The 56,114-nt window shown below is 59.9% G+C and carries 55 protein-coding genes and 2 pseudogenes; 15 read left to right on the forward strand and 42 right to left on the reverse strand.

The genetic code is table 11. From position 1 onward, the window contains the following. Positions 1-449 precede the first annotated feature (449 nt). Positions 450-1,442 (reverse strand): transcriptional regulator FtrA, encoded by a 993-nt coding sequence (ftrA, locus tag AC13QY_RS28710; protein WP_113329205.1) that lies wholly within the window; start codon positions 1,440-1,442, stop codon positions 450-452. 113 nt (positions 1,443-1,555) lie between these two features. On the opposite strand from ftrA, the gene AC13QY_RS28715 reads away from it, so the two are divergent. Together AC13QY_RS28715 and AC13QY_RS28720 are read left to right on the forward strand one after the other, a co-directional pair. Further along, complete coding sequence (locus AC13QY_RS28715) at positions 1,556-2,179, forward strand: glutathione S-transferase family protein (protein WP_233788655.1); 624 nt, start codon at positions 1,556-1,558, stop codon at positions 2,177-2,179. A 135-nt stretch (positions 2,180-2,314) separates the two neighbouring features. Further along, on the forward strand, positions 2,315-2,686 hold the full coding sequence (locus AC13QY_RS28720; protein WP_168192600.1) for a hypothetical protein: 372 nt from the start codon (positions 2,315-2,317) through the stop codon (positions 2,684-2,686). 136 nt (positions 2,687-2,822) lie between these two features. Here AC13QY_RS28720 and AC13QY_RS28725 read toward each other — a convergent pair whose 3' ends face one another. The 3 genes from AC13QY_RS28725 to AC13QY_RS28735 all read right to left on the reverse strand — a co-directional run bounded on the left by AC13QY_RS28725 (position 2,823) and on the right by AC13QY_RS28735 (position 5,134). Continuing rightward, complete coding sequence (locus tag AC13QY_RS28725) at positions 2,823-3,260, reverse strand: VOC family protein (protein ID WP_145635565.1); 438 nt, start codon at positions 3,258-3,260, stop codon at positions 2,823-2,825. A gap of 195 nt (positions 3,261-3,455) precedes the next feature. Continuing rightward, complete coding sequence (locus AC13QY_RS28730) at positions 3,456-3,677, reverse strand: hypothetical protein (protein WP_069609932.1); 222 nt, start codon at positions 3,675-3,677, stop codon at positions 3,456-3,458. Between the two features lie 269 nt (positions 3,678-3,946). Further along, entirely contained in the window at positions 3,947-5,134 is a 1,188-nt protein-coding gene (locus tag AC13QY_RS28735; protein ID WP_246661747.1) for a helix-turn-helix domain-containing protein, read from the reverse strand. A gap of 523 nt (positions 5,135-5,657) precedes the next feature. Between AC13QY_RS28735 and AC13QY_RS28740 the strand changes: the two genes are divergently transcribed. Continuing rightward, the gene (locus AC13QY_RS28740) at positions 5,658-6,695 is read left to right on the forward strand and encodes a dipeptidase (protein ID WP_145635567.1); all 1,038 of its coding nucleotides are present in this window, start codon (positions 5,658-5,660) and stop codon (positions 6,693-6,695) included. Positions 6,696-6,736: 41 nt separating this feature from the next. Here AC13QY_RS28740 and AC13QY_RS28745 read toward each other — a convergent pair whose 3' ends face one another. Continuing rightward, entirely contained in the window at positions 6,737-8,104 is a 1,368-nt protein-coding gene (locus AC13QY_RS28745; RefSeq protein ID WP_145635569.1) for a cytochrome P450, read from the reverse strand. A 104-nt stretch (positions 8,105-8,208) separates the two neighbouring features. On the opposite strand from AC13QY_RS28745, the gene AC13QY_RS28750 reads away from it, so the two are divergent. From AC13QY_RS28750 to ftsZ, 4 genes are all read left to right on the forward strand, one after another. Then, positions 8,209-8,880, forward strand: a complete 672-nt coding sequence (locus AC13QY_RS28750; protein WP_113329199.1) for a TetR/AcrR family transcriptional regulator — start codon at positions 8,209-8,211, stop codon at positions 8,878-8,880. Positions 8,881-9,065: 185 nt separating this feature from the next. After that, a complete protein-coding gene (locus tag AC13QY_RS28755; protein ID WP_145635571.1) occupies positions 9,066-10,109 on the forward strand; it encodes a substrate-binding domain-containing protein in 1,044 nt (347 codons plus the stop codon). 71 nt (positions 10,110-10,180) lie between these two features. Then, positions 10,181-11,386: an acyl-CoA dehydrogenase family protein gene (locus AC13QY_RS28760; protein ID WP_145319873.1), complete on the forward strand. Its 1,206-nt coding sequence runs from the start codon at positions 10,181-10,183 to the stop codon at positions 11,384-11,386. Between the two features lie 375 nt (positions 11,387-11,761). Continuing rightward, a complete protein-coding gene (gene ftsZ / locus AC13QY_RS28765) occupies positions 11,762-12,769 on the forward strand; it encodes a cell division protein FtsZ (RefSeq protein ID WP_145635572.1) in 1,008 nt (335 codons plus the stop codon). A gap of 82 nt (positions 12,770-12,851) precedes the next feature. Here the strand turns inward: ftsZ and AC13QY_RS28770 are convergent, their stop codons facing one another. The 8 genes and pseudogenes from AC13QY_RS28770 to AC13QY_RS28805 all read right to left on the reverse strand — a co-directional run bounded on the left by AC13QY_RS28770 (position 12,852) and on the right by AC13QY_RS28805 (position 20,046). Then, positions 12,852-14,069, reverse strand: coding sequence for an SfnB family sulfur acquisition oxidoreductase (locus AC13QY_RS28770; RefSeq protein WP_113350981.1), 1,218 nt, complete (start codon positions 14,067-14,069; stop codon positions 12,852-12,854). Between the two features lie 174 nt (positions 14,070-14,243). Continuing rightward, a complete protein-coding gene (locus AC13QY_RS28775; protein ID WP_113350982.1) occupies positions 14,244-15,542 on the reverse strand; it encodes an NAD(P)/FAD-dependent oxidoreductase in 1,299 nt (432 codons plus the stop codon). Positions 15,543-15,676: 134 nt separating this feature from the next. Then, positions 15,677-16,934 (reverse strand): annotated as a pseudogene (locus AC13QY_RS28780) (ABC transporter substrate-binding protein). 51 nt (positions 16,935-16,985) lie between these two features. After that, positions 16,986-17,414, reverse strand: coding sequence for a hypothetical protein (locus AC13QY_RS28785; RefSeq protein WP_112344874.1), 429 nt, complete (start codon positions 17,412-17,414; stop codon positions 16,986-16,988). Then, positions 17,411-18,466, reverse strand: coding sequence for an aldo/keto reductase (locus AC13QY_RS28790; RefSeq protein WP_113350983.1), 1,056 nt, complete (start codon positions 18,464-18,466; stop codon positions 17,411-17,413). The genes AC13QY_RS28785 and AC13QY_RS28790 overlap by 4 nt, the downstream gene beginning before the upstream one ends. Before the next feature lie 5 nt (positions 18,467-18,471). After that, positions 18,472-18,825, reverse strand: coding sequence for a TIGR04076 family protein (locus tag AC13QY_RS28795; protein WP_095437503.1), 354 nt, complete (start codon positions 18,823-18,825; stop codon positions 18,472-18,474). Between the two features lies 1 nt (position 18,826). Further along, on the reverse strand, positions 18,827-19,315 hold the full coding sequence (locus tag AC13QY_RS28800) for a DUF3830 family protein (RefSeq protein WP_113350984.1): 489 nt from the start codon (positions 19,313-19,315) through the stop codon (positions 18,827-18,829). After that, the gene (locus AC13QY_RS28805; RefSeq protein ID WP_113351078.1) at positions 19,312-20,046 is read right to left on the reverse strand and encodes a GntR family transcriptional regulator; all 735 of its coding nucleotides are present in this window, start codon (positions 20,044-20,046) and stop codon (positions 19,312-19,314) included. Before AC13QY_RS28805 ends, AC13QY_RS28800 begins: the two co-directional genes overlap by 4 nt. A 122-nt stretch (positions 20,047-20,168) precedes the next feature. Here AC13QY_RS28805 and AC13QY_RS28810 point away from each other — a divergent pair, with 122 nt between their 5' ends. Genes AC13QY_RS28810 through AC13QY_RS28825 form a run of 4 tightly spaced genes read left to right on the forward strand, consistent with a single transcriptional unit; the run spans position 20,169 to position 23,600 of the window. Further along, positions 20,169-20,966 (forward strand): ABC transporter ATP-binding protein, encoded by a 798-nt coding sequence (locus AC13QY_RS28810; protein ID WP_113350985.1) that lies wholly within the window; start codon positions 20,169-20,171, stop codon positions 20,964-20,966. Then, positions 20,963-21,712 (forward strand): ABC transporter ATP-binding protein, encoded by a 750-nt coding sequence (locus AC13QY_RS28815; RefSeq protein WP_113350986.1) that lies wholly within the window; start codon positions 20,963-20,965, stop codon positions 21,710-21,712. The genes AC13QY_RS28810 and AC13QY_RS28815 overlap by 4 nt, the downstream gene beginning before the upstream one ends. Continuing rightward, complete coding sequence (locus AC13QY_RS28820; protein WP_113350987.1) at positions 21,709-22,617, forward strand: branched-chain amino acid ABC transporter permease; 909 nt, start codon at positions 21,709-21,711, stop codon at positions 22,615-22,617. The genes AC13QY_RS28815 and AC13QY_RS28820 overlap by 4 nt, the downstream gene beginning before the upstream one ends. Further along, positions 22,614-23,600, forward strand: coding sequence for a branched-chain amino acid ABC transporter permease (locus tag AC13QY_RS28825; protein WP_162748766.1), 987 nt, complete (start codon positions 22,614-22,616; stop codon positions 23,598-23,600). The genes AC13QY_RS28820 and AC13QY_RS28825 overlap by 4 nt, the downstream gene beginning before the upstream one ends. 69 nt (positions 23,601-23,669) lie before the next feature. Here the strand turns inward: AC13QY_RS28825 and AC13QY_RS28830 are convergent, their stop codons facing one another. From AC13QY_RS28830 to AC13QY_RS28855, 6 genes are all read right to left on the reverse strand, one after another. Then, on the reverse strand, positions 23,670-24,491 hold the full coding sequence (locus AC13QY_RS28830) for a carbohydrate ABC transporter permease (protein WP_113350988.1): 822 nt from the start codon (positions 24,489-24,491) through the stop codon (positions 23,670-23,672). Between the two features lies 1 nt (position 24,492). Further along, positions 24,493-25,359: a carbohydrate ABC transporter permease gene (locus tag AC13QY_RS28835; protein WP_113351080.1), complete on the reverse strand. Its 867-nt coding sequence runs from the start codon at positions 25,357-25,359 to the stop codon at positions 24,493-24,495. A gap of 155 nt (positions 25,360-25,514) precedes the next feature. Beyond that, positions 25,515-26,840 carry an extracellular solute-binding protein gene (locus tag AC13QY_RS28840; RefSeq protein ID WP_113350989.1) on the reverse strand — a complete coding sequence of 442 codons (1,326 nt, stop codon included), beginning with the start codon at positions 26,838-26,840 and terminating at the stop codon, positions 25,515-25,517. 46 nt (positions 26,841-26,886) lie between these two features. Continuing rightward, positions 26,887-28,401: a putative N-acetylmannosamine-6-phosphate 2-epimerase gene (locus AC13QY_RS28845; protein WP_113350990.1), complete on the reverse strand. Its 1,515-nt coding sequence runs from the start codon at positions 28,399-28,401 to the stop codon at positions 26,887-26,889. Positions 28,402-28,468: 67 nt separating this feature from the next. Continuing rightward, a complete protein-coding gene (locus AC13QY_RS28850) occupies positions 28,469-29,158 on the reverse strand; it encodes a GntR family transcriptional regulator (RefSeq protein WP_112721997.1) in 690 nt (229 codons plus the stop codon). A 197-nt stretch (positions 29,159-29,355) separates the two neighbouring features. Further along, positions 29,356-29,742, reverse strand: coding sequence for a hypothetical protein (locus AC13QY_RS28855; protein WP_113350991.1), 387 nt, complete (start codon positions 29,740-29,742; stop codon positions 29,356-29,358). Positions 29,743-30,036: 294 nt separating this feature from the next. Between AC13QY_RS28855 and AC13QY_RS28860 the strand changes: the two genes are divergently transcribed. Continuing rightward, complete coding sequence (locus tag AC13QY_RS28860; RefSeq protein WP_173002461.1) at positions 30,037-30,213, forward strand: hypothetical protein; 177 nt, start codon at positions 30,037-30,039, stop codon at positions 30,211-30,213. 460 nt (positions 30,214-30,673) lie between these two features. On the opposite strand, the gene AC13QY_RS28865 is transcribed toward AC13QY_RS28860, so the two are convergent. From AC13QY_RS28865 to AC13QY_RS28920, 12 genes and pseudogenes are all read right to left on the reverse strand, one after another. Beyond that, the gene (locus AC13QY_RS28865; protein ID WP_308936544.1) at positions 30,674-31,411 is read right to left on the reverse strand and encodes a L,D-transpeptidase; all 738 of its coding nucleotides are present in this window, start codon (positions 31,409-31,411) and stop codon (positions 30,674-30,676) included. Positions 31,412-31,667: 256 nt separating this feature from the next. Continuing rightward, the gene (locus AC13QY_RS28870; RefSeq protein ID WP_113350993.1) at positions 31,668-32,573 is read right to left on the reverse strand and encodes a heparin lyase I family protein; all 906 of its coding nucleotides are present in this window, start codon (positions 32,571-32,573) and stop codon (positions 31,668-31,670) included. Between the two features lie 135 nt (positions 32,574-32,708). After that, positions 32,709-32,903: pseudogene (locus tag AC13QY_RS28875) on the reverse strand (ABC transporter); the annotation flags it as partial. 5 nt (positions 32,904-32,908) lie between these two features. Continuing rightward, positions 32,909-33,877, reverse strand: coding sequence for an ROK family protein (locus AC13QY_RS28880; protein WP_113350994.1), 969 nt, complete (start codon positions 33,875-33,877; stop codon positions 32,909-32,911). Further along, a complete protein-coding gene (locus tag AC13QY_RS28885; RefSeq protein WP_113350995.1) occupies positions 33,874-34,599 on the reverse strand; it encodes a ribulose-phosphate 3-epimerase in 726 nt (241 codons plus the stop codon). The genes AC13QY_RS28880 and AC13QY_RS28885 overlap by 4 nt, the downstream gene beginning before the upstream one ends. Then, positions 34,596-35,423: an alpha/beta fold hydrolase gene (locus AC13QY_RS28890; protein WP_113350996.1), complete on the reverse strand. Its 828-nt coding sequence runs from the start codon at positions 35,421-35,423 to the stop codon at positions 34,596-34,598. Before AC13QY_RS28890 ends, AC13QY_RS28885 begins: the two co-directional genes overlap by 4 nt. Beyond that, positions 35,423-36,241, reverse strand: coding sequence for a sugar phosphate isomerase/epimerase family protein (locus tag AC13QY_RS28895; protein ID WP_113350997.1), 819 nt, complete (start codon positions 36,239-36,241; stop codon positions 35,423-35,425). The genes AC13QY_RS28890 and AC13QY_RS28895 overlap by 1 nt, the downstream gene beginning before the upstream one ends. After that, positions 36,241-37,317 (reverse strand): Gfo/Idh/MocA family protein, encoded by a 1,077-nt coding sequence (locus AC13QY_RS28900; RefSeq protein WP_113350998.1) that lies wholly within the window; start codon positions 37,315-37,317, stop codon positions 36,241-36,243. The genes AC13QY_RS28895 and AC13QY_RS28900 overlap by 1 nt, the downstream gene beginning before the upstream one ends. A gap of 11 nt (positions 37,318-37,328) precedes the next feature. Beyond that, positions 37,329-38,147 (reverse strand): sugar phosphate isomerase/epimerase family protein, encoded by an 819-nt coding sequence (locus AC13QY_RS28905; protein ID WP_113350999.1) that lies wholly within the window; start codon positions 38,145-38,147, stop codon positions 37,329-37,331. A 5-nt stretch (positions 38,148-38,152) separates the two neighbouring features. After that, on the reverse strand, positions 38,153-38,989 hold the full coding sequence (locus tag AC13QY_RS28910) for a carbohydrate ABC transporter permease (RefSeq protein ID WP_113389539.1): 837 nt from the start codon (positions 38,987-38,989) through the stop codon (positions 38,153-38,155). Next, on the reverse strand, positions 38,986-39,906 hold the full coding sequence (locus AC13QY_RS28915; RefSeq protein WP_371864883.1) for a carbohydrate ABC transporter permease: 921 nt from the start codon (positions 39,904-39,906) through the stop codon (positions 38,986-38,988). Before AC13QY_RS28915 ends, AC13QY_RS28910 begins: the two co-directional genes overlap by 4 nt. Positions 39,907-39,919: 13 nt before the next feature. Next, positions 39,920-41,266, reverse strand: a complete 1,347-nt coding sequence (locus AC13QY_RS28920) for an ABC transporter substrate-binding protein (RefSeq protein ID WP_113395934.1) — start codon at positions 41,264-41,266, stop codon at positions 39,920-39,922. 176 nt (positions 41,267-41,442) lie between these two features. Here AC13QY_RS28920 and AC13QY_RS28925 point away from each other — a divergent pair, with 176 nt between their 5' ends. Together AC13QY_RS28925 and AC13QY_RS28930 are read left to right on the forward strand one after the other, a co-directional pair. Further along, entirely contained in the window at positions 41,443-42,591 is a 1,149-nt protein-coding gene (locus AC13QY_RS28925; protein ID WP_113389542.1) for a Gfo/Idh/MocA family protein, read from the forward strand. Between the two features lie 24 nt (positions 42,592-42,615). Then, on the forward strand, positions 42,616-43,566 hold the full coding sequence (locus tag AC13QY_RS28930) for an alpha/beta hydrolase (RefSeq protein ID WP_113389543.1): 951 nt from the start codon (positions 42,616-42,618) through the stop codon (positions 43,564-43,566). Positions 43,567-43,585: 19 nt separating this feature from the next. Here AC13QY_RS28930 and AC13QY_RS28935 read toward each other — a convergent pair whose 3' ends face one another. The 3 genes from AC13QY_RS28935 to AC13QY_RS28945 form a co-directional block, all read right to left on the reverse strand. Continuing rightward, entirely contained in the window at positions 43,586-44,620 is a 1,035-nt protein-coding gene (locus AC13QY_RS28935; protein ID WP_113389544.1) for a LacI family DNA-binding transcriptional regulator, read from the reverse strand. A gap of 545 nt (positions 44,621-45,165) precedes the next feature. Beyond that, positions 45,166-45,471: a hypothetical protein gene (locus AC13QY_RS28940; protein WP_113395940.1), complete on the reverse strand. Its 306-nt coding sequence runs from the start codon at positions 45,469-45,471 to the stop codon at positions 45,166-45,168. 306 nt (positions 45,472-45,777) lie between these two features. Continuing rightward, entirely contained in the window at positions 45,778-46,737 is a 960-nt protein-coding gene (locus AC13QY_RS28945; RefSeq protein WP_113395936.1) for an aldo/keto reductase, read from the reverse strand. 174 nt (positions 46,738-46,911) lie between these two features. On the opposite strand from AC13QY_RS28945, the gene AC13QY_RS28950 reads away from it, so the two are divergent. Continuing rightward, positions 46,912-47,811, forward strand: coding sequence for an AraC family transcriptional regulator (locus AC13QY_RS28950; protein WP_145635575.1), 900 nt, complete (start codon positions 46,912-46,914; stop codon positions 47,809-47,811). Between the two features lie 208 nt (positions 47,812-48,019). Here AC13QY_RS28950 and AC13QY_RS28955 read toward each other — a convergent pair whose 3' ends face one another. From AC13QY_RS28955 to AC13QY_RS28990, 8 genes are all read right to left on the reverse strand, one after another. Beyond that, positions 48,020-48,538: a MarR family winged helix-turn-helix transcriptional regulator gene (locus AC13QY_RS28955; protein ID WP_233788657.1), complete on the reverse strand. Its 519-nt coding sequence runs from the start codon at positions 48,536-48,538 to the stop codon at positions 48,020-48,022. Positions 48,539-48,629: 91 nt separating this feature from the next. Beyond that, positions 48,630-49,427, reverse strand: a complete 798-nt coding sequence (locus AC13QY_RS28960; protein ID WP_162746304.1) for an ABC transporter ATP-binding protein — start codon at positions 49,425-49,427, stop codon at positions 48,630-48,632. Continuing rightward, positions 49,427-50,359, reverse strand: a complete 933-nt coding sequence (locus AC13QY_RS28965) for an ABC transporter permease (RefSeq protein WP_113395937.1) — start codon at positions 50,357-50,359, stop codon at positions 49,427-49,429. The genes AC13QY_RS28960 and AC13QY_RS28965 overlap by 1 nt, the downstream gene beginning before the upstream one ends. After that, positions 50,356-51,336, reverse strand: coding sequence for an ABC transporter substrate-binding protein (locus AC13QY_RS28970; RefSeq protein WP_210248394.1), 981 nt, complete (start codon positions 51,334-51,336; stop codon positions 50,356-50,358). The genes AC13QY_RS28965 and AC13QY_RS28970 overlap by 4 nt, the downstream gene beginning before the upstream one ends. A 38-nt stretch (positions 51,337-51,374) precedes the next feature. Then, positions 51,375-52,595 (reverse strand): alpha-hydroxy acid oxidase, encoded by a 1,221-nt coding sequence (locus AC13QY_RS28975; protein WP_113329166.1) that lies wholly within the window; start codon positions 52,593-52,595, stop codon positions 51,375-51,377. 35 nt (positions 52,596-52,630) lie between these two features. Then, complete coding sequence (locus AC13QY_RS28980; RefSeq protein ID WP_113351009.1) at positions 52,631-54,058, reverse strand: FAD-binding oxidoreductase; 1,428 nt, start codon at positions 54,056-54,058, stop codon at positions 52,631-52,633. Continuing rightward, entirely contained in the window at positions 54,055-55,080 is a 1,026-nt protein-coding gene (locus AC13QY_RS28985) for a prephenate dehydratase domain-containing protein (RefSeq protein ID WP_113351010.1), read from the reverse strand. Before AC13QY_RS28985 ends, AC13QY_RS28980 begins: the two co-directional genes overlap by 4 nt. 91 nt (positions 55,081-55,171) lie before the next feature. Beyond that, on the reverse strand, positions 55,172-55,972 hold the full coding sequence (locus AC13QY_RS28990) for a class I SAM-dependent methyltransferase (RefSeq protein WP_233788658.1): 801 nt from the start codon (positions 55,970-55,972) through the stop codon (positions 55,172-55,174). Between the last annotated feature and the right edge of the window lie 142 nt (positions 55,973-56,114).

Consider the following 56,114-nt stretch of genomic DNA (forward strand, 5'->3'; position numbering starts at 1 on the left):
GAGGGATTGGGAATTCATGCACGACGATTCGATCCTGCCGACAGAGATCGCTGTTTTACTTGGCTTGATATGCAATATAGGCGCTCCGCTTCTGGCCTTTTGGGTGGCGGGAAAATTGCCTCGATTTCGCCTCTGGATTCATGGTGTCGCTTTCGTTGCTATCCTTGCCTCGCCGTTGACGGCGATGATCCTCGGGTTGCCTGATCTGCTCCCTGAAGAGGAGGAAAGCCCCGGCGCTCGCTTTGCGTTTCTGCCTCTGATCGTCGAGGCAGCCATCATCGTCCTGCTCTATTGCCTGGCCGGGGCGATGCTTCTATCCCAATCTGTCCATTCGGCAATCACAGACTGGCACCGCGGAGATGGGCTCTCGCGGGCGACGCCACGTCCTCGCCGTACAGCCGGGAGCAGATCCTACATCTCCAAAGGCTCCAAATCGCGATAGATATTGTTCAGTTAGACGCACGGGATTGTTGTTCGCCGTCGGAGCTGCGGAATCGCGATCGATAGGCTGTCGGTGACAATCCGACGCTTGTGCGAAAATGATGACGGAAGTTTGCAGCGCTTCCCAGACCGACATGCATTGCGATGACCGAAACAGGAAGGCTTGTTTCTTCCAGAAGCTCGCGTGATCGCGCGAGACGCTCGTTTTGAAGCCATTCCCCGGGTGCGACCCCCGTCGCCTCGCGAATGTGACGATGCAGGCTCCGCACGCTTACGCATGCTTCTTCCGCCATGCGCTGGACGCTCCATTGTTGTGCGAGGTCTCTTCGGATCGCATCCAGCAGAGCGGATAGCCGCGTGGCACCGCGCCCTGCGACCGGGCGCTCGATGAACTGCATTTGGCCGCCTTCGCGATGGGCGGCGACGACAAGGCGCCGGGCCACGCTATTGGCTGCCTTGGCGCCGAAATCCTTGCGCACGACATGAATGCAAAGATCGAGCCCGGCCGCACTGCCGGCCGATGTCAATATGTCGCCTTCGTCGACATAGAGGGAATGCGGCTCGACATCGATTTCCGGATAGGCGGAAGCAAGCCTTGCGGCATGATGCCAATGGGTCGTCGCGCGTCTGCCGGACAACAGGCCGGTTTGAGCCAGCACGAAGGCGCCTCCGCAGATCGACACCAGCCGGACACCTTTGGCGTGGGCTTTCCGCAGCGCTTCGAGAAGCGGCTCGGGAGCCGCGGCGCCCGGCCCCCGCCAACCCGGTATGACGATCGTATCCGCCTGATCGAACAGCTCAAGGCCACCGTCCGAATTGACGGTCAGGCCGCCGGCACCTCGAATGGGTCCGGGCTCTACTGCAGCGGTCATGCAGCGATACCAGCCCGGCCCCATTTCCGGTCGCGATAATCCGAACACTTCGAAGGCGCATCCGAATTCGAAGGTGCAGAGCTGGTCATAGGCGGCGATGACGACAAGCGGGTTGGCGTTCTTTGGCATGATCCTTGCGCTAATGGCTTTTTCGGCCACTGGCAATAGCCGTCCGCCCACGACTACTATTCCTCATCGGATCGCGGCGCGGTCCTTGCGCTTGTCCAAGCAAAGAGATGGTGATGGTGGATATGAGACTGATCGGAATGCTGGATTCACCTTTTGTCAGGCGTGTGGCGATCTCGCTGCGCGCACTCGATATAGCATTCGTGCATGAGCCGCTTTCTGTTTTCAGCGCTTTCGAGGCTTTTGCCGATATCAATCCTGTCGTGAAGGCGCCGTCGCTTGTCACGGATGACGGAACCGTCTTGATGGATTCGAGCCTAATACTTGCGCATGCCGAACGCATCGCGCCGTCGGGGCGCAGCCTCATGCCCGTCGATCCGCAGGATCATGCCCGGTCTCTGCGCATCATCGGTCTTGCGTTGGCAGCGTGTGAAAAGACGGTTCAGATCGTCTACGAGCATAAGCTGCGTCCTATGGAAAAGCAGCATCAGCCCTGGCTTGATCGAATTCATGGTCAGCTTGCGGCGGCGTACCGTCTGCTGGAGGCGGAAATGCCGCAGGCCGATCCCTGGCTCTTCGGTAGACGGCCGCTCCAGGCTGATATCACCAGTGTTGTCGCGTTTCGCTTTACGCGCGAGATGCTGCCCGATGCCCTCGATGTAAAGGCTTGCCCGCGCCTTCATGCGCTGTCGGTGCGTGCCGAGGAGAGCGCGGAATTTCGCGCCTTTCCCTTCAGCTGAGACATGTCGCGCAAAAGCGCTGCGATTGGGCGGCAGCGCGGCACCCAATCCAGTTCCGACTGCGTTCAGGCAGAGTTCATGCGAATCGGCATATCTTTATTCTTGTCTACAAGACAGGAAATGGGGGTAAGGGAAATGCTTGAAGGTTTGGTACGGATTTCGCGTGTTGCCGTGGTCGGATTGGCCGCGTTGCAACTGATGACGTCTGTCGCTTCGGCGCAGTATTATGGCGGCGATGACGATTATGCACCGCCGCCCTGGCAGCGTGACCAGGGTCGAGACTGGAGAGGTCCGCCGCGCGGCTGGGATCGTGACCGCGACAGGGGCTGGGATCGTGACCGCGGTTGCGACAGACGCGATCTCATGCGCGCCGCGCGGGCGGAAGGCTTCCGTCGCATTGATTCGGTCGACAGTAACGGACGCCGCATCGTCGTTCGCGGCTGGAACGATGGCGGTCCGGACCGCATGGTCTTCGCCAATCGGCGCGGCTGCCCGGTCCTCGACTGACGCTCGAAATAGAGCATAAGCGGAAGCCGAGTGTGGGTCGGCCTCCGCTTACATCACGGCAGCGCATGCTCTCGACTGGCTGAAAGCCATGCGTTTGCTGCGACCTTCGAGTTTTACGATAGCTTTGCCGCGCCTTTCAGGCGGCGGCGAATTTCTTTTTTGTGACCGTGACGCTGCCGATTTGCTCGGATTTGGCGGATATTTTGGCGTCAGCGCTTTGCTGCCTGACCAGAAACTGCCAATATATGCCCCATGGATCTCTCACAAGGCCGCGATCGTCCGGACGGCTTTTCCCCAGCGCATAACGCAAACGGTCCGCCTCGTCCTGTGTCGCACATTCGACTGTGATGGAAGAACTATGCTCCGAGCGGTCGAATGGCCCTGCCTCGAAGCCCATATAGGCGCGATTTCCAAGTGTGAAACCTGCAAACTTTACGCTACCGGCGGGTCCATTCAGATTGTCGGTGAGAATACTTGAGACCCATCCGGCTGCCGAACCCGGGATAAGCGACGTATAAAGTTCGATCGCCGTTTCCATGTCATGTTGAAACCAGAGATGTTGTCTGATCTTCATCGTGACCTGCTTTCTACAAATCTTGCCTGGATGGGGCAGGGCATGAAGGAAGCATGCTGACTGCTTGCCGAATAAAATTCATGCCGCCGGTGAGCCGCCTTCTTGTTCTCTTGAGCGGTGTCACCGACGGCATGCTGGAGAGTTGCTCCTAACCGTTCGTGCTCACCCCTGCGGAGCTCGGACGGACGCGGTACACTATTTCTCAGCAACTCTACCAGCGAGAGCCATCACATAGTCATCGGCAATATCGGCCAAGGTCAAAGCAACCTCGGGCTCGTTCCAGCCGGCAGCGAGCGCCATTTGAACAAAGTCACGAAAGGCCACTTCAAGGACCTCTTCGCGCTCGACTGCGCGGTATGAGTCATTGACGGGATGCTGAGGCTTGCTGATCTCTATTGTCTGGCGAGTAGATACCATTGCTGTTTTCCCTATGACTTGCCCCGTTGGACGCACAGTACATTCACCAAACACTAGGGCTTCGGTCTCCGAACGACTATTCTTCTTCTTTTTTAATGGGTTACGCACCATATGTCGTTAGACGTGCATCCGGAAACTTGCAGCAGCGTCCATTTTCGCAATTGCTGAAGTGCGGTTTCGGGTCGACACGGGGATTGGTGGGAAGATGTGCCCTTCGCTTGCGCGTGCCCACCGGTGCGCACGCGTCTCGAGGCATCGAAATCCGCGGTCTAGTGATAATAGCCGAGGGTTTTCAGCCATTCGTCGAAGGAGTGGCTGCTGCCGGAGGATGCCGGCGAGATGACCTGCCCGAGATAGCGCGGGATGGTAAGGTTTCTGGCTTCACGGGGACTATAGCCGAACTCCTTGCCGAAGGCTCGGCTGAAGTGCGCTGCCGAGGAAAAGCCGACTGCAAAGGCAATGTCGACGATCTGTTCCCGATTGGCGGGATCGCTGAGGGCGGCATGAGCCGACAGGAGGCGACGGCGCTGAATATAGTGATGCACGCCGCCATATTGTTCGAATATTTGATAGAGCCTGGTACGGGATATGCCGAGCTCACGGCATATGTGCTCTACCGTCAGATCGCCCGAAATGAGATTGCTTTCCACGAACCGCCGCACGCGTTCCGTCAGGGCGAGAATGCTATGCTGTTCCGTGCCGGTCGATTGTGCCGCCGAGGTCGAAACGGAGGCCACAATCATATTGCGCACCGTCTGGACGACGTGCGGCAGATCGGTGGCTGCAAACCGCGCGAGATTGTTTTCGACGCTATCGAGGAATTCGATCAACATGCTGGTAAACACGCCGGAGAGCGCAATATTGTTCTCGATCTCGACCGGTGTGGGAACGTCGAACAGCAATGCCCTCGGCAGGAAGAGCGAGAGGCCCTTCGCCTCCGTCGAGCGCCCTCGAAAAGGGTGTCCCAGCGATCGCAGTTCCACCTTGCCCGGCTCGCCTTCCAGAACGTGGCCATCGACTTCCGTCCAGGTCCGGCCACTGGTCGGCACTGAGACCTGCCAGTGATCGATGTGATTGGTTTTCACCTTCGCCTGCGATCGCATGTAGCTATGGGGCGGCGTATCCTGTTGAACGATGAGCATGCCGCCAAGATTCCACGCGATATGATCGGCCGGAAAGCCGGCTTCCGGCGGGATATTGTCCGGCAATCGCACGTCGGCCACGGGAGCGACATAAGCTTGCCAGGCGGCAAATTGCGCGGCCGGCTCGATGTCGCGCGTCGAAAACTTCAGCGGCTGCAAGGCTGGAGGCGGCAGGGCTTCCTCCGTCGCCGCCTTCTCCGGTCGCGGGAAGCGCCGCCGTTCTGACTGTAATGACTTCCTGTCCTTGCGCCATGACGATTCTTTCGCCTCGTCTGACGCAGATCCGGATCGTTCCTCGCGCCGAAAATCAGACAATCCGTTCTCCTCGAATACGGCTAGAACAGGACATGAGCGCCGCCATCTACGCTCCATCCATTATTCAAGCAGACGGCTGTCTCCGCTTCGAGCCGCCTTCTTCAGCAAGCTGGTATGCTGCTGTAATTCCTGCCGTATTCCCAGCTCTTTCACCATACTAAAGCTTTCATTTGCTGCGCATTTTAGAAAAAGCAAGTGTTGCGGGTCGCCAAACCTATATTCCCGCTGCAATTGCCGCAAAATATTGCGCTGGCTGAGCCGATTTGTCTCGTGCAGGCACATCTGCCACGTCAAAAGCGAAAACTCGCTCCATGGAGACGCTCTGCAAAACCGCTGCGAAACTATTCCGCCTTTGCCTCGCCGCCTTGGCACCGCCCGGCCGCCATCGTAATTTCCGAACGTTTTCACAGCGGGGTCTTGCAACCGACCAATTCCATTTTCGCAGATCCTATACGTAGTTTGCAGTTGCCCATTCCGCCAAGCTTGCCTAGGCAGATATCAACTGCAATTTTTGGAATGAGACATGACCGAATCCTCGATAATCCCCGTCTTCGATGGCCATAATGACGTGCTGCTCCGGCTGCGCCGCGGTGGCTTGAATTCCGTCGATGCTTTCCTGAATGGCGAAGCTGCCGGACATATCGATCTGCCTCGCGCTCGCCGTGGCGGTCTCGCGGGCGGCCTCTGCGCCATATTTATCCCGTCGCCGGATCAGCCGAAGGCGGAAAATGCCGATTTCGCAACACCTGCTCAGCCCGACGCGCTGAATGAAACTCTGGCCATGGCGCGGCTTCTGCTTGCGATTGAAGCGCGCTCCCAGGGAGCCGTGAAGGTCTGCCGCACGGCCGGTGATATCAAGCGGTCGATTGCCGAAGGCCAGTTTGCTGCCGTATTCCACATCGAAGGTGCGGAAGCGGTCGCGGCCGATCTCGATGCTCTCTACGTTCTGCATCAGGCCGGCCTGCGCACGCTCGGGCCGGTCTGGAGCCGCCCCAATGTCTTTGCCTATGGTGTGCCTTTCCGGTTTCCTTCGTCGCCCGATATCGGCCCAGGGCTCACCGACGCCGGCAAGGATCTGATCCGCGCCAGCAACGAGCTCAGGATCATGATCGATCTCTCGCATATGAACGAGCAGGGATTCTGGGATATCGCCAAGCTGTCGAATGCGCCGCTGGTCGCCTCGCATTCCAATGCGCATGCCATCAGCCCTCACAGCCGCAATCTGACCGACAAGCAGCTCGACGCGATCCGCGATACCGGCGGCCTGGTCGGCATCAATTTCGGCGTGCTCTTCCTGCGGGATGATGGTGTTAGAAACACCGATACGCCGCTCGAAGTCCTCGTTCGCCACGTCGCTTACATTGCTGAGCGTATCGGCATCGAGCATGTCGCGCTCGGCTCCGATTTCGACGGCACGACCATTCCAGCGGCGCTCAGCGATGCGAGCGGCTTGCCGAAGCTGATCGAAGCCCTGCGCGCGCACGGGTTCGACGATCAGTCGCTTGCCAAAATCGCCCATCAGAACTGGGTCCGTGTCCTCGAACAAACTTGGGGCGGCTGAGACGCCCCCTCGTTTCTGTTCGGGGCAGACGACCCGCTCGACTATCGCTCCACGAGATTGATCGACAGCGGATGCATGGGCCGCAACGTAACCTTCATGACCGGCTTGGGCGAAGACTCGGTCGAGCCGGTTACGCGGAATTTCTGCAGGAGTACGGCGAGGATCGCGACGGCCTCCATCATTGCAAAGCCATTGCCGATGCAGACGCGCGGGCCGGCACCGAAGGGCATGAAGGTGTAGCGATGGCGATTTCGCGCCACCGCCGGCTCAAAGCGGTCGGGATCAAAAAGCTGCGGGTCTTCCCAAAGATCCGCATGATGATGCACGGCGTAGATCGGTACATAGATAATGGTGCCCGCCGGTATCATGTGCGTGCCGATGGCAAATTCGCTAGTGACCGCGCGCGAAACGATTGGCGCCGGCGGATAGAGCCGCATGGCTTCCGAAAAGACCTGCCTGGTGTAGGTGAGCTTGCCGAGATGTTCTGCCGTCAGCGGGCCGCCCTCGGTCACGGTGGCAATTTCTTCAAAGAGCTTGGCCTGGCAATCCGGATGGCGCGCAAGAAGATGGAAGGTCCAGGCAAGACCGAGCGCCGTCGTCTCGTGCCCGGCGGTGATGAAGGTCATCAGATTGTCGATGATCTCTTCATCGGTCATCATGCGACCGGTTTCGGGGTCGGCTGCGTTAAGCAGCATGGAAACCAGATCGCTCCGTTCCCCGCCGCTGCGGCGTCGTTCGGCAATCACCGTACCAAGGGTCGTTCGCAGGAAGGCAACGGCCGATCGCGCCTTCTCCTTGCCGGGATGGGGCATCCAGTCGGGCAGGCCAAGAAGGCCGAGCGCGAATTTCCAGCCGGTCGGCTTGAGGTAGTTGGTAATATTGTGCTCGACCTTGTCGACATCGATGCCTTCGCCGCCCGACATCATCGTATCGACGATAATATCGAAGGTGGTGCGCATCATTTCCTGACACAGGTCGATGGGGCTGTTCTTACGGGTGAGCCAGAGATCACGCCTGCGCCCGGCCGCCGCAATCATGGCTGGCTGCAGTTCCAACAGTTTTTCATGGCGAAAGGCGCCGGCCACCGACTGTCGCTGCCATTTCCAATGGGCGCCATCGGAGGTCAGAATGCCGTTGCCGAGAGCCGGGCCTAGCACGCGGCGCACATCTTCGCCTTTGCTGAGCGCGTCGGAATTGCGCACCAGCGCCTGATAGATGAGCTCGGGATCGGCCAGATAGATCCGCAGTTTTCCACCCACCTTGGTGAAGACCATGGGCTCGGTGAAGATTTCCGGCGGCAGTGCGTCGAGCGGATTGCGGATCAGCGACAGGAGGACATGCGGCATTGAGCGCGGAGTGAGGGGAAATGTCGTCTGCGAGAGATCGGCAGCGTTCACACGTGCATTCATCCTTCAGTCTCCTTGTTCAGCCCGGCGGATGCCTGTAGATCAGGATTAAGGTATTTGCCTTACAAAGAATAAGGTGGATACCTTAGAGCTTCAAGGGGGACGAGATGACGGCCAGCAAAGGTGGGAAGAAGGACGTGGCTGCGCGGCCCGATACGCGCGAGCGGATTCTCGTCTCGACATTGTCGCTCTTCAATCAGAAAGGACCGGAAGCCGTCACCACGGCGGAAATCGCCAAGGCCGTGCACATCAACCAGGGCAATCTCTATTATCATTTCCGCACCAAGGAGTCGCTTGTCCTGGCCTTGTTTTCTCGCTTCGAAGCCGATGCATTGGCGCTCGTCAGGCAGGCCGATTCCGTAGAAGGGGCGGATTCAAAAGCCTATGCCGGCTTTTTGCGCAAATGGTTCTCGCTAGTCTGGACCCATCGCTTCCTCTTTCGCGATATTCCCGGCCTGTTGGCAATCGCACCTGGCTTGAGAGGGCCGATCCTGATGGTCAGCGCCGGCATGCGTGTTTCCGTCGATGCCATTTTTCAGCGCATGGAAGAGGCTGGCTTGATCAGCACCGCCGCGGAGGAGCGCAATGCATTGATGACCAATATGCGGATCGTTGCCACCTATTGGGCCGTCTATCTCGGTCTTCAGGAAGGTGTGGGGGAATTGACGCCTCAGCATGTGCATTGGGGGCTCGGCCAGGTCGCGAGCCTGTTGCGACCCTATCTCTCGCCACAGGCACGGGCCGATCTCGAGGAAATGCTCGCGGAACCCTTCGCCTGAGGCTTTTCCGCCGGGTAAGTCCTTGCCGCCATTCCCTCGGCAAACGAACAAAGAATCTCCGAAGCCAGCCAAAATCGGATGATTTAATCTACTAAAAATATAGGGTTTATATCTAATAATTGCATGCGTCGCAGGGTCATCTATCCGTCAGACGACGCTTCCGATGGATCGTGAGGATCGCAACGATGAGATTATTCACACGGCTTGCCCTGTCGGCCGTTGCCCCGCTTCTTCTGGCACAGACGGCGCTGGCTGCCGGTGTGAACGGTGCGCCTGCGCCTTTCGACAAGGGTGGCGTAAAAGTTGCTCTGGTCAGCTACATTTCCGCCGGCGATTTCTTCCAGGCCTATCAGGCGGGTGCCGAAGCGCAGGCCAAGGCGCTCGATATCGATCTTCGCGTTTTCCCCGGGCGCCAGGACGCAGCCGCCCAGCGTGAACAGATCCTTCAGGCGATCAATCTCGGCGTTTCCGCCATCGTCATCGATCACGGTCTACCAGAATCACTTGGCGACGTCGTTCAGCAGGCGCTCGACAAGGGTATCAAGGTCGTTGCCTTTGACGTCAATCTCAACAATCCTAGGGTTCCACAGGTCGAGCAGAGCGATCACGAACTTGCCGACCTCGCCCTGAAGCAGGTGGTCAAGGAAAATGGCGACAGTTTCAAGGCGGGCTATGTCTATGTCGCCGGCTTTGCTCCGCTCGACCGCCGCAATGAGGTCTGGGATGCTTTCAAGAAGCAGAATGCCGGTGTCGTCGAAAAGGCTCGCTTCGGTAACGTCAGCGATACGACCGCGACCTCGACTGCCGATCAGGCAAAGGCGGCGCTGGCGGCCAATCCCGATATATCAGTCGTCTTCGCACCCTATGACGAGTTTGCCCGCGGCGTGAAGCTTGCTGCCACGGATCTCGGCATTGCCGACAAACTGAAGATCTACTCGGCCGACGTATCGACGGCCGACATTCAGGAAATCACCGAACCGGGCAGCCCATGGGTGGCTACGGTCGCGACCAATCCGGCCGTCGTCGGCGCCGTTTCCATCCGTGCCGCCGCCTTGCAGGTCGCGGGGCAGGAGGTTCCGCATCAGATCACCGTCAAGCCGACGCTGCTGACGCAGGAAGGACTTCGCGCCGCCAACGTCCAGACGATTGAGGAACTGGCCAAGAAAGTTCCCGCCTTCAGCGCCAGCGATGCAGTGACCGCCAGCTGGATCCCGGACAAGCTTTTTTAAGCAGCCATTGTCGATATGTCGGCGGGATTTCCGATCCCACCAGATTACGCTACTGAACCGGAGTTCACATCATGAGCCAGTCCAACGTCATCTTTGCGGGCAATCGTAATGTCACGCGGGAAGATCTCTTTGCCAGAGCGGAAGAGATTGCAGCCGATCTTTCCAAGCGCGCCGCAGAGCTTGACCGCGAAGGCCGGCCGCCGCTTGGCGAGATCGTCAAGCTGAAAAATGCCGGCTTGCTGAACGCGCTGCACGGGTCGCAGATCGGTGGCGGCGGCCTCGATTGGGTGGATGGTTTGCGGCTGGTGCGCATTCTTGCGCGCGGTGAGAGCTCCATCGGCCAGCTTCTCGGCTATCACTACGTCAACAGCCAGTACATCTATTGGGCCTTTGACGAGGCCCGCGCCCAGGAGCTCGGCGGCAAGACGGTCGCCAATAGCCTTTACTGGGGTGCAGCAGTCAATCCGCGCGATCCCGGCCTCGTGCTGACGCGCCGCGGCAACGGCTATGTCCTGAACGGCCGCAAGTCCTTTTCCACGGCCGCGCATGTCTCCGATTACGTCAACGCCAATGCCGCGCTTGATGACCGGATCGTTGGCTTTGCCGTCCCGACCAATCGGGCCGGTTACAAAGCCAATGACGACTGGGACAATTTCGGCCAGCGTCTCTCCGACAGCGGCAGTGTCGAGTTCCACGATTTTCCTGTTTACGAAGAGGACCTAGACAAGGCGGCATCGACCGGTGGCGAAGCGCCGGTGCTTGCGACCTTCAACACGCCGCTCATCCAGCTTGTTTTCGTCAATTTCTATCTGGGCACAGCGGAGGGTGCGCTACGCGAGGCTGTCGATTATGTCCGCACGACGACGCGGCCCTGGATCACTTCCGGTGTCGAACGGGCATCGGACGACCCTTATATTCTGGAGCGTGTCGGTGAATTTACCGCAGCCCTCAAGGCATCCGCCGCCCTGGCCGACAGCGCTGCTGCGACGGTTCAGGAAGCTCTTGCTAGAGGACACAAGGCAACGGCGCGCGAGCGCGGTGAAGCAGCGGCCGAAGCCTATGCGGCGAAGGTGCACGCGACCCACGTTGCCCTCGATATCACCTCGCGCGTCTTCGAGCTGACCGGCGCGCGCTCGACCGCGGAGAAATATCGCTTCGATCGCTTCTGGCGCAATGTGCGGACGCACACCCTGCACGATCCGGTCTTTTACAAGGCCAAGGAGGTCGGCGAGTTCGTGCTCAATGACCGGATTCCAGAGGTCAGCCTCTACAGCTAAACGCCGGGGCGGGGACGCGGCGGAGTTTAAGAAGTGGATCGGCTCGTAATCCGAGCTGATGGTGACTTCATCCGCACTCAAGATCGATCAGCGTCATTGGCATCTGGTGTGGCGTGGACCAGTGTTGGAACACGCCACAGCTTCAAACAGGCTCGCCCGCTTGTGGTCTCCCGCGATGCTGGACGATTGATGTTCTGATATCCGGCTCATAAATCCTGTGCTCAACTCACTATTCTGTGGAGGGCTGCCGCCGCACGCCGCAATGCGCACACGTTCCTCACTAGGATCTCTTCCATCACGAATCGCTCCAATGTCCGTTTCCAATAGGGACAGGCGATCGCGATTGAGAATGAAATTGATCCAATGGAGTCCTTCATGGCAGACATGCGCGCACCACTTTCCGGGGTGATACCGAAGATTTCCGTCGTCGGTGTCGGCGGTGGCGGCGGCAACGCGATCAACAACATGATCGCGCAACAACTTCAGGGCGTTGAATTTATAGCGGCAAATACGGATGCACAGGCGCTTGCGACGTCCAAAGCGACCAGGCGCATTCAACTTGGCGCACAAGTGACGGAAGGTCTCGGTGCAGGCTCCCTGCCGGACATCGGACGAGCCGCCGCCGAGGAATCCATCGATGAGATCATGGATCATCTCCACGGTACGCATATGTGCTTCGTGACGGCCGGAATGGGTGGTGGCACCGGCACGGGCGCCGCCCCGATCATTGCTCAGGCCGCGCGTCAGGCGGGCATCCTCACGGTCGGAGTCGTCACCAAGCCTTTTACCTTCGAGGGTAACCGACGCATGCGCACGGCCGACCAGGGCATCGAGCGGCTGCGCGAAAGTGCGGATACCGTCATTGTCATCCCCAATCAGAACCTGTTTCGCATTGCGGACGCCACGACCACCTTCGAGAATGCCTTTGTGACTGCGGATCGGGTCCTGTATGCGGGCGTCAGCTGCATTACGGATCTGATCATTAAGGAAGGTCTCATCAATCTCGACTTCGCCGACGTCAAATCCGTGATGCGGGGAATGGGGCGCGCGATGATGGGAACGGGCGAGGCGTCAGGGCCGGGCCGCGCGCTGAAAGCGGCAGACGCCGCCGTCTCCAATCCGCTTCTCGACGATATGAGCATGAAGGGCGCGCGGGGTGTGCTGATCTCCATTTCCGGCGGGACAGATATGACGTTGTTCGAGGTCGATGAGGCCGCCAGTCGCATCCGCGACGAAGTCTTTGCCGATGCCGATATCGTCGTCGGTGCGATCTTCGACAAGACTCTCGACGGGGTGTTCAGGGTATCGGTCGTTGCAACCGGTCTGGAAAGCCTCGCGGCGGCCGCCGATCAGTCCATGGAACTCCATATGGATCGGCACTAGCTGGCCTCAGCGTGGCGCTCCTGACTTACGCCTTTGTTTGTATGAAAGCCCCGGCGTCTGCGACGGGGCCTTCGTCTATCCGTCAAAGCGCGCCATTCTTCGGCGGAATGACATCGTTCAGGTGATAATTGCCGACGACGTGATATTTCCATCGAACGGGGTCGTGAAGCGTATGCGTGCGGGCATTGCGCCAGTGACGGTCGAGATTGAGGTCGAGCTTCACGGAGGCTGTTCCGGCAAGCTCGAAAAGCGTGTTCGTCGCTTCGATCGCGATTTCCGTCGTCAGTGCCTTGGCTGCCGCAACGGCCAGCGTCGCCTCGACCACCCGCTTCTCCGTCGTCTCGACCTGAGCGGCATCTACCTTGCGGCCGGCGCGTTCGATGGTCGCAGCCGCCGCTTCAAGCCGGATGGCGATCTGGCCGATCTTGGCGATCGTTAGCGGATCGTCGCTGGCGCGGTCGACGCCACTATCCATCCAGGGGCGTGACCTGGTTTTCACGAAATCGAGCGTTTCCGCGAAAGCGGCCCGGGCAATGCCGAGATCGACGCCGGCATGGATGATCTGGCCGACGGAACCGATCGTCGTCGGCCGCTCGAAGCCCTTATGATGCAGGACGACATGGTCGGCGTTCACATAGACATTGTTGAGCGCCGTCGTGCCGCTGCCTGTCGTACGTTGTCCGAAGCCATCCCAATCGTCGATGATTTCGACGCCCTCCGTACCCTTCGGCACGAAAGCCATGACCAGCTTGTCAGCTTCATCCAGCGCGAAGACGGTGATCCAATCGGCAAAGAGAACGCCCGTCGAATAGAACTTGCGGCCATTGATGCGATAGCCGGGTCCATCGCGAGTAATGCGGGTATTATAGTGCCCGACCGTTTTCGTGCCCCGCTCGGACAAGGCATTGCCGAATCGGTCGCCGGCCAATGCGCGGCTGAAGAAGAAGCGTTTCTGATCCTCGGAGCCATCGACGCGCAGAGCCTCAAGGATATAGAAATGGTTCTGCGGGATCTGTCCAATCGAGCCATCCGCCTCAGCCAGGATCGCCGTGATCTCGGCCAGCGCCGCATTCGAAACATCGAGACCACCATATTCCTCGGGGACGGTGATCGCCAGCAGTCCGGATTGTGCCAGGGCATCCATCTCGGCAAAGGGGAGCAGCCTCTCGCTGTCGCGCTCCGAGGCGCTAGCGGCAAAGCGTGCTGCAAGCTCCTGCGCGACGGCCAGCGCTTGTTGCTCGGTCTCCAGTACCGTGGCCTCCGGATGCGTGGCGTTGATATGGTGCAATTGCGCGTTCATGGACAGGCTCCGATTTCATTCGGCGCCACGATGCCGCATTCAAAGCCGGGCTTCGAGAAAAGGCATTTCATTTTTTGGGGATGAGGTCGCGTCTTCATTCCTTTCTCTATAGAATTAATGGTCAATTACTGCCTGGAGCTGTACCGGTGCTCATGAATATTGATCTTACGCCGATTAGCGGCGTCCGGTTCGCCAATCTTCAAAGCGTGCATGTGCGAGCGCAAGCGAAGCAATGACCGGCGTGAAGCAATGAAATGGCAGAGCGCGGCCGGATTGCAGCGGAATCGGCAGAGATTCCGCCGTTTCGCCGAGCGCCAGTCTCGCCAGTGTCCGACCGAGTTGCGCCGTCATGGCGATGCCGCGGCCGTTGCAGCCGATCCCTCCGAAGAAGCCGTCGCCGAAATGATAGAGGCGCGGCAGGAAGTCCGGCGTCATGATCGCCGTTCCGGTCCAGACGATCTCCACACCCGGATGACGCGGCAGACGGAGTTCGGATGTGAGCCGGTCGACGACGGCGCGACCGACGCGCTCGAAGGCGCCGACCGGATTGATCGCCATACCGCCGCTGATCAGCCTGTTGTCGCGATCGAGCCGGTAGGTGAAGAGGTTGGAGCGCGTATCGCCGACAGGCCGGCGATTTGGGGCGATCCGCGCAACAGTTTCGGCATCGATCGGCTTCGTCGCCACTTGATACACCTTTAACGGCACGCCCGTTCGACCCATGCGGGAAGCTATGCCGCTCGTGAAGGCGTTGGTGGCGAGGATGACGACCTCCGTTTCGATTTCATGGTCCACGAGGTTAACGCGCCAGGTGCCGGCATGTCGCTCGACATGCTCGACCACGCTGTTTTCGCGGATCATGGCGCCGCGCTGCATGACCGCCCTTGCGAGCCCGTAGAGATAATTCAGCGGGTGGATCGTGCCACCGGAGTGATCGATCAATCCTCCGGAATAGATCGCCATACCGGTCTCATTGCGGATGGCGCCGGCATCGAGAAATTCGACTGGACGACCAAGTTCTGTCCAGTCCTTCGCCCTTTGGCGCAGGATCGCTGCCATGTCGTCGCCATAAGCGGGCTGCAGCCAACCGGTCTGCACCGCATCGCATGAAATCTGTTCCTCCGCGATGGTCGCAAACACCTCGTCGGCGCCTGCACCGACGAGCGACAACAGCGCATCTGCCTTGCCGCGCGGCAGCTTCTGACGGACGGTCGTCGGATCGGCCTTGGCAAAATTCGGAACCACGAAGCCGGCATTCATGCCGCTGGCTCCCGCACCCAGCCGCCCGGCCTCAAGAACGGTCACGGAGCGGCCGGCGCGGGCAAGATGAAGTGCTGCGGTCAGGCCGGTGAAGCCGCCGCCGATCACGACGACATCTGAGCGGGAAGGCAGGTCGTGGGAAAGTTCAGGGGCAGGGCCGGCTGTCAGCGTCCACAGGGTAGGATTGGTAGGGCGAGCGGCACTGCTGGGCATCAGCGGAGGGTCTCTCAATAACTACGCCAGATAGCTGTCACCATAGATCAGCCGCTGAAAGGATTGCGCCAGGATGATTTCAAGCGAGGCACCCCAATGGGAGCGCCTCGCCTTTTTGCAAAATAGAGTGTTGCCTACTTGATCTTATCCTTCAGGGCTGAAACGTCTTCCATCTTCAGCTCGCCGTCGGTGACGACCTTGCCGTCGGCGATCTTCCAGAGTCGGAAGGGGCCGGTGATGTCGCCATATTGATCGAAGGAGACCGGGCCGATGACGCCCTCGTAACGGATCGGCTTGCCTTCCTTGATGAGACCGAGCGCCTTGGCGAACTCTTCCTTACCGGCATAGATCGGCGTGCCCTTGGGATCGACGACTTTATAGATGTCATCCTTGAGCTTGGATGTGTCGTCGCCGGCGATAGCCAGCGCGAGACCGACAATCGCGCCGGCGTCATAGGCGCGGTCAGCAGCCGGATTGGTCGGTTCGATCCCCGAGAAATCCTTGTAGTTCTTGTTGAAATAGTCGGTCGAGGGCGTCGGCGTCGTGCCCGAGGAGGTGCCGTAGGCGTCCTTCAGGATAGTCGGCGCCGACGGAATCGATAAAGTCCGGGCTGTTCATGCCGTCATTGAGCAGGAACTTCTGCGGGCCGCCTTGCGAGATCCATGTGCGGGCAATCGTCGCACCATCAACCGGCGTACTGACGAGGTAGAGGCCATCCGGATTGCCGCCCATGCCGGCTGTCACTTCGGAAGCATAGCTTGACTGCTTTTCATTGTAGGGCGTCGTCGAGACGATCGTGCCGCCGAGCGCCTTATAGGCTTTCGAGAATTCGGCGACCATGTTGACGCCGAAATCATTGTTGACGTGGATGATCGCGAGCTTCTTGAACCCCTTGTCGATCGCATATTTGGCGGCTGCAATGCCCTGCAGCGAATCCGAGGTGATGGTGCGGAAGAAGATGCCGTTGGTCTTGCCGTCGCGGCCGAGCGCCGTCAGCGTTGGCGAGGAGGCAGCGGGCGATACCTGCACGACCTTCGCGGGTGCGGTGACCGACGTCAGGATCGGGATCGTCACCGAAGAAATAATGCCGCCGATTATAGCCGGTACCTTCTTGACCTGCACCAGCTGGGTTGCAGCATCCACTGCGACATTGCCCTGGCTCTGGCTGTCGCGCGTATCCGTCACCAGATCGCAGCCATGGGCGCCGCCGGCGGCGTTGATATCGCGGAAGGCCATCTCGACGGACTTCGCGCCCGCCTGGCCATATTCGCCGGCCGGGCCGGTCAGTTCCATCACGAGGCCGACCGTGACTTTGCAGTCTGCGGCATTGGCGGCCCCGGCTGCAGTCAGAAGGGCGAGAGCCGTGGTGATTTGAAATATCGTCTTCTTCATCTTTGTTCCCCTTGTTCGGTCAACGATTTTCATTTCTGTTTTTAGAACCTGTCAGGTCTCCGGCATCTGCAGCCAGGTTTCATGCAGATGCTGCCATTCGACGCCGTTGGGTGCCGATGAACTTGCAGTGAAAAGGGCGCTCGCCTGACGCCGGCTATATTTGCCAGCCCGCGTCTGCGCTTCGACATAAGTCAGGACGATCGTATCCGTAGTTTCGTAGCTCGCGCGGATATCCGAAATCTCGATGGTGAAATTGCCCTGAAACGTCGCCCGGTTTGCCCGGATGAGCTCGATGGTTTCAGCGCGGTCGAAGATACGGCCGGTCGGCGGGATCATATGGAACGCCTGGCCGAAGGTGCGCTCGCAGCGGCCGAAATCCGTATGATCGGCAGTGGCGGCATCGTACCAGGCTTCGAAGAAGCGATGGAAATCGATGACTTCGGCGCTGGCTTTGCGGAAGAGAGGCGATTGCTGGCTCATACCTTCCCCGCATTGAGGTTGTAATGCATGATCGAGCCGTGCCTGCCGGTACGGTCGCGCTCCAGCGTATAGACATCGCCATCGAGACCAGGGCTTTGGGCGATGATGTCGGTAATCTGGCGGCGGTCTTCGTCCGAAAGGGCAATGTCCATGATCCTGGCATTGGCGAGCGCATGCGCCTGATTGCGGGCGCCGACGATGACCGCGGCCACCTGCGGCTGCTCCAACACCCAGGCGCTGGCGATCGTGGCGATATCGACGCCATGACGATCACCGATAGCTTTCAGCGTGCCGAGCAGTGATTGAAACAGCTCCCAGCCGCCAAAGTCATCGATGATCAGCTTGTATTTGACGAGCGAGCGATTCTCGAGCGGCATTTCCGGTTCCGGCTCCCCTAGCCATTTGTCGCTCAGGAAGCCGCCGGCCACTGAGCCGTAGCAGAGGAACTTCACGTCGTTCTCCGCCGCCAGCTTGGCGAGGCTACGCGATGGCCGTTGATCGAGAACGGAATATTGCAATTGCTGGCTGACGAGTGGAATGCCGGCTTTCAGAATCTCGGCAACATGCGGCGTATCGAAATTGGTCGTGCCGACATTACGCACCTTGCCTTCGCGGCGCATCTCGTCCAGCCAGCTCAGGGCTTCGAGATAGCCTGATAGCGAGTAGTCCCACCAGTGAAACTGTACCAGGTCAAGCTGTTCGGTCTTCAGTTTGTGCAGCGATTTGTCGACGATGCCGCGAATATAGTCGCGGCTGATGGTTGCGAGCTTTTCCAGATCGGGAACCAGCTTCGTGTGGACCTTCATCGCGCTTGAGGCTTCCGTGCCGCGCTCGTTGCGAAGCCGTTCGCGCGCCTCGCCTATCAGCTCCTCAACGCCCGTATAGATATCAGCGCAATCATAGGTGCGGATGCCGACGTCGAAAGCAGCGATCAGGTCGGTCACGGCCTGGGCGCGATCGATTTCGCCGTGCCCGCCGGCAAGCTGCCAGCCGCCGCGGATGATGCGGGAAATCTCGTATCCGGGGCTGAGCTCAAAAGTCTTGGCGGTCATGCAATTCATTCTCCTTCTGGCAACGGCACGGCCGTTGTTTCGGCATGGCTGAACCGCCGTTTGCCCGTTCTGACGATCCGCAGCCGGCTCGCGCAGTTGGGGTCGGGGCAGGCGATTTCCGCGTCCGAGGTCATCCAGTCGTTCTTGTGGGTTGGTCGCTGCTTGGCCGCCAGCAGCGGCAGGACGGCCGATATGGAGTAGATCGAAAAGCCCTGGCCCGCAGGGAGGGACAGCATCTCGCCCTTGAGTTCGAAATAGTCACCCGGCTTGGCGCCGCAATAGATCGGCTTGCCCTCGGGAATGACCGCTTCCACTCTAAGGTCGAAGAGCTCGAAACTGTCGTCGCTTTCAGCGGCCATCTCAGATCTCCACGCGTTCGAAGGTGACGTCGCAGGCGCCTTTGCGGCGGATGACGCCGCAGGCCGCCGCGAAGTGTTCGCGCTCCTCTGGGCGCACTTGCGCGACGACGCTGCCGGCAAGCCAGCCGATCGGGAAGAGCAGGCGAGCGCCCTGACCATAGAACAGACCGATATCGAAGATCGCATCTGGATTGCCGCCCCACATACGCGGCGGCACATAGCTGAGCACAATATCGCCTGGCTGCGGCGTCAGTGTCGCGTTCTCGGCGGGCAGGGCGTTTGCATAGGAAGCACCCTTCAGATGCGCCGGCGGGATTGGGCACGAGATTTCCGGTCCGGTCCACATGGCATGAATGCCGCCAACCACGCGAGCTTCGCCGAGATAGGTCCAGAGAAAGGCGGCATTATCGGGCGCCTTGGTTTCCAGCAGAGGTGCCAAGATACTGAGGCCGGAACTGGGTTCGGAGATCTTGATGGCGCGTTGGCTCATGCGGATTGGCCCCTTTTGGCTTCGGCTTCCAGTTTGCTGCGCAGGAAGGTGAACGGCCGGCTAATGTCCGCCACCAGCGCATCGCGCGCTTCTCTGGCGTCCTGTGCGGCGATCGCCTTGACGATGGTGCGGTGATAATGGGCGGTATCGACCTCGCCGGCATCCGAGAAGGCATAAATCGCGACGCGGATACAGGGGCCCGATTGCAGCCAAAGGCTTTCGATCATCGGGATCAGCACGGCGGAACCGCAGGCGCGATAGATCTCAAAGTGAAAGGCCTGATTGAGCGTCACCTCGCGGTCGACATCCTTCTTGTGCTTCAGCGCGCGCATCTCGTCCCATTCGCCGAGCATGCTCTCGATGGTCGTAATCTGCCGCGGCGTCATGCGGATCGCGGCAAGCGCGATCGCCTCGCCCTCGATCAGGATGCGAGCGCGCAGAAGATCGTCCATGCGCTCCAGCGTGATCGGCGGCACGCGAACGGATCGATTGGGGAGGGCTTCCAATGCCTTTTCGGTAATGAGCCGACCTAGCGCCTCGCGCACCGGCATGGTGCTGGTCATCAGCGCGTCGGCAAGACCGCGGATCGTCAGCACCTGGCTCGGCTCGAAAAGCCCGCCGATCAGCGCCCGGCGCAGCTCCAGATAGACCCGGTCCTGAACGGTTTCTCGCCCCACTGGCGCAAGCTGTGCGGCAATCGGATCGCTCTTGTCGGCGGTGGCCTTTTGCATTCGAAATCCCCTTTTCGGCTTGCGAAGAGGATTAAAGCTGATTAGCGTGATCAATGCAAGTGTGATCACAAATCAAATAATCAGGGAAACGGCAATGATCGTTTTCCGGCCAGAGGGATCTCATGAGTACGACAACTGAACGGCATGGGGAGGAAGCCCAGCCTGTTCTGACGGCCAGAAACGTGGTGCGGCGTTTCGGCGGCCTCGTCGCCGTCAACGATGTTTCCTTCCATGTGCGCCAGGGCGAAATCCTCGGCTTGATCGGTCCGAACGGCGCCGGCAAGACGACGATGTTCGACCTTCTGGCCGGTAGCGTCGCGCCGAGCACCGGCGAAATCGTCTTGAATGGCACCGCAGTCGCAGGCGAGGCTGCCCATCGACGGATCGCACGCGGACTTGGACGCACCTTCCAGATCCCGCGGCCGTTTCCCAATCTGACGCTTCTCGACAACGTGATGCTGGCCGCCCAACGTCAGACAGGAGAGCGCTTGTTGTCGAATTTCCTGCGGCCATGGAAGGTCGCCGCTGAGGAGAAGGCGGCCTATGCAAAAGCGATGGAGTTGCTTGACCTCGTTCACCTGACGCGTCTGGCGCATGAACCGGCGCGCGTTCTATCGGGCGGTCAACGCAAGCTTCTGGAGCTTGCCCGCGTCATGATGGCCGATCCTGCCCTCATCCTGCTCGATGAGCCCGCCGCCGGCGTCAACGCCACGCTTCTGGAGACGATCATCGACCGTATCCGCGATATCAACCAGCGCGGTGTCACCTTTCTTCTGATTGAACACAATATCGATATGGTCACGCGCCTCTGTCACCGCGTGCTTGTGATGGCGAGCGGCCAGCTTCTTTGCGAGGGCACACCGGAAGAGGTAGCCCGGGATCCGCGCGTCATCGAGGCCTATTTGGGAGGCGCGGCATGAGCGAACCGGTCTTGAGTGTTCGCAATCTCGTTGCCGGCTACGAGCCGGGTGTTCCGATCGTGCGTGGCGCCTCGATTACGGTGAAGGAGAGGGAAATCGTCGTTGTGCTGGGCCCCAACGGCGCCGGCAAGTCGAGCTTCATCAAGGCGATCGCCGGTCTGGTTCCGGTCGAAAGCGGCACGGTGGAACTGGGCGGCAGCGATATAACGAGTACGCCCGCGCACATCATGGTGCGGCTCGGCCTTGCCTTCGTGCCGCAGACGGAGAATGTCTTTCCGCTGATGTCCGTCGAAGACAATTTGAAGGTTGCCGGCGGCATCCTGAAGCCGAAGGACGTGCCCGTTCGCATCGAAGAAATGTATGCGACCTTTCCGGATCTTGCCCGTCATCGCCGCATCGCGGCCGGCAATCTCTCGGGAGGGCAGCGGCAGATGCTGGCCGTCGCCCGAGCTCTTATCGTTCACCCGAAGCTTCTCGTGCTCGATGAGCCCTCGGCGGGCCTCTCGCCGAAATTCGTCTCGATGGTCTTCGACATGCTGAGCGAAATCCGCAAATCCGGCGTCACCATTCTCCTGGTCGAGCAGAATGCCAAGGCGGCGCTTGCGATTGGCGATCGTGCCTATGTTCTCGTCGAGGGCAAAGACAGGCATGAAGGCGTTGCATCGGAGCTTTGGAGCGATCCTGTCGTAGCCGAACTCTACCTCGGGCAGCGACCCGCAACTTCGGCAAGGGGAGGTGCGGCATGAACCTGCAATTCATCATCGATGGCTTGCTCACAGGCTCGATGATCGGCCTAGGCGCGATAGGTGTGACGCTCACCTATTCGATCCTGCGTTTCTCGAACTTCGCCCACGGCGATTTCATGGCCTGGGGCACCTATGCAACGCTTGCTGTCGTCAGTGCCATAGGCGCAATCTTCGGCAAGGTCGCTCCCATTGGCCCGCTTTCCTTCGGCTGGCCGTTGATCGTGGCGGTAATCCTGGCGATGGGCTTTACCGGCATCCTTGCCCTCGCGCTCGACAAGGTGCTGTTTGCCAGGCTAAGGGCTAAAGGCCAGTCGATCATCGTCGTGATGGCGAGCTTCGGTGCCTCCATGGCGCTGCGCAGCCTGCTCGAATTTCTCTTCACGTCGCGCCCGGCCTATTTCAGCCGCGCCATTCAGATCGCCATGCCGATCGGTTTCGGCATCCGCATCACGCCCGATCAGATCGCCCTTTTGATTGTGACGGCGCTTTTGGTCTTCGGCGTTCATATGCTGATGACGAGGACGCAGACAGGGCGTTCCATGCAGGCGCTGAGCCAAAATCCGGCGCTTGCCCGCGTCGTCGGCATCGATGTCGCCAAGGTCGTGCGCGTCACCTGGCTGATCGGCGGTGGACTGGCCTGTGTCGCCGGCGTCATGATCGGCATTCTCGTGCAGATCCGCCCGCTGATGGGCTTTGACATGCTTCTGCCGATGTTTGCCGCCGCCATTCTCGGCGGTATCGGGAGCGTTCCGGGCGCGGTTTTGGGTGGCCTGATTATCGGCCTTGCCGAAGCGGCCGCGGTTCAGCTTATCGGTGCGGAATGGCGTGCCGCCATTTCCTTCATCATCCTGATGGCGGTGCTGTTCATCCGGCCGATCGGCCTTTTCGGAGTGAGAGAGCGATGATGGACATTATTGGCTACGGCGCTTTCTTCCTGACCACAGCGTTGATCTTCTCCTTCATCACCCTCGGCCTGAACCTGCAATGGGGCCTGACCGGCCTCTTCAATGTCGGGCTCGCCGGCTTCGTAGCGATCGGCGCCTATACCTCGGCCCTGCTGACGACGCCGGATACGGCCGGGCGGTTCGGTGGGTTCGATCTGCCGATCCTCGTCGGCTGGCTCGGCGCGATGATTGTCGCCGGTCTTGCCGCCGCCATTATCGGCGTGGCGACGCTCCGGCTGAAATCCGATTATCTGGCGATCACCACCTTCGGCGTGGCCGTCGTCGTCCAGCTCGTGGCCCTGAATGCGCAGAAACTGACCGGTGGCCCCTTTGGCATCGGTTTCATTCCGCGCCCATTTTCCAGCCTCGCCGAAACGCCACTTCTTTTCAATTTGGCCAATCTCGGCATCGTGGTCGTCGCATTGCTGATCGTTTATTTTGCGCTGGAGCATCTGGCGAAAAGCCCTTGGGGACGCGTCCTCAAGGCGTTGCGTGAGGACGAGCGCGCCGCCATTTCTCTTGGCAAGAGCGCTCGCTTCTATCGCGTACAGGCCTTTGCCGTCGGCGGTGCGATCATGGGGCTGGCTGGCGCCATACAGGCGCATTTCATCGGCTTTATCGCGCCGGACAATTATCTTCCGATCCTAACCTTTCAGGTCTGGGTCATGCTGATCGTCGGTGGCTCTGGCAGCAACAAGGGTGCTATCGTCGGCAGCGTTCTGGTCTGGGCTATCTGGGCTGGTTCCGGTGCGCTGACGAGCATCCTCTTTTCGCCGGAACAGCAGGCTCGTGCGGCATCGCTGCAGATCGTAGCGATCGGCGTCATGCTCTGCATCATCCTGCTGGTGCGTCCCGGCGGCCTCTTTGGCGACATGCCGCGGCGGCGATCTGTGATCGCGCCGCAACGAAAACCGGCCGAGGACAAGAGCAGCGCCGCCTCATAGCCTAGCGCCTGAGTGAGCAGAAGCCTCGCTCCAGCTTTAAGCTATGCGCAGTCGCAAGGCGCGTTGCCCCTAACCTTTAACGGCGCCTGCCGTCATCGAACCTGAAAGCTGGCGATACATCACGAGACCGAGCAAGGCTGGCGGCAAGGCGCCGAGGATCATGACGGCGGATGCCAGCCCCCATTGCACGCCGCCGCCGCTGGCCGCGAAGAAGAAGGAGGCGCCGACCGTCATCGGCACGGCGCGGTTGGTCGTCAGCATCAGCCCGAAGAGGAATTCGTTCCAGGCAGTGATGAAGCCGAAGATGAAGGTGGTGACGAGCGCGGGGCGGATCACCGGACGAATGACCCTGATCATGATCTGGAAGACGTTGGCTCCGTCGACCGTCGCGGCCTCGTCGAGCTCTATCGGTATGTCGGATATGGCATTGACCAGCATGACCAGGGCCAGGGGGATATTGACGATCGTCAGAATAAGCCCAAGGCCGATCCGGGTGTCGAGCAGGCCAAGCCACTGATACATCATATAAAGTGGGATCGCGAAAACGACCAGCGGCACGGCGCGAAGGTTGATAACCAGCGGAAGCAGGAGCTTTTGTCCGGTCTCGCTACGGGCGATCACGTAAGCCGCCGGGAAGGTAAGGACGATCGCCAGCAGGGTGCCGATGAGCGCTGCCGCGGCGCTGTTTGCGAGATAAAGGAAAATGTTGAAGCGCTCGGTGTCCGTCAATACCTTGACGTAGTTGTCGAAGGTCGGCTGTTCGATCCACAGGCCGGGATTATTGGAGATCTCGCGTGTAGTCTTGAATGAAGTAATGAGGGTGACGAGGATCGGAAAATTCGTCGCGAAGACCACGATACCATAAACGATCCAACGTAGGAATTTCAGCATCTCATCTCTTCCTTCGCGCGCCAAGCCAGTTCAGGCCGTAGAGAACCAGCAATGAAGTGATGAACAGGACGACGGATGCCGCCACCGCCTTGCCGATGGCGCCTTCCTTGAAGAAGGCCTGGTAGATGTAGATCGACAATGAGGTCGTCGATCCACCGGCCCCGCTGCCGGTCAGGGCGTAGACATTGTCGAACACGCGGAAGCCGTCGATGAAGCGGATGAAGAAGGCGACGGTCAGCGTCGGCAGCATCAGGGGCAATTCGATACGCCAAAGCCGCTGCAGACCGGTCGCACCATCGAGCGCTGCAGCCTCGCGCACATCTTCGGGAATGGCGATGTAGGCGACGTAGAAGAGCAGAAAGGCGAATGGTGTCCATTGCAGCACTTCGACGACGACAAGCGTGCGGAAGGCGTTCTGATAGTCGAGGAAAGCCGGGCTGTCGCCGAACCATTCGAAAAGATAATAGGGCACAGGTCCGGCAAATTCATGCAGCACGAGGCGATACATCAGGCCGACCATGGCTGGTGCGACCATCAGCGGCAGCATCAGCGGAGCCATCAGAACAGGCCGTGCCGATAGAAGCGGCTTCAGAAAGATCGCCAGGAAAAGGCCGAGCAGGCATTCCGAGATAGCCGTGATGATGCCAAAGCGGAAGGAGAACCAGACGGATTGCCAGAATGCGGTTTCCGTCAGCACTGTGACGTAATTGCCGAGACCGCTGATCCGTGGACTGCGCAACGTCTCGAACGAAACGGTCGAAACGGAATAGAGAAGATTGAGAAGAGCCGGGAAGCCGAGGAACAGCAGCAGAAACCCGACCAACGGTGCCAGGTAGAGCCTGCCTTCGGCGCGTTTTACAAGAGCCATGGGTTTCAGCCGCATTGGCCGGATGCCGGGAGAGCCTTTTCACTTTTCGTCGAATCGCGAAAAGGCTCTATTCCTCTGCTTTTACGCAATACCGGACGGAAAACCGCAATACACTTTTCCTGGAATTGCTCCGAAGCCGGCACCCGGCCTTCTCCTTATTTCTTCAAGAAATCCTGCATGCCTGCCTTAGTATGGGCAAGCGCATCCTCAAGGCTCTGCTGACCCGACCAGTAGCCCGTGAATTCCTTGGCCTGCAGCTCGTAGACCGATAGCGCCTTGGCCGAGGTGGCCCCCGTCATGACGTAGCCATATTTGCTGGCAAACTCGCCGAGCTTCACGAGATCGGGACGCTCCTTGGCCACCTTGGCGACGACATCCGGCGTCAGCGCCGGTGAACCGCCGGCACGCGCATAGGCAAGGGCCGCATCCTCGGAGGACAGCCACTTGAGGAACTTGATAGCGCCTTCCTTGTTCTGCGCGTTCTTGTTCAGTCCGAGGCCGAGACCGTGGATATGGTCGACGCGACCGTTCGGCCCGGCCGGCGGCGCAACGATGCCGGTGGCGTCGGCGACGGCAGGCGACTTCTTTGCATCGGTGAGCTCGGCCGCTGCGGCATTCCATTGCAGGGCAGTCGCGGCCTGCCCGGAGCTGAAGGCGGCATTGGTTTCGGCATATTCGTAGCTCAGCGAATCCTTCGGCGATGCGCCGGCATCGTAAAGCGTCTTATAGAGCTTCAGTGCCGTCTTGTAGGCATCCGAGTCGATCGTGACATTGCCGCTCGCGTTCATCCAGTCGCCGCCATAGGAGCGCGGCAGGGATTGGAACACCATCATATTGAAGAGAAGGTTCTTCATCTGCAGCACGGTGCCATAGCGGACCGGGCTCTGGCGGTTCACCTGTTTGCTGAAATAGAGCGAAGTCGCTGCCCAATCATCCCAGGTCCAGTCGTCGGGCTGCTTCGGCGCCAGCTCCTTGCCGAGATATTTCTTGGAGATCTCGGCATATTTGGTCTTGGCATCGGGATCGGCGATAAGGGCATCAACGAGATCCTTGCGGTAGTACATGAAATGCAGCGACAGGTCCGTCGGCACGCCATATTGCTTGCCATCGAACTGCATCGTTTTCAGCACCGTGTCGCCGAACACTTTGGAGGCATCCGCATTAAGCTCGATCGGCTCCATGTAAGGTGCATAGCGGCCGATCGAATAGGTCGCGACCAGATTGACGTCGAAGGCGTTCGAGCCGGCTGCCATGTCGGCCTGCAGCTTGTCGAAGAAACCGTCGCGATTGAAGAACAGCAGCTCGACCTTGTCGGCATCCGATGCCGTCTTGTTGTAGAGATCGGCGGTGGCGCGCAGCGCCGTTTCCTCTGAGCCTCCCGGCCAGCCGAGCACGACGACCTTGGCATTGGCAAGTCCTGGTAGGGCCGTTGCCGACAGCATGAGAGCAAGCAGTGTGGACGATATGTGCTTGAATTTCATTTTGTTCCCTTTCCTTATCGTTGTTTGTTGAATTGAGCAGATCTTTTCATCGATGGCGTGCAGCAAGATCTGCCGCGCCGATGATGCCGGCATTGGAGCCGAGGCTTGCGGCGACCAGGCGCGGTGCCACATGTGGCGGCAACCCCTCGAGTTGCGTACCGACAGCGTCGAGATAGCCGGATGCCAGACCGATACCGCCGCCGATAACGATGCGTTTCGGCGCGAGCATCATCTGGATGTCACGGCATAGAAGCGCGACGCGTGACGCCGACTGCATGATGATCGCTTCGGCCCAGCCGGCACCTTCGCGTGCCTTTCGAAAGATCTCGGGTGCCTCGGCCGGATGCCCGGCGCGGGCGGCTTCGGCCGCCATCCACCGACCCGAAACGACGTCCTCCAGTGGTGACTGGCCGTGCATCGGTCCGCGAAGCAGGCCGAAATGACCTGCCAGACCCAATAGCGGCCGCCCATTAATTACGATGCCGCCGCCGATGCCCGTCGATATGGTCAAAAAGACGATATCCTCGTTGTCGCCCGCGCCGAACCTGTGTTCGCCCCAGGCTGCAGCCTGAGCATCGTTGACGGCGAGAGCCGGCTTGCCGAAGATTTTGCTGGCCTGTGCCACCAGTGGATAACCGTCCGGAATTGCGAGTGTCGCGGGATTGAGGGCCGACCAGCAGCCGTCGTTTATCAAGCCGGTTGCGGCGATGCCGACGCGCTCATATCGACCGACCCAGGACTTTGCGTGCTCGGCGACGGCGGCCAGCCAGGCGTCCGGGCCTGCCTGCCGGCTGGTCGCGATGGTCGCCTTATCAAGTACCTGCCCGCCCTGGACCAGGGCCGCCAGGGTCTTCGTGCCGCCGATATCGATCGCCAGCGTTGCGTCATCACGCGCGGAAAAGGCAGCGGAAACAGCGTCGTCGAACCAGAGTGTCACATGCTCGGTGCGCGTGATTGCCGATCCGACGACGACGGCACAGGCACCGGCCCGCACGGCATCCGCCGCCTGTTCGGGCGTGCGGATGCGGCCTTCGGCGATCACATAGGGCGTGAGCTCCCGCATGGCGGCAATCAGCGCGATATCCGGCTCCACCGGTTCGGGGCCGCCGACATAGCCGGACATGGTCGTGCCGACGAAATCGACGCCGGCATCGAGAGCGCGTTTGGCATCCCCAACACACGAGCAATCCGCCATTGACAGCAGACCTCGGGCCTTGATGGCGGCAATCAGCGCTTCGATCGTTGCCGGGCGAGGCCGATCGGTCGCATCGAAGGCGATGATATCGGCGCCGGCATCGGCCAGCGCCTCAACATCGGTGATAAAGGGAGTGATGCGCACCGGGCTGTCATCGAGGTCACGCTTGACGATGCCGATGATCGGCGCGTCGACGGCCGCCCTGACGGCTGCAACGTAAGCCGCCGACTCGATGCGCAAGGCACGGGCGCCAGCGGCCAGAGCCGCACGCGCAAAGCCGCTAACGAAAATGGCCTCATCCATCGCTCCGCCCGGTACGGGCTGGCATGAGACAATGAGGCTCAGATTGAGATCTTCCTTGCGCATTCGGCACCCCTTTCGGAGCGCAACGATAGAGAATGATCACCAGAAAGCAACCGGTTTTAAACTGGTATTATCTCTGCAGCTCGAAGACGAAATCATAGACCTCGCCCTTGTAGCGGGTCTCGCAATATTCGACGATCTCTCCGTCGGCTAGAAAGCAACGCCGCTCGGTCGTCAGGATCGGTGCGCCCGGTTCGCAGCGCAGATGCTGCGCATCCTCGGGCGAGGCGGCGCGCGCGCGCATGCGCTGGACGGCACGCCTAGGAAGAAAGCCGCGCTCGGCCAGCGCCTCATAGAGGGAATCGCCGACGAACGAAGGTGAGGGAAGGAAGCGCACGGGTACGGCGGCATGTTCGACTGCGATCGGTGCGCCATCGGCTGTTCGCACGCGGCGCATCCGCAGGACTTGCGCATTGGCTGAGATGCCAAGCGCCATCATCTCCGTCGGCGAAGGTCGGGTTAACTGTTTGGAAATCCAGACGCAACCGGGCTCCATTCCACGAGCGCGCAGGTCTTCGGAGAAACTGGTGAGGGTGGAAAGCGATTTTTCGACGCGCGAGCCAATCTCGCTGCGGGCACCTTGCCGTCGGCTCAACATGCCTTCCTCCTCCAGCATGGCGAGTGCTTTTCGAACCGTGACGCGCGACAGGGAGAGGGTTTCCGCAAGCGATCGCTCACCCGGCAATACCGAGCCGGATTTGAAGGCGTGGCTGCGGATGGCGGTTTCGATCGCGCTCTTCAGCTGCTTGTAGAGCGGCATCCCCTCTGTGCCGGAAGCAAGCTCTTTCTTGACCAGCTCAATAATATCAGTTGCCAAGGCAGACTTTCCCTTGATGGCATGGCGACGAAAATGTCGCCCTGTTTGCTACTGGTATTATACTGTACAGGTTTTTGCGATCTGTCGAGGCGGGTAAAGGACATACCGGTCCGCTGAAGCGGGCCGGTATGCAGTTCGTATCAGGAGGCCAGAGCGCGGCGCGCGGTCTGGGCTGGCATGGCTTTGCCGGGGACCCGCAAAGGGGCCTTCGCGACGACGGGCGAAATGCGGGCCGTATTGGACTTGGCAGCTCCCAGCCAGCGAAGAATAGCGTCGAAGCCGGGCTGGGCAGCCCGCTTGAATTCCGGGCTCATCTCCTCGTCCATGCCGCAGAGCGAGGCAATTTCCTGGAAGTCGACACGTCCTGCCCGAAGGGGAGGACGCGACTGGAAAACGATCAGGCCGATCATGAAGCCTTTGATATTCTCGAAGCTACGCGGCTGAAGCAGCGGCTTGAGCCGCATATCGCAAAAATCCGAAATCTTGCGCTGGAAAACGTCAGAGGCAGAGCTTTTCTTTATGGGCATTATTCATTCCTTGCAGGCGACATCATCCAAAGGTCGGGGTGTGGCCCGCTAAAGCACGCAGGTTAACGAAGCGCAAACAACCGACCAATTGGCCGCTTTCAATTCTACGATACATCGCCATTTGGCAAGTGAAAGATCGATCACGCTTCGGTCGGCACCGTTTCCGGCACGAGGCGGCGGAAAGAGATCAGAAGTCTTGTCGTCGAGCCATCAAGACCATGAAAAAACTGTAACTTGCCTCCCGCGTCATTGAGAGCGACATTTTCCTTGCGCCGGAATTATGAGGTGAAAGACATGTCAGTCTTGGAAATGCTGGTCAGACGCCGGATGCAGGAAGAATATGCCAAGGGTACATCGCCGGAGCGCATTACCCGGCTCCTGCAGGAATTCTTCAACGGGGCAGAGGCCTCCCAAGCCGATGTACTGCGTTCGGAAGAATATGCTAATGAATTCAAGATTACAGGTAGTTAGACTGTGGCCTTTTGAATGAGGCAAGGTGCTGTTTTTTACAACGCCTTGCTCATTGTTCTCGGCTTTCCGATCTGGCCGGCTCGCATCGGCGGGCTTCGTTCAGCAGGCGAATGGCTCCGCGTATGGCGGAGTCCGGGCTTGCATAGCGCCGATGATTTCGTCCGCGCCCTTCCTCTCTCCGCTATTCATTCCGCTCGGATGCGAATTGAGAGACCGGTGGCCTAAAATCCGATTTCCGCGATGCGCCGAGGCGCGACAAAATGCAGGTCACGGCCATGGTGCCTGTGATGACTGCCTTCCCGTCCAATGGTGTGCGTTTCCGGTCCTGCCAGAGCGGTTGAGCTTTTCATCGAATATATGAACCGCTCCAGCTTTTGTCTTCACGCAATTCCCTACGGAAACGGCTGCGCACTTTATCCTGGAATTGCTCCAGGCTGACCCATGCATGGTCGGAGTGCAGTCAGAGAACGACGACCTTTGTTCCCACGCCGACCCGGCCATAGAGATCCATAACATCCGGATTTGCCATGCGAATGCAGCCGGACGACACCGCCTTGCCGATCGAGTTTGGCTCATTGGTGCCGTGGATGCGGTAGAGGGTGGAACCGAGATAGAGCGCTCTCGCTCCGAGGGGATTATTGAGCCCACCTTCCATGTGGTCAGGCAATTCCGGACGGCGAGCGATCATTTCCTTGGGCGGCGTCCAATCGGGCCACTCCGCCTTGCGGCTGATCGTCTCGGTGCCCTTCCAGGCGAAGCCTTGCTTGCCGACACCGATGCCGTATTTGAGGGCAGTTCCGTCGTTGAGCACGAGATAGAGGCGCTTTTCCTTGGTGGAGATAACGATTGTGCCGGGATCGTAGCCGGAAAAACGCACAACACTGCGCGGGATCGGCGATTGCGCCAGACTGGCCTGCTTGTCGTCCTTGAGGCCCGGACTGAATTGGGGAGACACCGCATTCCGATCGATCGAAGCCTGGCGCCGTGGACGAGGGGCTGGCGGGAAATCGCCGTCCTCATCGTCATAGTCGTTGTAACGGTCGCCCCGATAGTAATAGCCGTCGTCGAGACGCGGATCGTCGCGATAACGCGGCGGTGCCTCCCGCCAATAGCGCGGAGCAACATAGCCGCCATCCAGATCGTCGCCATAATCCGGCAAATATCTCCATTCCTGCGCATGCGCGGCGGAGCCTGCCATCAGTAAAGCCAGAGCGGGCAAAAGAACAAATTTTTTAGTCTTCACGTGATAACCATACTTCCCGAATAATGCATCGGATTGCACCCCGTGCGAGCGGGGCATGCGTGCTGCAGACAATTCCGGAAACGGCGGGCGTAATTGTGGCAGCGGCGATTGAAAGTCGAGATTTTCCGACCTGTTTTGAAGTTCAGATGGAGATGCGCAAACGGGCGGCCACACGGAGCGTTTCTGTCATCGATCCGAAAAGATCGGATGATTACTCGGCGGATACTGCCAGTTTCGACCAAGCGGGATCGCTGGAAGGGTCCGTCGACCAGAACTGGATATCCGCGAAGTCAACTGATTGCACGACGCCGGGAAGAGTGTCCCTATAGATCCCGAAGCGCGGCTGAACGTCGATGAACGGGCGGCCGTCTTGATGCCGCATACCGTGATCGAGAAAGCCGAGGCGCCCCGTATAGGAGGAGTCGCAGGCGCGTCCGTTGAGATAGACCTGTATGGAGCTCGCACCCTCCTGCAGGCTCGGCTTCAGCATCACATTCACATCATTCCAGTCACCCACATTGAGATGCCAGGGACCACAGATTATCTTGGATTGACCGGCGTTGCAGTCGGCGCTACCCCGCACTTTGGCAACGAAATTCGCCCCTGTTTCCGATGGTATAGCCTCGATTTTGAACAATGGATTTGCCGCCTGGCAAGCTCCAAGAGGCTTCGTCTCCTCCGTTGGAATATTTTGCTTTACCTGATGAATGACGGTGCGGTTGCCGATCCCTCGCCAGGGGGCTTCGAGCCGGAAGGCAAAATGATACCACGTCGGCTCATCGAATTTGATAACCTCTTTCTTGATTTGAATTTCCACCCGTTCGGTCGGCGCATCGCCGATACTCTGGTCGGGGGCATCACCTGGATGCACCGAGATGCGCAATATCGGCCTGGAAGGAGATGAGAGATCGCAAACGATACGCGATCTCCATAAGGCAGGGTCCAGCCTGCTGCTGATCCGCCAGAGCTTCGACGGATGCTCGCCGTCGACGGCGCATAGGTCGGCAAAGCTGCCCGACAGCGGAGCCGCTGCTTCCTGTGCCATGGCGTGCGATCCGTTCAAAGCACCCAGGCATGATAGGACGAAGGCAAGCTGTGGCGTTCTCGAGGTCATCATCGTCGGTCTTTTCCGCAAGACAGGACAGGGTCTGAGAAGTAGCGGCTCCAGCCAGCTTTCTTGACCAACGATATTGGTTGCAAAGCCTCAGTTCATTTCTATCGGCCGAAAATTGCGGGTCAAGAGTGATTCGATCGACAATGTCATTGCCTCGATCTGGTCGTGGGTGACGTAAATCATCGTTGCAGCCACTTCGTCATGCAGGCGTATCAGCTCCAGCCGCATGTTGACGCGCAGCGCCGCATCGAGATTGGAAAGTGGCTCGTCGAACGGAAAGATCTTCGGATTTCGAACGATCGCGCGGCCAACTGCCACGCGCTGGCGCGCCTTGGGACTCATCGACTCCGGGGCGGCTTTCCGTAGCCGTCGAAGATGAGGCTGGCGGCGCCGATCAGACCGGCATGGCGCCCAAGCTGTGCGGCAACGATCGGCACGTCGCGATAGGCGGGCATGGCGCGCTCGCGAACCGTCGCCGCCACTTGGTCGTGCAGAAGATCGAAGCCATGCGAAATTCCTCCGCCCATGACAAGCACGTCGGGCGAATAGAGATGAAGCAGGTTTGTAAAGCCGATCCCTAGCCACCGCGCTTCGTCGATCAGCAGCGCCAATGCATCGGCATCGCCCTTTCGTGCGGCGTCTACGACATGTCGTCCAGTCACGTCGGCATCGGCGGCGAACTTGCGCAGTATCGATCCGTCTGACGGCCTGGTGCGGACCGTCGCCCGCCTGCCGAGTGCCGTGCCGGAGGCGACGGCCTCGAAGCAACCGACTGCGCCGCAAAAGCAACGTTCGCCCTCGTTTGTGATCGTCATGTGGCCGATCTCGGCAGCCAGGCCCCGTCTGCCATGCAGGATCCGGCCATCGGCAATCACGCCGCCGCCGATACCGGTCGATACCGTGACGAACACCATCGATCCCGCCCCGCGGCCGGCGCCATATCGCCATTCCCCGAGAGCTGCCGCATTCGCATCGTTTTCGAGCCGCACGGGCAGCTGAAAATGGTTTTGGAGAATCTCCGCCAGCGGGACCTCATGCCATCCGACCAGCGTCGGGGCCGCAATGACGATACCGGCGTCCGGATCGAGCGGACCGGGCGCGCCGATCCCGATCCCGATCGGCGAAAGATCGGGCGTTTCCGCCAACACCGTTTCCGCCAGCAGTTCGATCTGACGGATGACGGCTGCGGGACCCCCGGCCGCATCCGTCGATAGCGACGAGAACGACAATAGGCATCCCGCATCATCGATAAGTGCGGCGCGAAGCTCCGTTCCACCGAGATCGAATGCAAGAGCGACCTTTTTCACGAAACCTGGCTCTCCAGTCCATGCAGCCAGGCGATCCGGTCGCCAAGATTCTTGTCGCCGAATGCCAGCGATCCGAGAACGACCGTCTGTGCCCCGGCCTGGCGCAGGAGTGGCACTGTCTGCTCGCGAATGCCGCCATCCGCGGCCAGAATTACGCGATCCTCGCGGCCTGCCTTCTTCAGGAGAGAACGCGCCTCGAGCAGCCGGTCGCATGCCTTGTCGGAAAGGCTTTGTCCCTTGACGCCGATCGAGGTTCCGAGCAGCGTCACGAAGGCGACGTGATCGATAAAGGGCTCGATCGCTGAAACGGGTGTTTCCAGCCGCAGCACCACGCCGGCTTCGGCGCCAAGCTCTTTGGCAAGTGCAATGGCGCGTAAGCCGGCATCGCCGTTTTCGGCATGGACGCTGATCAAATCCGCTCCCGCCTCTATGAACTGGCGTGTCTGCTCCTCGACGATTTCAGCCTCGACCATGAGATGCACGTGGATCGGCTTCGCCGTCGACTTGGCGATGCGCGCGACAAAATCAGGAAAGAACAGGAAGCCCGGCGTAAAGCGCGCATCGGCGACATCGATGTGATGTAGATCGACATAGGTTTCGATGCGCTTGAGGTCGGTCTCCATATTGGCAAGATCGGCCGACCAGAGCGAAAATTCGCCGAGAAGCCTGTTGCGGGGAAGCGCTGCGATGGCCGCCGGGCCGGAAAGAGGTCTGGACGTCATGACGAAACGAAGCTCCGGAGTGTTTTGGATGCTAGAAAATGCGCGATGGCGTCTTGGACCTCGGCAAAATGCTTATCTTTATCGACAGCCTTGGCGGTGACTTCGACAAAGCTCGCGCCTGGAATGACATCGGCGAGCGTCTGCGCGCAGGAGAGCGGATGGATCGCATCGTGCTGGTTGCCGATAATCAGGGCAGGCACGGCAAGAGCGGCTGCTGCTGCCCGCGGCACCTCCGGCCCGTCTGCAGCGATATCAGCCAGAACAGAGGCGAAGGCGAGAGCATCTGGTCGGTCGAAGTAGCCAAGCAGGGAGGAGAAATTGTCCGGTGCCTCGGAGGCGATCCGCTGTCCTGTTTCAGAGGCGATAAAGAGCCTTTTGGCCTCCTCGATCGGATGCGAATGGATGAGGGCAGCCACTGTGCGGATCGGCGCGAGATTGCCCGGCGATGCCTCGAAGGTCCAGGCGGGGCGCACAAGAACGAGCCCGGCAATCCGGTGGGCGTGATGATGAGCGAGGTGCAGCGCAATGGCCGCTCCCATCGAAATGCCGCCGATGATGAAGCGATCGAACCCGTATACGGTGGCCGCGGCCAAAACATCCTCGGCAAACATGCGGATGGAAAAGGGTCGTGTATTGCCGAGGGAGGATGCCCCGTGCGCACGGCATTCCAGCGTCAGCCGGTGCATGTCTACCGAAGCGGGAACATTTTGTGCAACCTGTGCCTCGTCGCCGCCAAGGCCATGCTGGAAGATGACGGGGAGTCCTTGCCCATTCTCGTAGACGACAAGTTCCGCATCGTCGCGCTTGAACCATTTCTTGCCCATCAGATTAGCGCCTTGAAAAAGCCGGCAACCGCCGGTGCGTCCGAAGCAGAAAGGCCATGCGTCACGAGCGGGCCTTCGAAATTCACCGAGCGCAGCCGCGCGATGAAGTCGGCAAAATCCACCACGCCCCGTCCGGCGGTTGCGAAGCGACCATCGCTGTAACGATCCTTGGCATGGGCCAGGGCGATATGACCGGCTGACGTTTCGACCGCCTCTTCAATTATCGCCCGCGCCTTGGCAGGTGTTGCCTGTTCGAAGAGATTGGCCGGATCAAGCACGATGCGCAGCCGCCGCGATCCCATCTCGTCGATCAGCCGCAGGGCGTCGCGTGCCGAGGTGACGATATTGGCCTGCTCCGGCTCGATGCCGAGATCGACGCCATGCCGTTCCGCCAACTCCAGAGCCTTCGATATCTCAGCCGCCATGTCGGTCCAGGCGGAGAGATCGCCGTTGTCTGGATGATAAGCCCATTGGTCGTTCGGGTCGCGCGTTCCGGTGCAAAGCGTTACCAGCGGAATCGAGAGTGCCGCCGCCGTTTCGATGACGACGGCGAGCTGGGCGAGGCCCGCTCGGCGTACAGCAATATCAGGGTGAGCCATGTTGTAGGTGCCGGACAGGGCGGCAAGAGAGACGCCCGTCGCCTCGACCGCTGCCCGGATGGTCGCGATCATTTCTTCCGAAACGGCATCGGGCATGGACGGGAGACCGCAGCAGGCGAGATTGAACTGCGCGCATGCGTAACCACTGTTGCGCACGGCCGAGAGAACGCCGAGCGGCTCCGTTCCGGGAAAGGTCTTGGCGAAGATGCCGATCTGCATCAGACCGCTCCCGTGACCGATGCGAGTTCGACGCGCTCGCCTCGTTCCACCGATCGGGCGATCGCCACCATCGCGCGGATGGAGGCCAGGCCGTCCTCGACATTGGCACCGCGCATCGGCGCGCCATTTAATGCCGTATCTGCAAATCCTTCCAGCTGACGGCGGAAGAAATGGCCGTCGGCACCGAGCGGCTTCCGACTCGTCGCATCCTTCTCGTGAAAGATCTCCACTTCGCTCGAGCGGAAGTACCAGGGATTGAAGGTCTTTGCGAGAACCGAGCCGTTTTCGCCATAAAGCTGGAAACCTTCATGCCAATCCATGCGCACGGCAACTGTCAGGTCCAGATGGCCGAGAGCACCATTGGCAAACTCGGTCTCCACGAACCAGCAATAGGCACCCGCACGTTCCAGAAGCCGGGCACGCACGGCGACGATCTCACCGCAGAAGAAGCGGGCGGTATCGACGAGATGTGAGCCATGGGCGAGCATGAAATATTGCCGGAGATCGGCCTTGGGATTGCCTGATGGTTTGCGCGCAAGCTTGCTGGTGACGGGCAGGGGCTGCACCGCATCCGTATTGGTGTAGCGATGGGTGGAATCGCAATACCACGCCTTCATCGCAAAAATCTGGCCTATGTCATCGCGTACGAAATCACGCGCGGCCTCAAGCGCCGGATCGAAGCGTTTCATATGGCCGACCTGCAGGATCCTCCCGGACCGGCGCACGGCCTCGGCAAGCTGCTGCCCTTCCTCGACGGACACTCCGATCGGCTTTTCGCACAGCACATGCTTTCCGGCTTCAAGCGCCTTGATCGACATCGGCACATGATAGGCGTCGGATGTCGCGACGATCACGGCCTCCAGCTCGGGATCGGCCAGCATGGCATCATAATCATCGTACATCTTCTGCGGCTCATAGGTCGCGCCCATGCGGGCCAGAAGATCGGGGGCTGCGTCGCAGATCGCATAAAGATCGGCATTTCTCGCCTTGGCGCAGGATTCGAGATGTGCGAATTGCGCGATCGGGCCGCAGCCGAGTACTCCCACGCGAAGACGACGACTTTCCTTTTCGATCATGGTTCTACTCCTTATGCTCCGTAGCCGCGCATGGTTTGGCGATTGGCTTTGACCGCAGCGGCAGGATCGGAGCTGGCCGTCTCGGATTCCTCCTCCAGCACCAGCCAGCCATTGAAGCGCGGAGCGGCCGAGACGAGGTCGATCACGGCCGGCGTATCGAGAACGCCCTTGCCGAGCATCGCCCATCGGCCCTGCGCATCGACATCCTTCAGATGCAGGTAGCGGATACGGTCTTGATAGGTGCGCATCGTGTCAAGCATATCGGCATGCCCCCGCAGGATATGACCGGTATCCGGCACCCACCCGACCAGGTTCGGATCCAACAATGCGAAGATGCGGTCGTAATCGGCACGGTCGAACAGTAGCGTATTGTGATGCGAGCTCGGATGTACGGCGACCTCAACGCCGGCGGCCTTGCCCAGTTCGCCGGCGCGATTGTAGAACTCGCCGGCAATGGCGAACTTCTCATCTCGCGGGCCATCGGAAACGACGGTTGCCGAGCCGATGGAAACGAGCGCGCCGGGAAAATGCGCGGCATAATCGATCCAGCGCTTGGCCGTCGCAAGATCGTCCTTCACGGCGTCAGCGACGGTAAAGCCGCTCCTGGAACCGAAGGCGAAGGAGACGAGCGTCAAGCCGCAATCCCTCAATGCATTCGCGAAGGCATGCGGCTCCGCGCCATAGCGACCGATCATCGTATCGGTGATTTCGAGGCCGGAGTAGCCGCCGACGGAAATGGCCGACAGCAGATCATCTGCCGTTCCAGTCCAGGTATTGCCGAGCATTTCCCATGTGAATGTCTGGCAGCCGACCTTTATGTCCTTGCGCATTCCCGCTATTCCTTGATTCCGCCTTGGGTCAGGCCTTCGATGATGTGTCGTTGGAAGAAGAGCACCAAAATGATGAGCGGTATGGTGACGACAGCCGATGCGGCGGCGATGTCTCCCCAGGGCACATAATATTGGTTGGTGAAATTGGCGATGCCGACCGGGATCGTCTGGCTGTCGCTGTCCGACGTGAAGGCCAGCGCAAACAGGAACTCGTTCCAGGCGGTAATGAAGGCAAGCAGGCCTGTCGTGACTAGGCTCGGCAGCGACATTGGCAGGATGATATGCCAGAGCAGACCGACAGGGCCGACGCCGTCTATGCGGGCCGCCTCGTCGATCTCGCGCGGCAGCGTTTCGAAATAGCCGAACAGCACCCAGGTCACCAGCGGCAATCCGAGCGCGAGATAGGTGATGATCAGCGCGGTATAGGTATCGAGCAGCCCGAGATCGGAGGCGATGAGATAGAGAGGCCCGACGAGCGCGATCTGCGGAAACATCGATACCGAAAGGATGACCGTCAGGATGCCGAAGCGTCCCTTCACATCGAGGCGCGACAGCGAAAAGGCCGCGAGCGAACCGACGATCAGGCAAAGTGCTGTGGTCGCAAGGGAAACGACGAGCGAATTCAGCACGTAATGATGAAGGCCTTTCTCTACAAAGGCATTGTAGTAGTGCTCCAGCGTGAACGGGTTCGGTATGAGCGAGGGCGTTCCCTCGGTCAGCGCCTTGTCGAGCTGGAGCGATGTCGAAAACTGCCAGATGAATGGGCCGGCGGACCAGATGAGGATGAACAGCGCGCCAAGATAGATGGCGATGTTTTGAAGGACTGAGCGCTCTGCGTTCATGTCGTCCTCCTGATCTGGCGCACGAGGAAGACGCAGAAGCCTATGGCGATCAGACCTTCCGTGATGAACATGGCGGTCGAGACTGCAGAGCCGTAGCCGAACTGAAGCGTCGAAAAGAGTACCTTGTAGGACAGCGTCGAAAGCGTCTCGGTGGAATCGGCTGGGCCGCCGCCCGTCAGCACATAGACGAGGTCGAAAACGCGAAAGGCATCGAGCGCACGGAAGAGGCCGGCAATCAGCAGCGTCGGCATCAGGAGCGGCAGGCGAATATGCCAGAAGATCGTCCAGGCTCCTGCCCCATCAATGCGTGCCGCCTCGATCAGCGATTTCGGAACGGTCTGCAGCCCCGTCAGCAAAAGAAGCGCCATGAATGGCGTGGTCTTCCAAACATCGGCAAGGATGATCGTCGTCAGCGCCGTGTCCGGTGACCCGTACCAGTTGACGTTCTGGTCGATCAATCCTGCATGCAGAAGGATGAAATTGACGATGCCGTGCTGACCGTCGAAGAGCCAGCCGAACATTTTCGACGTCACGACGGTCGGCATGGCCCAGGGCACGAGCATGGCGGCGCGGACCATGCCCCGGCCGGCGAAGGTCTCGCAAAGGATCAGCGCCATTGCCAGGCCGATGAAGGTTTCGAGCAACGTCGAGATCAGGGTAAACCAGATCGTGTGCCACCAGGCATTCCAGAACGGCGGATCGGCCAGCAGCTGCACATAGTTGGCGATACCGACGAAATCATTGTCCTGTGTGATCAGCGAGCGGTTGGTGAAGGACAGATAGACGCCGTTGACGATCGGATAGAAGGATACCGATGCGAGCGAAAGAAATGCCGGCAGCAGCAACAGCCAGGGCCAGAGGGCGCTTGACAGCGCCCTCGACTTACCTGGAGTTGGCTCGGAAACGGCAACCGTCATCGTCACGGCCATTTCAGCCGACGATCTTGTTGATCTGGGCGGCGGCTGCCTGAAGCTCGGCCTTGACGTTGCCGCTGACCAGCGCCTTGGAGATGCTGGACTGCAATGCCAGCGTCACCTTGGCATATTGCGGCGTGATCGGCCGCGGCGTGGCTCCGGTGAAGACGTTCTGGAGACTTGCCATGAACGGCTGCTCGGCCTTGAGCTTCGCATCCTGGAAGATGGCAGGCCGCGAGGGCGCAAGACCGAAATTAAAGGCAAGCCGGGTCTGGGTTTCGGGTGAAGACATCCAGGTCAGGAATTCGATCGCCGCTTCCCGCTTCTTGGAGTTGGCATTGACGCCCAGCTGGTAGCCGCCAAGGCAGGCCGAGCTCCTGCCGCCGGCAAAATGCGGCAGCGGCGCGACAGCCACCTTGTCGACGACATGCGAGGCCTTCGGATCCTGCGCGATCGGATAGACATAGGACCAGTTGCGCATGAACATCGCCTCACCAGACGTAAACGGCTGGCGAGAGGGCTCTTCGTCCCAGGAGAGCACGTTCTGAGGACTGATCTTCGTCTTGTTGATGGTGTCATACAGGAACTGGATCGCGGCAACGGCGGCATCGTCGCCGATGACGGAAGATTTTCCATCTGCGGACAGGATGGAGCCGCCGTTGGATGCGATGATTTCCACGGCGTCACAGACCAGAACCTCGGCCTGCTTGCCCTGCCAGAGATAACCGAATTTGGCGTCGCCGGCTTTTTGCGCCTCTGCCGCCATCGTCGCCATGTCGGCCCAGGTTTCCGGTACCTTGCCGCCGTGCTTTTCCACGAGGTCCTTGCGATAGTAGAACATGCCGGAATCGACGAACCATGGCAGCGCTGTCAACTTGCCGCCATAGGTGCAGGCAGCCACTGTGCCGGGGAAATAATCGGCACGCTTGTCTTTCGGGAAATACTCGTCAAGCGGCAGCGCCCAGCCGGCGGATGCAAAACCCGCGATCCAGATAACGTCCTGGCTGAAAACATCGGGCGTTCCGTTGCGGCGGGCGAGCTGCTGGACGAGGCCCTGATAGACTTCCGTCGACGAGCTCGGCGGCGGCAGTTCGATGAATTTGACGGTAATGCGGTTTTGCGACTCGTTGAACGTCTTGACGAGGTCGCCGAGGCCTTCCTTGCCAAAGAAGCTGGCGCTGGCAAAGCTGATTTCCGTCCGATCGGCGGCACGCGCCGGGCGGATGCCAAGGCTTGTAGCAACTCCAAGCGTTGCCGTACCGATGGCGGCGCCGGCGGCACCCAACAGCAGCTGACGACGATCAAGCATTATCGATTGTCCGGCACTCGTGGAGTAAGCCGGCGTCTTCTTGATATCTGTCATGTTTCCCTCCCAGGAAGACTGGCGACCTCCAAACCTCCACGCCAGTATTCGCATATGTTTTATAAAAATTTATCGCGCGTCAAGAAATAAGGTGCTTTAAATCAACCCGGGAGTCATCGTTCGGATGCGCCGAAGCGCGGCGAACAGATGTGGTAGATCAGGGGGGATTGGGTAATATGGCTGGTAATTCAAAAGCTAAGCTCGGCATTGGCGTCATCGGCTGCGGTAACATCTCGATGACGTATCTGCGCAATGCAGCGCTGTTTGCCGGTGTCGGATTGCGCGTCTGCGCCGATATATCCGCCGATGTCGCCGCGCTGCGTGCCCGGGAATATGGTATTCGCGCGCTCAGCGTCGACCAATTGCTGGCCGATCCCGAAGTCGATCTCGTGCTGAACCTCACTGTTCCCGCCGTCCATTTCGACGTCACGATGTCGGCCCTGTCTGCCGGCAAGCACGTCTTCACGGAGAAGCCGCTGGCAACGTCGGCGGCCGATGGACTGGTTCTCGTGGCGGAGGCCAAGCGCCGCGGATTGCAGCTGGGGTCGGCGCCCGATACGTTCCTCGGCGCTGCAGGCCGCCGAGCGCGGCGCCTGATGGATGAGGGCGCGATCGGCCGGCCGGTCAGCGGCACTGCCTTCATGATGGGGCGCGGCATGGAGCACTGGCACCCCAATCCGCAATTCTACTATCAGCCGGGCGGCGGCCCGGTCTTCGACATGGGCCCCTATTATCTGACGATGATGGTGAACCTGCTTGGTCCGGTCGTGCGGGTCATGGCAATGGCGACGAAGGGCCAGGAAGAACGCCTGATCACCGCCGACGGCCCGTTCAAGAATACGCACTTCAAGGTCGGCACTCCCACAAACATCCTGTCGCTTCTGGAATTCCAATCCGGCGCGACCGTGAATTTCGGCGCCTCCTGGGACGTGTTTCGCCACTCCAACCATCCAATCGAGCTTCATGGCACCGAAGGTTCGCTCCGTTTGCCCGATCCGGACACGTTCGGCGGAACGGTGTCGCTATCCGAGCGGGGCGCCGATTGGTATGATTTCGAAAGCGACGGCGAGCTTTACGGCGCGAGGAACTGGCCATTCCATGCACCGGATCGGGCGAATTACCGCATGCTCGGTGTCGCCGACCTTGCGCGAGCGCTTGAGGAGGGGAGACCTCCCCGCGCGTCGGGAGAGCTGGCCCTTCATGTCCTCGAGATCATGGAGGCCATTCTCCAGTCGGGGGAAAGCCGGCAGTCGGTCAGCATCGGCGCGCAATTCACTCCGCCACCGCGCCTTGACGAAGACGAAGCACGCAGCCTTCTCGCCTGATCGCTGCAGAGAGGGGATAATCCAATGGAAAAGCTGGATGAAAGCGCGCTGCGCGTTCTTGCTCTCACCAGTCGGTCGAGCGGTCGGCCATTCGAAACCGGCACACCTCAGCAGGCGCGTATCGACTATGATGCGAATTGTCCGACGCTCCAGGGCGCAAGAGAGGTGGTCGCTTCGCTGGAGGATCGCGGGATTGCCGGCCCGAGCGGTCCGATCGCCTTGCGCATCTATCGCGGCATCGGTGCGCCTCTGAAGCATGGCCCGGGCCTCATCTATTTGCATGGCGGCGGCTGGGTGATCGGCAATCTCGAATCGCACGACGAAATCTGCCGATGGTTCGCCAATACTGCCAAATGCACTGTCATCTGCCCCGACTACCGGCTAGCGCCAGAACACAAATTTCCCGCCGGAGTGACCGATTGCGCTGCGACTTTGGCATTCGTGGTGAAATCGGCGGCGGACCTCGGCATCGATCCCGGGAGGATCGCCGTTGCTGGCGACAGTGCCGGCGGCAATCTTGCTGCCGTGCTGGCATTGATGTCACGCAATGGCGATGCCCCGCCGCTCGCGGCGCAACTGCTCATCTATCCCAATACGGACGCCGCCCAGACGGCCGACAGCTATCGCCGTTATGCCGAAGGCTTCGGCTTGACTGCCCCGACAATGAGGTGGTTTCGCGATCACTACGTTCGCACTGCAGCCGATATAGCAGACTGGAGGGTTTCTCCGCTACAAGCCGAGACCTTGGCCGGAGTAGCACCGGCCTTCATCGCCACCGCCGGACACGATATTCTGGTCGACGAAGGTATCGCCTATGCCGGGCGATTGCGGGAAGAAGGGGTGCGTATGGTACATCGCCATTGGCCGGGGCAGATCCACGGTTTCGTGTCGATGGGGAGATATGTGGCGGAGGCTCGGCGGGCAGTGGAGGAGGCCGTCGCGGCGTGGCGCGGCTTCGAAGCTGTCTTGATTTAGATGAAGAGCAGGTGTCGCCTTAGGCCGACTGCCGCATGACTAGTGTTCCATCCAGGCAGACCTTGCGCGCGATCGACTGGGTGGGCACGTCCGTATCTCCAAGCAGCATCAGAAGCGTGCTGACGCTGCTTGCCGTCATCGCGGCGAAGTCCTGAGCCATCGTCGTCAGCGGCGGGCAGGTATAGCGGCTCAAGGGATGGTCGTCATGGGCCGCGATGCGCAGATTGTCGCCCTTTTTGCGCCCGATTTTCAGCCCGTGCGCGAAGGCGGCTGCCATCACGCCGAAGGCGAGGCGATCATTCGCGCAAAGGATGGTTTTGCGCGGAAGAGACTTTGCGCGGAGCAGGCCATCCATCTGCTCGTATCCGATGCGCTCGAACTCCCAGGTGTAGGCAACACTGGTGCTGATGACCAGCGGCTCGCAGCCTGCGGCTTCCATGGTGGCGATATAGCTTGCCAGCCTTTCGGGTGAGTTGTGATTGACATGCGGAATGTCGAGATAGGCGGGCGCCTCTCCGGATCGGCAAAGATATTCCACGATCGTTGCGACGCTCTGGTAATTGTCGTTGCCGATGAAGGGCGTATTGCCTTCGATATAAGTGTCGAAATAGACGATGGGCAGGTTCTGCGCGAGTTTTTCAAAGGTGCGCGGATCGGATTTCTTCCCCAATGGTGCGACAAGCGCACCGGCTACCTTCAAGGACAGCATTGTGTTGACCGCTTCGCCTTCCAGTTCGGGCAAACCGTGCGACGAGAACACGATCGGCCAGTAACCCTCGTTGCGCAGGCGCAATTCCAGGCGATTGACCATTTCTGCATAAAAGGGATCGGTAAGGGCGGGAACCAGGATGCCGATATTGCGGGTTCTCTTGCGATTGAGGTTCCGCGCATAAAGATTAGGCTGATAATCCGACGAACGAAGCGCCGCCTCGATCAGCGCGCGGGTTGCCGGTTTTACACTGGTCGGATCGTCGAAATACTTGGAAAGGGTAGGGCGGGAGACACCGCAGGACTTCGCGAAATCCTCCATCGTCTTATGCGTCAATTTTTCCATCTAAAGTCGACCATTTTTCCAGCTGCCGTCGCTACGAATGCCTTATGCGCATACGTGGAAAGCAGCGCAACCAGAGACGTAAAATCCCGACAAGTTCTTTTGCGCTTTGTGTTGCAATAAAAGGTAGCGCGCGAAAATTTATTATTTAACGCGTTAAAATTCAAGTTGCAGCATGAGTGGTCCGAGCGGGAATGGAGCGCATCACACGAAATCCCCTGTTGGGATCCTTCATCAACGCTCATGCGAATGGCGACAAGCTGCGCCGATGAGTAGTTACGACGACATTCGAACCACAGCCGCATAGTCAGCTTTTGATATTGGCGCGTGTGAAGCGGGAATGGGTAAAGCCGGAGGCGCATGAACGGCGCGCTGGCCATTGACATGCATATCCTCTTGCAAATGGTAATTTCGGACTGCTCTTCGCGATCGCCGCGAACCGGGCCTGGGGCTCGCCGTTTTGCTATCGGCGTCGCCTTGATGGATGCCGCGCGTTTCTCCTGATACAAATTTGTTATCGAATCCGCGCGACAAGCCGGCGCCAGCTTTCAAATCCCCGACCCGTCGAGTTGCTGGGCGTTGTCGCCTTCCCAAGGTGAAGGCATTGAGGTGCGATTGAGATTGGCCGAGGGCATCGGCATCCAGCATTTTAGTTCCGGCTCGGCATATTCGATGATGTGCCCGGGTGAAGAATCGGAGGCGCGCCAGCCTTCCGTACCAAATTGATCGCCATTCGACCAATATGCGAGGTCAACTTCTGCAGGCCCCTGTTCTGACGGGCGGATCGTGACAAGGATCCGACTGCCGTCTTTCGGAGCGCTTGCCATGTGCCGCCAGCGGTCTGGCTCATTCATCACTCTTCCTCCTGCCTTGCTTTGGGTTGCAAGTGTCGCCTCGCCATCGAAAACGGTCAACTCAAACTTTGGGCGATCCATTCTCCATCGTCTCAAATGTTTGCGGCTGTATATATTTCAGAAGGAAGTATGTACTGCGATACGGTCGAGGTGCTTTGAGGCATCCCGCGCTCCGGAACTTGCAAGATGCGCCAACACATTCCGGAGCACTTGTATAATCAGGGAGACCGGCGATCGTCCCGCAGAACGAGATGATCGGCTGCGGTACTGGTCGGAACGGCTCCGAGATCTTAGGATAGCGGAGCTTCAGCCTTGCATCTCTTTTTCCCACCAGCCGCGGGTGTTCACGTCCGCGGCGTCAGCGAGCGCTTCCAGCTCTGCAATGTCGTCGCCGGTGAGGCTGATGCTGCCGGCTCGGACGAGACTATCGACATGATCGGGTTTGGTGACGCCGATGATCGGCGTTGTGCCCTTGGCGATTGCCCACGCTATCGCGACATCGGGAGCGGCCGCATCCTGCTTCTGGCCGATCGAGGCGAGCATGTCCGTCAGCGCCTTTAGCTGAGGCAGCATGCCATTGTAAGCAGCCGCCCGGCTGCTTCCTTTTGGCAGCGGGTTCTCCGGACTGTACTTGCCAGTCAGGGCGCCCTGTTCAAGCACCATATAGGCGAAGAACGGGATACCTTGATTGCGGCAGTAGTCCAGGATGCCAGCTTGCTCGGAGCTGCGGTAGAGGAGACTATAGTGGTTCTGGATGGCTTCAACCCGGAATCCGGCTTCTCCGAGGATCCGGTTGGCGAGCTCGATTTCGCTCAGGTTGTGATTCGAGACACCGACATGTTTGACCTTTCCGCTCTTCAGCAGCGGTATCAGGTGCGGAGTCCACCGCGCCACATCGGCTGGATTGTGAATCCAGTAGAGGTCGATGTAGTCGGTGCCGAGGCGCGCCAGGCTCTGCTCCAGCATGTCCGCCACGGGATCATCACCGGTCCCTGCCGCTTGCGGGGTGAACTTCGTGGAGAGCTGATAGCCGCTGCGGGCGTAGCGTTTGAGTATCTCCCCAAGTAGGGTTTCTGAACGGCCCATGCCGTATACCATGGCGGTATCCCACAGGGTGAATCCGCTCGCATGCGCCTTTTCCGCGACCTCTTCGAGGCCAGCCTGAGTAAGGCGGCTGCCGAAGTAACCGTCGCCGGTCTCGCCGCTGTCGCCCCACGCCCAGGTCCCCAGTGCTACTGTGGGGGCTTTCAAATAATCCATCGTCATGTTTGCTCCGTCCTTGTTCTGCAGCCTGGTTCGCTGCGACCCAGGTGCTTCGGACACTATGATGTGTGGCGACGCCGAACCGTTAGCCTTATGCGCCGGGATTACTGCCCAATCCTCCAGAAGCCGCACGGTTTCGCCTTGCTGCCCTCCTGCTCGCATGCAATGGTCAGGCTCATGGAAACACTGACCAAAATCTCTGCAGTAATTGCCCGACACGCCTCCAAGGATGGTTTCCACGCCACCCCCATCGAACGGATGACGCTTGCTCGATCCTCCACGGTGACGATGCCGATGCCGAACGTATATCGGCCGCAACTGTGCCTTGTCGCACAGGGGCAAAAAGAGGTTACTCTGGGTGACCACGTGTTCAGATATGCGCCGGGCCGCTATGGGATTGTGACTTACGATCTGCCGGCAACGGGCCAGGTGGTCGAGGCGACACCTGACAGGCCCTATCTCTGCCTGTTCCTTGATTTCGATCCAGTCAAGCTGGGGCAGCTGGCGTTGCATGTGCCGCCGCCGCCGGGAGCGCCCGCTCGGCCCACAGGCAAGACGGTGTCCGACGCCGGCGCCAGTCTGCTCGATGCGGTGCTGCGCCTGCTGCTTCTGCTCGACGAACCGGCAGCATTGCCCGTACTCGGGCCGTTGACCGAGCAGGAAATTCTCTATCGCCTGCTCGCCGGCCCGGATGGTGCCAGGATGCGCCAGATCACCTCGAGCCAGGGGCGGGTGGCGCAGGTTGGCCGCGCCATTGCGTGGATCGGGCAGAACTTCCGGGAACGGTTCAGCATCGAGCGGCTTGCTGCGGAAGTCGGCATGAGTCCGTCGAGCCTGCACGAGCATTTTCGCGCCGTGACGGCGATGACGCCGCTGCAATTCCAGAAGCAGCTAAGGCTCCAGGACGCGCGCAGCCTGATGCTGGTCCAGGACATTGACGTCACGACCGCCGCCTTCCGCGTGGGTTACGAAAGCCCGTCGCAGTTCACTCGCGAATATCGGCGCCACTTTGGAGAACCGCCGGCGCGTGACATAGCTCGCCTGCGCGCTTCGCCGCGCTTGGTAGGGGTAGCTTGAATTCAGCTTTCCGGGGCATTGACGGTCAGTCCAAATATAGCGCCCGTCGAAGATGCGGACCGAATGCGAATGTGCCTATGGAGCAAGGCCGCGACCGATCCAGCTCCTGATCCCCTCGGGCTGGACCCTGAGACTTTATGCGAACTTCATAGCCGCTTTTCTATGGAGAGCATTCGGGGGCTTTTATCGGGATAAGCCATATTCGGGGTTAGATCCCAGATTTGATGTCGGCCACCACCGCCTGCCAGCCACGAGCGACAGCTCCGGCGCATGCATCTTCGATGCGATCAAGCATGGCATGTAGCACCTCGCGCTCACGAACCGACAAGCTTTCGAGAATACGTGCTTCCATCGCCTGACCGATGGACACGATCTCCTCGAGCACCTTGTAGCCCTCGGGTGTGAGTTCGATCGCAGAGAATCGGCGATCACCGGCACCGGCATTGCGCCGGGCAAAGCCTAGCGAGACCAATTGCGCAATGCCGCGGCTTACTGCGAATTGATCGAGCGCTCCGGCATGGCAGATTTCCTTGCTCGAAAGCCCCGGGCGGCTGCCGGCGATGGCGAGAATTCGCCATGACGCCTGGGACAGGCCATATCGTGGCCCGTAATAGGATGCGAGCAACTCAGCGGTGCTGCTTGCCACCAGAAACATGCGGTAGGGCACCCAGCGATCGAGCCGAAAGGCTGGCTTCACCGCCGTTCCATCCTCGCGTTCCTCCGTCACCCTATTATCGGTTTTATCGTTTTTTAATTGCATATTGCAGATATATTCCAGCGAAGTTCCGAAAACAAGCCGCGGATGATCGCGGCGGATGTCAAGCGAGCAGCAGCCTGTCTTCGGCAATTTCGCCGCCGCTTACCGCTCCAAACAGCGCAATCAGGTCCGGCACATCGTAACCAGCCCGTTCATCCCCTGCGACGTCAAGCACGATGCGTCCCCCGCTCATCATGATGGTGCGCTGGCCATAATCGAGAGCATGGCGCATACTGTGCGTGACCATCAGTGTGGTGAGACGCTGACGCTCGCTGATTTCCGCCGAAAGTGCCAGGATGCGCGACGCCGCCTTAGGATCGAGCGCTGCCGTATGTTCGTCGAGAAGAAGTAGTTTCATGGGCAGCAATGTCGCCATCAACAGGCTTACCGCCTGCCGCTGGCCGCCGGAAAGGGTGCCAATCCCCGCCTTAAGCTTCGTTTCAAGTCCGAGGCCAAGGCTGGCAAGCTGTTCTTCAAACCGCGCGCGCCCAATCCGTCCACCAAGCGCAAGGGACAGTCCGCGCCGTCCGGCGCGCGCGGAAGCAAGCGCAAGATTTTCCTCAACGGTCAGAGCCTCACAGGTTCCGATGCGCGGATCCTGGAATACGCGGCCGATAAATCGCGCCCGTGCCTGGGTCGGCAACCGCGTAACGTCGACGCCGTCGATGACGATCCGGCCCCGATCGGGCGAAGTAGCGCCGGCAATGGCCGAAAGGAGTGTCGACTTCCCGGCACCATTGCTGCCGATCACCGTTACGAACTGCCCCTTGGGGATGGCCAGCGATACGCCACGCAGTGCAGCCACTTCGAGAGCTGTCCCCGGGTTGAAGGTGACCGATATCGCGTCGAGATTCAGCATCATGAGGTCGCTCTTTCTGCTTTCGATGGCTCAGGCAGCCGGCTACGCCTGATGGAGGGCAGCTTCTTCAGCCGCGTTTTCGAAATCATCACGGCGACGGCGACGACCAATGCTGTTACCAGATTGAGATCCTGTGCCTGGATCCCGATCACGCCGCCGTCGAGCGCCAGCGCAATGACCAGCCGGTAGATCAATGCACCGAGGATACAGCCGAAGGTGGCTCGCGCGACCGATCCTGCGCCGACGACCGTTTCGCCGATAATGACGGCGGCAAGACCGATGACGATCGTGCCGATGCCCATTGAGACATCGGCAACGCCCTGGCTTTCGGCATAAAGCGCCCCGGCAAGCCCGACGAGGCCGTTAGCGAGGGCCATGCCGAGCATGACCATGCGGCCATTATCGACAGCCTGTGCCTCGGCCATCCTCGGGCTGGCGCCGGTTGCACGTAAGGCCAGTCCCATTTGCGTGGCAAGGAACCAGTCTACGAACATCTTTGCGGCCAATACGATGCAGAGGAGCAATACTGTATTGGCCCAGACCCCGAGCGCTGCGATGCCGCCGATCCAGGAAAAGATGGTATCGGTCCCATAAAGCGAAACATTCGGCTTACCCATGACGCGCAGATTGATTGAGAACAATGCGACCATGGTCAGGATCCCTGCAAGCAGGTTCATGATCTTCAGCCGGACCGACAGGAATGCTGTGACGAAGCCTGCAGAAGCGCCCGCGGCAAATCCGAGGAATGTCGCAACAATGGGCGGCACGCCGGCCATGATCGTTGACGCTGCAACCGACGCGCCGAGCGGGAAACTGCCGTCGACAGTTAGATCCGGAAAATCGAGCACTCGGAACGAGAGATAGACGCCAAGGGCAACGAGGGCAAACAGCAGGCCTGCTTCGCAGGCACCGGAAAGGGCAATCAGGCTCATTGGTCGATCACCTTCGCTGCGCTCTGTGTCATCGCCTCGGAGAGAGTGACGCCCATCTTCTTGGCCGAGGCGAGATTGAGGTAGAGATCCTCGCTGTCCAGTGTTCCGACCGGGATGTCGCCCGGCTTTGCGCCATTCAGGACCTTGGCGGCAATCTCACCCGTGAGCCGTCCCAGCTTGTAATAATTGAATCCGAGTGCAGCCATCGCACCCCGTTCGACTGAGTTGGTGTCGCTGGCGTAGACCGGGATCTTCGCGTCGACGCCGACCTTGACCACGCTTTCGACGGCCGAGACCACCGTGCTGTCGGTCGGCAGGAGGATTACATCGGCCTTGCCAACGAGGCTGCGGGCAGCGTCCGGCACCGCGGCCGACTGTGCCGCCGTCGCCTCGACGATACTCATACCGATCTTCGCCGCCTCGGTCTTCATTTCAGCCACTTGCGCGACGGAATTGGCCTCGCCGGCATTATAGAGGACGCCGATCTTCGTTGCCGTCGGGGTCAGTTTATGAATCAGTTCGAAGGTCAGGTTCAGGGGCTGCTTGTCACTGGTTCCGGTCAGCGTGCCGTCCGGTTGAGCGAAGCTTTTGACCAACTTTGCGGCAACGGGATCCGTCACGGCCGAGAACACGATCGGGATCGCTCCTTTGGCTGCGGCCTGGCAGGCCTGGGCCGACGGTGTGGAGATGGCGACGATCATGTCGGGCGATTTGCCGGCAAATGTCTTGGCGATCTGCGTCTGCGTCGGCATGCTCCCTTGAGCGCTTGCAATGTCGAGTGTGACGGTCTTGCCGTCGATGAAGCCGGCATCGGCCAGTGCATCGACAATCCCTTTGCGGGCCGCGTCGATGGCCGGATGCTCGACAATATAGGTTAGCGCCACTGTCTTGTTTGCCGCGGTGGTGACCGTGGCGGAGAAAGACAGAAGCAGGGCCGAGAGGGCTAGTGCGTGTACGAAAGCGGTTTTGCGTTTCACCGGAGCAATCTCCTCGTAAGGGTTTTGGCAATGACGGGTCAGGCGGCAAATGGTGACTGTGGGCGCGGAGACATGGGTTCGCGAGCGGAAACCTGCTCGGGCCGCAATAGCATCGGGGGAAGGCGAAGCGTGGAAGGTCGAAGATCGGCAATGGTGGGCGCACCCATCATTGCCTGAGCGACGTCGAGTTCGGCGGCGATGATGGCAAGGGCTCTGAACGCGGCATCCTCGCCGCCACTCGCCAGGGCATAGAGCGTCGCACGTCCGATCTGCACGGCCGTTGCTCCAAGCGCCAGCGCCTTGGCAACATCAGTGCCGCTGCGAAAGCCGCTGTCAATCAGGATTGCGAGCTTGCCCCCGACGGCGCTGACGAACTCCGGCAGGATGTCGATACTCGCGACGGCTCCATCGAGTTGCCGTCCACCGTGATTGCTGACAACGATACCGTCAAGCCCGAGCTCGGCTGCCCGGCTGCCCTGCCTCGGATTGAGCAATCCCTTAAGGATCAGCGGTCCCTTCCAGCGATCCCGTATGAAGGCGATGTCGTCCCAGGACACGGTTGGGTCGAGCTGCTGTTCCATCACCTCGGCAATCGTTCCCGCGGATTTAAGATCGAACTCGGCTTCCATGACTTCCAGACGCGGAGCGCCGGCCTTGGCCATCCGCAAGGCCCATCCAGGATGAGCCGCAAGGCTCAGGAGCTTCCTGGGTGTCCAGCGGAACGGCAGCGAAAAGCCATTGCGGGCATCGCGCAACCGTCTGCCGGGAATGGCGTTGTCGACTGTTATCTCGATTGCTTCGAAGCCCAGTGCTTCGGCCTGTTTCAGCAGCCTGAGGCTCACCTCGCGGTCTCGGAACAGGTAGAGCTGAAACCACTTCCTGCCTTCGCCGGCGGCTGCCACCGCTTCCATGGTCGCGCTGGCCGCTGAGCTCATGACAAAGGGGATTCCCGCTCGCGCGGCAGCCCGGGCCAACGCCTGGTCGCCCGCAGGCCATGCCGCGCCTGCCAGCCCGGTCGGTCCGATGATGACTGGCATTGAGAGAGGCTCGCCGAAGAGCGAGATGGCCGCCGAGCGGTGGCCAACATCGACGGGTGCAGAGCCGACGAGACGAATCCGATCCAACGCTGCCCGGTTTTCGCACAGCGTGAGTTCCGAGCCGGCGCCTCCGTCGAAGAAGTCAAAGACCATTTTCGGCAATGCGCGCCTTGCGGCGTTTCTGAAATCGGCGATCGATGCCGGGCCATGCGGATTGGACATAAATTCTCACTACCTCCCTGGTTTTTGTATCTCGCTCAATTGAAAGGCGGTGCCTCGGCGAGATTGAAGATCTTGCCTGGATTCATGATGTTGTGAGGATCGATGGCGCGTTTGATTGCGGCCATGACCCGGATGGCTGGACCATGCTCCGCGACAAGCGCTGCTATTTTGCCGTGGCCTATCCCGTGTTCGCCCGTCGATGTTCCCTGAAGGGTGATGGCGCGGTCCGCGAGACGTTTGGTCAGTGCCTCGACGCGCTGACACTCATCGGGATCGGCGGGATCGAAAAGGACGCAAAGATGGAAATTGCCGTCTCCCACATGGCCGCAGATCGGTGCGACAAGGCCAAGATCCCGCACGTCATCCTTGGCGGCAAGTATGGCCTCGACAAGCCGCGATACCGGCACGCAGCTATCCGTGGGAAGGGCGCTTGCGCCCGGGCGGAGCGCAAGATTGGCCCACCAGATATCATGGCGCGCTTGCCACAGCCTGCCTCTCGCTTCCGCCGATACGGCGGTATCAAACCGACTGGCACCGGCGGCATGTGCCTCCTCCTCGATGAACGGCAAGGCCGCCTCGACCGCTCCGCGGCTACCATGCAGTTCGATAAAAAGCGTTGGCTCGACCGGCAAGGAGAGTTTTGAATAACGATTGACGGCCTCGACCTGCAGTTCATCCAGCAGTTCGATGCGTGCCAAGGTGTCTGTGAGCCTGGTCGCGACAAGCACGAAGCCGACTGCCTGTTCCAGTGTGGAGAAACTCGCCGAAATCGCAACGATATGGTCTGGAATTGAATGCAGCTTGACGGTGACGTCGGTCACGATGCCGAGCGTGCCTTCCGATCCCACCCAGAGACGTGTCAGATCGTAGCCCGCCGCCGATTTGCGAGCATGGCTCGCGGTGCGGATCCGATCACCATTGGGCAGAACGACACCAAGCGAAATGACGTTGTCTTTCATCGTGCCATACCGCATGGCATTCGTACCGGAGGCGCGCGTCGAGGCCATCCCCCCAAGTGAGGCGTCAGCGCCGGGATCGACGGGAAAGAACAGTCCGGTGTCGCGCAATTCGGCGTTGAGGCGTTTGCGGGTTACGCCTGCCTCGACCGTCGCTGTCATGTCGTCCGGTCGAATCGTCAAAATCCGGTCCAGCCGGGAGAGATCGATACATATTCCGCCCATGAGGGCGGCAACATGTCCCTCGCAGGAGGTGCCGGTTCCAAACGGGATCACCGGCACGTCGAAGGCGTGGCAGGTCGCCACGATACGCGATACCTCATCTGCCGTATCAGGGAAAACGACCGCGTCCGGCGGATAGGAGGGATGCCAGCTCACGTCATGGCCATGCTGATCACGCACAGCCGTAGCCGTTGTCAGCCGATCGCCAAAATGCAGCTTCAGTTTCGCGATTGCCGCCTCGACCAGATCGCTATGGCGCCCGTAGTGCTTCACCGCGGTCGTCATCCCCCGGCCTCCTGCTGGCTATCGGACCATCGAAAGGCGGCCGGAGGCTTGGTCCCCCATGACGGGAGATTTTCTTCGCTGCGGTTGCGCAGATGGCGGCTCGCCATCGGAAACGTCCCGAGCACGACAAGCTCGCGAGCATGGCGGGCGAGAGTATCGAGCGCATCGGCCACCTCCGGTGCAGCCGGATCACCTTCGAACTCGCAGAGGAAGCGGGACGGCACGAATTGCCCGCCGACAAGGTAGCTTTCGATCTTGGTCATGTTGATGGCGTTTTCGGCAAATCCGGCAATGGCGTGGTAGAGGCAGCCCGGCCGGTTCTGTGTGCGGAACACAATCGTCGTCAGAAGCTGTGTTTTTTGTTCGATCGCCTGAGGTTCGGCAGACAACACGTAGAACCGCGTCGTATTATGCGGATCGTCTTCGACATTGCGTTTGAGGATATCCAATCCGTAGAGGTCGGCTGCAAGATCCGAGGCAATTGCTGCTTCGCTCGGATCCTCGCAAGATGCCACCAGCTCGGCGGCGTGGGATGTCGTCGGAGCGGCGATAGCCTCAAGATCGAGCGCTGCGATAAGCCGGCTGACCTGGCCAAGCGCCACTGGATGCGAACGCACGCGTCTGATGCTTGCAAGTGATGCGCCTGGCGGTGCCATGAGGCAATGTTCGACGCGTTGAAAATGCTCGCCGACGATATGCAAACCACTGTCGGGCACGATTCTGTGCACATCCGGCACGCGTCCAACCAGGCTGTTTTCGCATGGCAGGAGGATCCGGTCGACTTCACCGCGGACGGTGCTGGCGATCGTGGTCTCCAAGCTCGGCATGGCGATGCGATCCGCGGACGGGAACGCCATCCTGCAGGCGACATCTGCAAATGCGCCGGGCCGACCATTGTAGCCGACTTTATGGACTGTGGTCTCCGAGCCGAGTTTCCTGGCGCCCGGAACCAATGAACTGGCATCGAAAGGGGCTCCGGTGGGAGGGGCCGTGGCTCCACGGTTTGCGGCGGTCGATGTCATGACGATCTCCGAAGGAATTGTGCACGCCAGGTCACGTTGCGGGCGGATTTGTCCGGTCCCGCGTCAAGCGCCTGTCATCGTTCATCCATGATTAATTCGCAGTCGGCAGCTTTGTCGTTTCCATCACTGTCATCGGCCAAAGCAGGGCGATGCCGTTGCCGTCGGAAACGATGTCAAGATGGCGTTCCGCTGCAACAAGGCAGTCGTCGTCGGTGAAGATGTCGGTTGCCGAGAACAGCAATCGCAGGAAATGTCCGAGACTTGCCTTGGTGTCGAAGCGCCAGCGGGTGGTGACATCGGTAAATTGAGGCTTGTCCCATCCGGTCAGAGCGCACAGGCTCGTTGCAAATTCCCGTGAAAGGAAAGAGACCTCGTGGCCGGTACAGCAGCTCTGCGCGATGAAATCGTCGAAATAGGCGGCAAGCCGCGTTCCGGCGAAGATGTCAGCAATCACCAGCTTGCCGCCGGGCCGCATGTGGGCTGCGATCGCCTTCCAGGCAGCGGTCTTGTCGGAAATATGGTGCACGGCGCCGCGCGACCAGGCCATGTCAAAATCGCGGATCGGCAGGTCGAGCATGTGCGCAGCCTGACCGAAGACCCTGATCCGGCCGCCGCTTTCGACTTCTAGATCCTCAAGTTGTTCGGTGGACGGATCGGTCGCGACCAATAAGCCGGCAGGGCCGACATCTTCGGCAATCGCCCGGCTGAAATGACCGTTGCCGGCGCCGATCTCTAAGACGTGCCGGCCGTAGATCGGCTGCAGGAAGCGGCGCATGGCAGCGACATCGTCAAGCCAGGCATCGGGAAAGAGATGAAGTGCATCGCGGTAGGTCGCCGAGCGGCGGCCGGAGAAGACGATGTCAGATTCAATCGGTGTCGAGGACATATACATGAACATATGCCTTCCAAAATTGTTGCGGTTCGGACATCTCCCTAGATTCTCGTTTTGCGGGCAATCGCGATGCGATTTACCTCTTATGATTAAAACTACAACATAGATTTGATAGGAAATCAATTGCTATTTGCAAGTAATT

The organism is Martinezella sp. CNPSo 3795 (assembly GCF_057784475.1).

Bases quoted from the DNA above. Each gene is read 5' to 3' on its own strand.
- ftrA (WP_113329205.1), bottom strand. From the start codon at position 1,442: ATGCCAAAGAACGCCAACCCGCTTGTCGTCATCGCCGCCTATGACCAG.
- AC13QY_RS28715 (WP_233788655.1), top strand. From the start codon at position 1,556: ATGGTGGATATGAGACTGATCGGAATGCTGGATTCACCTTTTGTCAGG.
- AC13QY_RS28720 (WP_168192600.1), top strand. From the start codon at position 2,315: ATGCTTGAAGGTTTGGTACGGATTTCGCGTGTTGCCGTGGTCGGATTG.
- AC13QY_RS28725 (WP_145635565.1), bottom strand. From the start codon at position 3,260: ATGAAGATCAGACAACATCTCTGGTTTCAACATGACATGGAAACGGCG.
- AC13QY_RS28730 (WP_069609932.1), bottom strand. From the start codon at position 3,677: ATGGTATCTACTCGCCAGACAATAGAGATCAGCAAGCCTCAGCATCCC.
- AC13QY_RS28740 (WP_145635567.1), top strand. From the start codon at position 5,658: ATGACCGAATCCTCGATAATCCCCGTCTTCGATGGCCATAATGACGTG.
- AC13QY_RS28745 (WP_145635569.1), bottom strand. From the start codon at position 8,104: ATGAATGCACGTGTGAACGCTGCCGATCTCTCGCAGACGACATTTCCC.
- AC13QY_RS28750 (WP_113329199.1), top strand. From the start codon at position 8,209: ATGACGGCCAGCAAAGGTGGGAAGAAGGACGTGGCTGCGCGGCCCGAT.
- AC13QY_RS28755 (WP_145635571.1), top strand. From the start codon at position 9,066: ATGAGATTATTCACACGGCTTGCCCTGTCGGCCGTTGCCCCGCTTCTT.
- AC13QY_RS28760 (WP_145319873.1), top strand. From the start codon at position 10,181: ATGAGCCAGTCCAACGTCATCTTTGCGGGCAATCGTAATGTCACGCGG.
- ftsZ (WP_145635572.1), top strand. From the start codon at position 11,762: ATGGCAGACATGCGCGCACCACTTTCCGGGGTGATACCGAAGATTTCC.
- AC13QY_RS28770 (WP_113350981.1), bottom strand. From the start codon at position 14,069: ATGAACGCGCAATTGCACCATATCAACGCCACGCATCCGGAGGCCACG.
- AC13QY_RS28775 (WP_113350982.1), bottom strand. From the start codon at position 15,542: ATGCCCAGCAGTGCCGCTCGCCCTACCAATCCTACCCTGTGGACGCTG.
- AC13QY_RS28785 (WP_112344874.1), bottom strand. From the start codon at position 17,414: ATGAGCCAGCAATCGCCTCTCTTCCGCAAAGCCAGCGCCGAAGTCATC.
- AC13QY_RS28790 (WP_113350983.1), bottom strand. From the start codon at position 18,466: ATGACCGCCAAGACTTTTGAGCTCAGCCCCGGATACGAGATTTCCCGC.
- AC13QY_RS28795 (WP_095437503.1), bottom strand. From the start codon at position 18,825: ATGGCCGCTGAAAGCGACGACAGTTTCGAGCTCTTCGACCTTAGAGTG.
- AC13QY_RS28800 (WP_113350984.1), bottom strand. From the start codon at position 19,315: ATGAGCCAACGCGCCATCAAGATCTCCGAACCCAGTTCCGGCCTCAGT.
- AC13QY_RS28805 (WP_113351078.1), bottom strand. From the start codon at position 20,046: ATGCAAAAGGCCACCGCCGACAAGAGCGATCCGATTGCCGCACAGCTT.
- AC13QY_RS28810 (WP_113350985.1), top strand. From the start codon at position 20,169: ATGAGTACGACAACTGAACGGCATGGGGAGGAAGCCCAGCCTGTTCTG.
- AC13QY_RS28815 (WP_113350986.1), top strand. From the start codon at position 20,963: ATGAGCGAACCGGTCTTGAGTGTTCGCAATCTCGTTGCCGGCTACGAG.
- AC13QY_RS28820 (WP_113350987.1), top strand. From the start codon at position 21,709: ATGAACCTGCAATTCATCATCGATGGCTTGCTCACAGGCTCGATGATC.
- AC13QY_RS28825 (WP_162748766.1), top strand. From the start codon at position 22,614: ATGATGGACATTATTGGCTACGGCGCTTTCTTCCTGACCACAGCGTTG.
- AC13QY_RS28830 (WP_113350988.1), bottom strand. From the start codon at position 24,491: ATGCTGAAATTCCTACGTTGGATCGTTTATGGTATCGTGGTCTTCGCG.
- AC13QY_RS28835 (WP_113351080.1), bottom strand. From the start codon at position 25,359: ATGGCTCTTGTAAAACGCGCCGAAGGCAGGCTCTACCTGGCACCGTTG.
- AC13QY_RS28840 (WP_113350989.1), bottom strand. From the start codon at position 26,840: ATGAAATTCAAGCACATATCGTCCACACTGCTTGCTCTCATGCTGTCG.
- AC13QY_RS28845 (WP_113350990.1), bottom strand. From the start codon at position 28,401: ATGCGCAAGGAAGATCTCAATCTGAGCCTCATTGTCTCATGCCAGCCC.
- AC13QY_RS28850 (WP_112721997.1), bottom strand. From the start codon at position 29,158: ATGCCGCTCTACAAGCAGCTGAAGAGCGCGATCGAAACCGCCATCCGC.
- AC13QY_RS28855 (WP_113350991.1), bottom strand. From the start codon at position 29,742: ATGCCCATAAAGAAAAGCTCTGCCTCTGACGTTTTCCAGCGCAAGATT.
- AC13QY_RS28860 (WP_173002461.1), top strand. From the start codon at position 30,037: ATGTCAGTCTTGGAAATGCTGGTCAGACGCCGGATGCAGGAAGAATAT.
- AC13QY_RS28865 (WP_308936544.1), bottom strand. From the start codon at position 31,411: ATGGCAGGCTCCGCCGCGCATGCGCAGGAATGGAGATATTTGCCGGAT.
- AC13QY_RS28870 (WP_113350993.1), bottom strand. From the start codon at position 32,573: ATGATGACCTCGAGAACGCCACAGCTTGCCTTCGTCCTATCATGCCTG.
- AC13QY_RS28885 (WP_113350995.1), bottom strand. From the start codon at position 34,599: ATGACGTCCAGACCTCTTTCCGGCCCGGCGGCCATCGCAGCGCTTCCC.
- AC13QY_RS28890 (WP_113350996.1), bottom strand. From the start codon at position 35,423: ATGGGCAAGAAATGGTTCAAGCGCGACGATGCGGAACTTGTCGTCTAC.
- AC13QY_RS28895 (WP_113350997.1), bottom strand. From the start codon at position 36,241: ATGCAGATCGGCATCTTCGCCAAGACCTTTCCCGGAACGGAGCCGCTC.
- AC13QY_RS28900 (WP_113350998.1), bottom strand. From the start codon at position 37,317: ATGATCGAAAAGGAAAGTCGTCGTCTTCGCGTGGGAGTACTCGGCTGC.
- AC13QY_RS28905 (WP_113350999.1), bottom strand. From the start codon at position 38,147: ATGCGCAAGGACATAAAGGTCGGCTGCCAGACATTCACATGGGAAATG.
- AC13QY_RS28910 (WP_113389539.1), bottom strand. From the start codon at position 38,989: ATGAACGCAGAGCGCTCAGTCCTTCAAAACATCGCCATCTATCTTGGC.
- AC13QY_RS28915 (WP_371864883.1), bottom strand. From the start codon at position 39,906: ATGACGGTTGCCGTTTCCGAGCCAACTCCAGGTAAGTCGAGGGCGCTG.
- AC13QY_RS28920 (WP_113395934.1), bottom strand. From the start codon at position 41,266: ATGACAGATATCAAGAAGACGCCGGCTTACTCCACGAGTGCCGGACAA.
- AC13QY_RS28925 (WP_113389542.1), top strand. From the start codon at position 41,443: ATGGCTGGTAATTCAAAAGCTAAGCTCGGCATTGGCGTCATCGGCTGC.
- AC13QY_RS28930 (WP_113389543.1), top strand. From the start codon at position 42,616: ATGGAAAAGCTGGATGAAAGCGCGCTGCGCGTTCTTGCTCTCACCAGT.
- AC13QY_RS28935 (WP_113389544.1), bottom strand. From the start codon at position 44,620: ATGGAAAAATTGACGCATAAGACGATGGAGGATTTCGCGAAGTCCTGC.
- AC13QY_RS28940 (WP_113395940.1), bottom strand. From the start codon at position 45,471: ATGAATGAGCCAGACCGCTGGCGGCACATGGCAAGCGCTCCGAAAGAC.
- AC13QY_RS28945 (WP_113395936.1), bottom strand. From the start codon at position 46,737: ATGACGATGGATTATTTGAAAGCCCCCACAGTAGCACTGGGGACCTGG.
- AC13QY_RS28950 (WP_145635575.1), top strand. From the start codon at position 46,912: ATGGAAACACTGACCAAAATCTCTGCAGTAATTGCCCGACACGCCTCC.
- AC13QY_RS28960 (WP_162746304.1), bottom strand. From the start codon at position 49,427: ATGCTGAATCTCGACGCGATATCGGTCACCTTCAACCCGGGGACAGCT.
- AC13QY_RS28965 (WP_113395937.1), bottom strand. From the start codon at position 50,359: ATGAGCCTGATTGCCCTTTCCGGTGCCTGCGAAGCAGGCCTGCTGTTT.
- AC13QY_RS28975 (WP_113329166.1), bottom strand. From the start codon at position 52,595: ATGTCCAATCCGCATGGCCCGGCATCGATCGCCGATTTCAGAAACGCC.
- AC13QY_RS28980 (WP_113351009.1), bottom strand. From the start codon at position 54,058: ATGACGACCGCGGTGAAGCACTACGGGCGCCATAGCGATCTGGTCGAG.
- AC13QY_RS28985 (WP_113351010.1), bottom strand. From the start codon at position 55,080: ATGACATCGACCGCCGCAAACCGTGGAGCCACGGCCCCTCCCACCGGA.
- AC13QY_RS28990 (WP_233788658.1), bottom strand. From the start codon at position 55,972: ATGTATATGTCCTCGACACCGATTGAATCTGACATCGTCTTCTCCGGC.